This window comes from Brevibacterium sp. VCM10 (assembly GCF_000583215.1).
Classification (GTDB): Bacteria; Actinomycetota; Actinomycetes; order Actinomycetales; family Brevibacteriaceae; genus Brevibacterium; species Brevibacterium linens.
Map to the genome: position 1 here is coordinate 56,508 of NZ_JAJB01000014.1, position 46,592 is coordinate 103,099.

Sequence of the window (46,592 nt, forward strand, 5' to 3'; positions counted from 1 at the left end):
CGCCGATGCGGATGTTCTCGAACTCCGCGTCTCCCTTGAGGCCTGTCATGCCGATCTGCAGATCCTTCGCCGAGGCGGGGGTGCCCTTTCCGCCTGCCTTGATGAGGATGCCCACCTTGCCCAGAGGAGTCTCCTGGACGGCCGACTGGCAGAGGTTCTCCAGGGTCGCATCCTTGATGTTCGCGGTGACGACGGCGTGCTTGCCGCCCTCGGCGTCCTTGGCGACTCCGCTGTACTGGGAGAAGCCGGTTCCCTCGAGCTGCGACGACGAGATCTTGAACTGTGTGCCCGAGATGGCGAATGAGACCGGGACTGCACCCTGGGCCACCCCGCCCATGAGCATCGCTGAGACGACGCCTGTGGGAATCGCGACCATGGCGATGCGACCGGCGTGAGATGAGACGAGCCTGCGGATGAGGCTGGGGTTGCGGAACTTCATTGATCCTCCTTGACCACCGACAGCACGGTCGGCATCAGCGTGTGATGTAAGTTACTACGGGGTGTTACCCGACGGTATCGCGGGTGAAGTTTGAGCGTCAACAGATTTTGCCGACGGCATCCTCGCGGGGCAGAGCTCGGGTGGCCGCGCACCGGTGGGCAAAGCCGACCTGTCAGATCGGATGACATGGCGTCTTCCCAGATCAGGCGATGTGCTTGGGATTTCCGAGGCGATGGTCGAGCCCGCACCCGATGGCACTGAAACTCGCGCCCGGATGATGGGAACCGGCCCGGGACGGGTGTGAACAAAACTTTCAAAACTCAGCTTTCACACCTCAGCGTGGGGTACCGGAGTCGACGCTCTCAGCGCACCGGGGCATCGGGACCGAGCGGAATGCCCAGACCCCACCACAGGAAGAACAGCAGGCTCCAGCTGATCGTCATGCACACGGCCAACGGCAGCGTGTGCGAGGCGAGCGTGCCGATGCCGGCGTTCTTCTGATACTTCTGCATGAAGCCGAGCGCGAGGATGAAGTACGGACTCATCGGGGTGATGGCCGTCGATCCCGAGTCGGCGATGCGGAAGATCGCCTGGGAGGTCTCCGGCGGCACCTCGAGCAGCATGAGCAGCGGCACGATGACCGGAGCCATGATCGCCCACATCGCCGAGCCGGAGGTGATGAGCACGTTGACGACGGAGAGCACGAGCAGGACGAGGATGAACACCACCCAGGTCGGCAGGCCGAGGCCGGTGAAGAGTTCGGACACGGACACCGAGACGAGCATGCCGATGTTCGTCCACTCGAAGTACTCGAGGAACTGGGCGATGGCGAAGAAGAGGACGAGGACCCCGGCGATCGATGCGAGGCCCTGCCCCATGAGCTTCGGCACGTCGGACCAGGTCTCGATCGTGCCCTCGCGGAAGCCGTAGACGATGCCGCCGATGCCGAAGAGCAGAGCGATGAGGAACGCGATTCCGGTGAGGAAAGGGGACTCGCCGAAGGGTCCGTCGCCGCGCAGAGGCGCTCCCTCGGGGACGACGAGCACGACGATGGCGATGATCGCGGCGATGACGGCGAACATCGACCAGCGCAGAGCCTTCCGCTCCGTGTCGGTGATGACGAGGTCTTCGTGCTCGGCATCCTCGTCGGCTTCGAGGTTGTCGCGCTTCATGAGCACGAGCTCGGTGACGATGGTGATGACGATGGCCAGGAGGAAGGAGCTGGCGATGTTGAAGTACCAGTTGCCGATCGGGGTGACGATGTAGTCGGGGTCGATGATGTTCGCCGCGGCGGTCGTGATGCCCGCGAAGATCGCGTCATTGGGAGTCGGGATCGGGCTGGCATCATAACCGGAGGCGATCGAGGTGTAGGCGACGATGACGCCGAGGACTGGGGAGCGGCCCACGGCCTTGAACACCATCCCGCCGAGCGGCACGAGGATGACATAGGCCGCCGCCGAGGCGACGTGGGAGATCGTGCCCATGAACGCGACCGTGAAGACGATGAGTCCGGCCGGGACACGGGCGATCGAGACCTTCATCGCCGTCGAGAGCAGGCCGGTGCGTTCGGCCAGGGCCACACCCATGATGACGACCATGATCGTGATGAGCGGTGGGAAGGTCCGATAGGCGTCGAGTGCGGTGCTCACGGCCATGGCGATGCCGCTGCCGCTGAGCAGATTCTTCACCGGGGTCCATTCCCCGGTGCCGGGATCCTCGACTCCCGCGCCGGCGAGGGAGAGGACGAGGCTGAGTACGGCGAGGATCGCCGCGAGGATCCAGAACAGCCAGAAGGGGTTCGGCAGCTTGTTGCCGACGACTTCGATGACGTTGAGGGCGCGGATGACCAGCGGCAGCTTCTCCTGCTCGTCGGTCAGCGAGGTAGCGGTGGTCTGGGTCGGTTTCATCGTGAGCTCCTGAGAGTTCAGGCGGGATTTTCGGGCAGGGTCCACCAGGGCACGGTGATTCCGGCGCTGGAATCGGGTGATCTGTGGTGGGGTGTCGGCCGGGCGGCCGGTCAGTGAGAAGCAGGTGTCACAGTTTCTGCAGCTCCTGACAGTAGGCGACGAGTCGGTCGATGACCTCGCCGAGGATGTCCTCCCCGGCTGCGGCCGTGGCGGTGCGTGGATCGCCGAGGACGCCGTTGTCGGCGTAGCGGTCGAATGTCACCGCGGTTGACGGTGACTTCGTTCGCGAGAGCCGGGCGCGCGGGTCGAGATCGTCGAGCCGGGTGGCGCCGGGGTTGAGGTGGCCCGAGTCGACGAGGGATTCGTCGATGGCGAGCATCTGTGAGGTCTCGGACTCTCCGCAGTGGCCGCTGACCTCGGTGCGGGCAAGTGCGGCGGTCGCCTCGGTGGCCAGAGGGGAGACCGGGGCGTAGGCGAAGACGAAGTCGGGGTGGGTGGACAGCAGCGACTGCTGGACCACGCCGAGCGCGGCGAGGTTGCCGCCGTGGCCGGTGATGACGAGGAGTCTGTCGAATCCGGCATCGGCGAGCTGGTGCACGATGGATGAGACGAGGTCGATGAACAGCTGCGGGCCGATGTTGATCGTGCCGGGCAGGAACCGGTGGTGCGGGGAGACGCCGTAGTCGATGCTCGGGAGGACGAAGGCGCTGCCCGCCCGAACCCGACCGCCGTCGGCGCTGTCGCGGAGCCGGTCGACGACGGCGCGGGCGACGTGAGCGGCGCGGATGGTGTCGGTGCCCAGGGGAAGTCCGTCCCCGTGCTGTTCGCAGGCGCCGACGGGAAGGACGAGCAAGCTGTTTCGGTCCTTTGCGAGTTCGACCTCCAGCGAGGTGAGTTCGGCGTAGTCGCGGATACGCGGGCGGATCTCGGAGATCACCGGGCGGCTCATCGCTGGGGTCCTGCGATGGTGTCGGCACTGCCGTCCTTGATGGTGTCGTCGGTCCAGTCGGCGAGGACGGCGGTCTTGATCGCCTCGAGGTGCTTGCGGGTGCGGTGGGAGGCTTCGAAGCCGTCGCCGCGACGGATCGCATCGAGGATGTCCGCGTGTTCGTCGTGGTCGCGCAGGCGGTCGTAGCTCGTGCGTGCCGCCTGCTGGGTCCGCGAATGGATGGCCAGTAGGGACACCAGCATCTCGTGCAGAGCGCGGTTGCCCGAAGCGCGAGCGAGTTCGACGTGGAAGTGACCGGCCGGAACCGCGGTCTCGACCTGGAGGGCATTGTCGAGCGCGGACTCCATGGAAGCCACGGCATCCGCCGCCTGGACCGTCGCTGCGAGCTCGGCGATGCCGGGTTCGATGGCGATGCGGGCATCGAGGAGTTCGATGGCCGCTGCGAGGTCGACGGGCACATAGTGCGGGTTGTCGAGGATGCGGCGGTTGATCGCTTCGCGGACGTAGGTGCCCGAGCCGTGCTTGAGTTCGACCGAGCCCGTGGCTTCGAGTCGGCGCAGGGCCTCTCGGACGGTGGGCACGGTGACCTCGAAGCGTGCGGCGAGGACCTTGGCCGAGGGCAGGGTCTGCCCGGGTTGGAGGTTTTCGGTGCGGATGGTGTCGACGATGTCGCGAGTGAGGCGTTCGACGAGTCCGACGGTGGACGTCATGGTGCTCTCCTTCAAGTGTTTAAGTCATCTAATCACTTTGGGTCAGAGTGTGTCAACGGTCACTCTTGAGGTGGCCCTGGTCGGTCAGTTCTGGGTGGGCCCATGCGTTGCGCCCGGATGGCTGCGGAAGAACTCCCAGACGGTGTCGGTGGCCGAGAAGTCCTTCGTGACGTATCCGCCGCCGCTGTAGACGACCTCACCTGGCCAGACGTGGCCGCCGTCGGCGACGGAGTAGAGCTCGACGGCGGCAGATCCGCCGGGCTTGCCGGGTGAGCGGCCGCCTTCTTTTCCTTCGCTGCACTGTGCCCACTGGGTGCGCACGACATCTTCGCCCTTGCGGCCGACCTGGCGGTCAGCGGACTTCGTGCAGCCGGAGGCCCCCGCCCAGGGCTGGATCCATTCGCGTACACCGGGGTAGTCCTCGCCTTGGCGGTGACCTCCCTCGTAGTGCATCGTGGCGTCACCCGTGCCGTGGATCGCGAGCATCGGCGTCGGCGTCGAATAATCGCAGCCCTGTGTCGACTGCGGATAGTAGGCACCGGCGACGGGAGCGAATGCGGAGAAGCGATCGCGCAGGTGACAAGCGAGGACGGAGACGAATCCGCCGCCGTTCGACTTGCCGGTGGCATAGACCCGATTGAGGTCGATGCAGTGCTCGGATTCGATCGAATCGAGCAGATCGGCGACGAACGCGACGTCATCGGCACCGCTGGCGTACGGGGCTCCCTGCCATGAGCGTTTGCCGTCATTGAGGTCGCCGTCCGGGAACACGGTGATCGCGGGCAGGGTCGGCAGCCCCGTGTAGTTCTGGAATTCGGCACCGTCGGAACCGTTGCCGTGGAACCCGAGGACGAGCGGCAGGGGAGTCGCGATCTCGTAGTCGCGGGGAATGTTGATCCGGTAGCTGCGCTCCCCGTCTGCCGTGGAGATCGTCATCTCGTCGTTGCCGGGCTTCTGTTCGGTGCCGCAGCCGGCCGAGGGGGCGGCCGGTATCGTCGATGCCTTCTTGCCGGTGGTGTGAGCGGCGGCAGAATGCGCGGGTGCGGTCTGTGCGGTGGCGGCCATTCCTGGGGTCGCAACTGTGCCCGTCAGCAGAGCAGCGCTCGCGGCGGTCGCGAGCAGGGTGGTTGTGATGCGTTTCGTCATTGATGACATCGTCAGTCCTTTGATCTTCGGTGATCGTGGTGAGGACTCTAGCACAAGTCATCAGATGACTAAATGAATTGGCTATGACGGTGGCGTCGTCGAGGAGCAGTGGTGTTGCCGATTCGGGATCCGCAGTCGGAAGGTGTTCGACTCAGGCCGTCTGCGGCGAATCCCCTTCGATGGTTGACCAGTTCGCCTTCGTCAGGGCGACGGCCTGCGCATGCTCGCCGGCGCGGACGGCGGCGATGATCTCGGTGTGCTGCTCCGGTGAGGCCGATCCCTTCACCGATTCGAAGTGCAGGAACTCCGCTCGGCGCAGAGTGGCGGTGACGACCTCGAGGTGATCGGGAATGAGGGGGTTGGAGGATCGGGTGAGGGCCACTTCGTGGAAGTCATCATCGGCGGCGATCGCCGCCTCGGCGTCGCCGGCTGCGAGGGCCGCACTCAAACGATCGTTCGCCTGCCCCATCTCATTCAGAGCTGCCTCGTCGAGAGTTGGGAAGGCGAGGTCGATCGCCAGACCGTGGAGTTCAGCGGCGATCTGCCGGGCCGCGAGGATGCGCTCCGGATCCTCAGGGGCCACGCGCGTCATCCGGCCCGGCTCTGCCACGACGAGCCCGGCCTGCGCCAAACGTTGGAGCGCCTCGCGCACGGGAGTTCTGGACACTTGGAGCCAGGCGCCGAGCTCCTGATCGCGCAGCTGTTCCCCCGGGGCGAGCTGGCCGCGGACGATGGCGTCGCGGATCGACCGATAGACGTCATCGCGCAGCAGGCTGCGCTGCGGGGCGGGGGAATCCGTGGGGATCGGCACGCTCGGTCACCTTGTCTCTGAGTGGGTGGTCGTCTCTGAGTTGGTGGTCTCGTCCCGCGGGATGGGACTCGAACTCTGACCCATTGTAACCATCAGCAGAATGCAATATATTGCATCTCACTGGATGCGATCCAGGACACATCGCGCGAGAGAGCGATCGCCCCGAAGCGAACGCTTCTGAGAACAGAGGACATCATGGCCATCACCGATTTCGAACGCTACCCACTCACCTTCGGGCCGAGCCCCGTTCACGAACTCCCGCGACTGAGCGACCACCTCGGCGGGGCCAGGGTCTGGGCCAAACGCGAGGACGTCAATTCGGGACTCGCCTTCGGCGGCAACAAGACCCGCAAACTCGAGTACATCGTCCCCGACATCCTCGCCTCGGGGGCGGACACGCTCGTGTCCATCGGCGGCTACCAGTCCAACCACACCCGCCAGGTCGCCGCGGTCGCTGCCCACCTGGGACTGAAGGCGCGCCTCGTGCAGGAGCGCTGGGTCGACTGGGAGGACCCGGTCAACGACAAGGTCGGCAATATCGAGCTCTCGCGCATCATGGGAGCCGACGTCCGCCTCGACTCCGCCGGATTCGACATCGGCATCCGCTCGAGCTGGGAGAACGCACTGCACGAGGTCGAAGAGTCCGGCGGCAGGCCCTACCCGATCCCGGCCGGCGCCTCCGAACACAAGTTCGGCGGACTGGGCTTCGCGAACTGGGCCTATGAGGTCGCCGAACAGGAGAAGCAGCTCGGCGTCTTCTTCGACACCATCGTCGTGTGCACCGTGACCGGGTCGACGCATGCCGGAATGATCGCCGGATTCGCCGCCCTCGAAGCCGCCGGAGGACCCAAGCGCAAGGTCATCGGCATCGACGCATCGGCCACGATCGAGAAGACCCGCGATCAGGTGAAGAGGATCGCGAACACCACTGCCGACCTCATCGGCCTCGGCCGTGAGATCACCGCCGACGAAGTCGACATCCGCTCGGGTTGGGAAGGACCCGCCTACGGCATCCCCGACGATTCGACCGTCGAGGCGATCCGCACCACCGCCCAGCTCGAAGGCGTCATCCTCGACCCCGTCTACGAAGGCAAGTCGATGGCCGGGCTTCTCGACCTCGTTGCTGATGGCACGATCGGATCGGATTCGACGGTCCTCTATGCCCACCTCGGCGGGCAGCTGGCCCTCAACGCCTACTCCTCGATCTTCTGATCACGACGACGCCCATCCCACGACGCAACCACCCCCTTGAGGAAGGATCGATGAGATGACGACCGCACACGGATCTCAGCCCCCGCACGACGGCGACCACGAGCAGGATCGCCACCAGTTCGAGACCTCGATCCAGGTCAGCCCGCCCGGCACGAACGACAGACCGCTGCGGGCCTCGGCCTCGGGGGAGGACCGGGTCCTCGACGAGATCGCCCAGCGCGTGCTCTGGCTGGCCACGTCGATCATCGACCGGGCCAATCGGGGGCGGGAGAACCCCGATGGGGTCAAGGTCGGCGGCCACCAGTCGTCCTCGGCCTCGATGGCGGGCATCATGACCGCCCTGTGGTTCGCCCGCCTGCGCTCGATCGACAGGGTCTCGGTCAAGCCCCACGCCTCACCGGTCCTCCACGCGATCAACTACCTCCTCGGCGATCTCGCCGAACACCATCTGGACACGCTGCGCAGCCGCGGAGGACTCCAGCCCTACCCCTCCCGGACGAAGGACCCCGACACCGTCGACTTCTCCACGGGGTCGGTGGGCATTGGCGCGACCGCCCCGATCTGGGCCGCACTGTCCCACCGCTACGTCTCCGACCGGTTCCCCGACACCCCACGGGCCGGGCGCTTCTATTCGCTGCTCGGGGATGCCGAGATGGACGAAGGCGCGGTATGGGAGGCCATCATCGACCCCGAGGTGCGCACCCTCGGCGAGATCGTGTGGATCGTCGACCTCAACCGGCAGTCCCTCGACCGGGTCATCCCCGACGTCCAGATCAAACGCCTCCAGGGCATGTTCGCCGCCGCCGGCTGGCAGGTCCTCACCTGCCCGTGGGGGCGCCGCCTCGAGGCCGTCTTCGCCGCCCCGGGCGGGCAGGCGCTCAAAGATCGGCTCGTCTCGATGCCCAACCCCGAATACCAGCGGCTCCTGCGCGCTCACCCCACCGAGGTCCACGACCGCCTCCTCGCCGGCCTCGCCGAGTCCGCGGCCACGGCGCTGCGCTCGGTCATCGACCCGTTCTCACCCGATGAGATCGCCTCCCTCATCCGCGACCTCGGCGGACACGATCTCGGGCAGCTCGTCGAGGCCTTCGAGGCCATCGACGACGACCGACCCACGGTCGTCTTCGCGTACACGATCAAGGGCAAGGGGCTCGCCACCGAGGGCCACCCGGGCAACCACGCCGCCCAGCTCACCGAGGCACAGATGCGCGACCTCGCGGCCGCCTCGGGGATGGACCTCGACGATCCGTGGGTCCGCTTCGATCCCGACACCCCGGCCGGGAGGCTCTGCGCCCAGACCGCCGAGCGCCTGCGCCGCGAGGACCATGAGACCCACACCGTCGCCGAGGTGCCCGCTGAGCTGGGCTTCTCCCCGCGGCCGACGATCTCCACCCAGGCCACGCTGGGTCGGTTCCTCTCCGACCTCAAGCACGTCGCCCCCGAGGTGGCCCGCCGCGTCGTCACCGTCTCACCGGACGTGGCCACGTCGACCAACCTCGGCGGGTGGATCAACAAGACCGGGATCTGGTCCCCGGCCGGGCGGGAGGACTGGTTCTCCGATGACCGGGAGCGAGTCCTCAAATGGCAGGAGGGCTCGCGCGGTCAGCACATCGAGATGGGCATCGCCGAGGTCAACCTCGTCTCCCTGGCCGGTGAGCTCGGGACGACCGGGAGCCGGTGGGGACAGCCGCTGCTGCCGATCGCGACGATCTACGATCCGTTCATCAACCGCGCCCTCGAACCGTGGACGTTCAGCCTCTACGCCGGTGGGCGCTCGATCATGGTCGGCACGCCGTCTGGAGTCACGCTCGCGCCCGAGGGCGGGGCGCACCAGTCGTTCAACACGCCCTCGGTGACTCTGGAGATCCCCGGGCTGACGAGCTGGGAGCCGGCCTTCGCCCAGGACCTCGAATGGACCCTGCTCGAGGCGCTGCGCGAACTCGCCGACCCGCACGGGGATTCGGCGTACTTCCGCCTGACCACCAGGCCGGTGGCCCAGGAGCTCGCCGCAGTGCCCGAAGATCCGCTGCTGCGCGAACGCCGCCGCGAACAGGTCATCGCCGGAGGCTACCGGCTCTCGGCCCGTCCCGCTGCCGAGGACGAGGTCACGCTCGTCGGCGCCGGCGCGATCATGACCGAGGTCATCACGGCTGCGGGCCGACTGGAGTCCCTGGGCGTGCGGGCCGGAGTCGTCTGCCTCAGCTCGGCGTCGAAGGTCTTCCGCTCCGTGCAGGAGCGGGGACGGGTGGGGCAGAGCCGCCGATCGGCCATCGCCGACGAACTGTTCCCGGCCGCGCATCCCGCGCCCCTGGTGACCGTCCTCGACGGGCACCCACACACGCTGGCCTTCCTCGCCGGAGTGCGCGGGGATCGCACCCGCAACCTCGGCGTCACGGAATTCGGTCAGGCCTCCTCGGTGGGTCAGGCTCATGCGCTCCACGGAATCGACACGGACTCGATCGTCTCTGCGGCGCTCGACCTCGTGGGGCGGTGAGGTCTGCTGCGCCTGGTGAGGTCTGCCGCGCCTGGTGAGGTCTGCCGCTGGTGGGCGAACGGGTCCGGCACCTCGTACCGGAGCAGATCCCCACACCGAGGCGGCTGATCCGTGAGCGTGCCGAGGCGGCTGTTCGATCAACGTCGAGGACGTTTCGGATTTCGTCGTGATTGATTCGGAATCCGCACCGCCTCGGCGAGTGGGTCGGGGTCGATCCGGCACTGATGATTCCCCCAGGTTCCGGCACTTGTTGCGCGGGTCACGTGTTGATAGCGTGTGAGACAGGCATACGCAATCCGTCGATTCCGACGGCGAACAGGTATGCGATTGCTTAAACGGCGCCAACAGGTGCCCGAAGTCGAAGGAGTCTGGAATGAGCAACGTAGGCAGTGCTGCAGGCGGTTACCGTGTCGAGAACCCGGCCACGGGCGAGGTCGTCGAGAAGTTCGACAATGCCACCGACGAAGAGGTCCAACAGGTCCTCGAATCCGCACACAAGGGCTACCTGAGCTGGCGCGAGAAGACGATCGAGGAACGCGCCGCGATCGTCAACAAGGTTGCCGCTCTCTTCGGAGAGCGCAAGGCCGAGCTCGCGGAGATCATCGCCGAGGAGATGGGCAAGCCCACCGCCGAAGGTGAGGAAGAGGCCGAGTTCTGCGAAGAGATCTTCAACTACTATGCGAACAACGGACCGAAGTTCGCCGCCGATGAGCCGATCGAATCGATGTCGGGCGGCAAGGCCTTCATCCAGCGTCGCCCCGTCGGCCCGCTGCTGGGTATCATGCCCTGGAACTTCCCCTACTACCAGGTCGCTCGCTTCGCCGCACCGAACCTCGTGCTCGGCAACACGATCATCCTCAAGCACGCGGAGATCTGCCCCCGCTCCTCGGCGAAGATCGCCGAGCTCATGAAGGAAGCCGGCATCCCCGAAGGCGTGTACAACAACATCTACGCCACCCATGAGCAGATCGAGACGATCATCGCCGACGACCGCGTCGAAGGCGTGTCCCTGACCGGTTCCGAGCGCGCCGGATCCGCCGTGGCCGCGACCGCGGGCAAGTACCTGAAGAAGGCCGTTCTCGAGCTCGGCGGATCCGACCCGTACATCGTCCTCGACACCGATGACATGAACGAGGCCGTCGACACCGCGTGGGGCACCCGCCTGTACAACACCGGTCAGGTCTGCAACGCGAACAAGCGGATGATCGTCATGGACGACATCTACGACGACTTCGTGTCCGGTCTGACCGAACGGGCACAGTCCTGGGAGAAGGGCACCCCCGCCGAGGCGGGCGACGGCAAGTACTCGCCCCTGTCCTCGCGTTCGGCCGCCGAGAACCTGCGCAAGCAGCTCGACCGCGCCGTCGAGCAGGGCGCGACCCTCGTCGGCGGCGAGCTCGCCACCGACGGTTCGGCCTATGTCTCGCCGGCCGTGCTCACCGGAGTCACCTCGGAGATGGACGCCTACCGCGAAGAGCTCTTCGGACCTGTGGCCACCGTCTACAAGGTCAGCAGCGATGACGAGGCACTGGCCCTGGCCAATGACTCGCGCTTCGGCCTCGGCGGCGCCGTGTTCGCCAAGGATTCCGAGCGTGCCGCGAAGCTGGCTCAGCGCCTCGACGTCGGCATGTCGAACGTCAACACCCCGGCCGGTGAGGGCGCGGAGATCCCGTTCGGCGGCACCAAGCGCTCGGGCTTCGGCCGCGAGCTCGGCCCCTACGGCATGGACGAATTCGTCAACAAGCGCATGTACTACGTGGCTGACTGACGCCCCCGGCAGTCGTCGAGAAGCGGGCTGAGTGTCGAGAAACGTGTGTGCGCATGCGTTTTTCGACACTCAGCCCGTTTCTCGCGCAATGGTGCGGGGGCGGCTCAGCCGAAGATCGCGCGCAGGGACACGAGTCCGATCGCCCCGATGGCTTCGGCGGCGGGCAGCGTGATCACCCAGGCGAGGGCGATCGGCTTCATGAGATTCCAGTTCGCGGCGCGGTTGACGAGCCCGACACCGAGGATGGCGCCGATGAGGATGTGTGTGCTCGACACCGGAAGTCCGAGCACCGAGGCGGCCATGACGACACCCGCGGCGGAGAGTTCGGCGGCGAAGCCCGAGGCAGGATGGATCTTCGTCAGCCCCGTGCCGACCGTCCTGATGACATTGCGGCCGATGAACCACAGGCCCGCGACGAGGGCGATGCCGCAGGTGATCATGGCGGCGGCGGGCACCCCGGCCTCGGCATTGATCTCGTTCGTCCGCAACACGTCGAGGATCGCCGCGAACGGGCCGATCGCATTGGCGATGTCATTGCTGCCATGGCTGAACGCGAACGCCGATGCCGTGAAGACCTGCATCCATGAGAAGAGGAGGAAGGTCGATCGTGACAGTGTCTGCTTCTTCAGCGTCTTCGTGAAGATGAAGACCGCTATCCACACGCCCGCGCCGATCATCGCCATGATGAGGAAGTTGCCGACGGAGCTGATGCCGAGTTCGAGGTTCTTCAGCCCCTTGAACAGCAGCATCGATGAGATGACGATCGAGCCGAACGCCGCCAGCAGCGGCACCCAGGTCTCGAGCGCGCGGTGGGAGTTCAGCCCCGAGCGCTCGGTCTCGATGGCCGCCATGCGGCGGAAGTAGTCCGATTCGAGTTCGTCGGGGTCATAGTCGGGTTCGTTGATGAGGACGGCGTCCCTGGTCATCGCATTGGTGTAGGAGATCTGCTGGATCTCGTCGAGGCGTTCGAAGGCCTTCTTGTGTTCCTGTCGCAGCTCCGCCTTCGCGGTCTTGATCTCGCGCAGCTTCGCATCGGCTTCATCGTTGTAGACGAGGATGTGTCGTCTGATCGCGCCGAAGAGCACGAAGGCGACTGCGCCGCCCAGCGCAGGGGAGAGCACCCAGGAGATCGCGATCGTGCCGATCCCGCCCCACTGGACCATCCCGAACCCACCTGTGCCGGTGACGAATCCCGAGGTGAGGGCGGCACCGACGATGCCGCTGCGGACGGTGTCGGTGACCTCACCGCCGGCGAGGACGGCACCGCTGACCTCGAAGACTGCGGCGACCATAAGCGCCTGCTTCATGCTCAGCGTTCCGGCGCCCACCGAGGTGCCGAAGGAGTTCGCCACGTCGTTGCCGCCGATGTTGAAGGCCATGAACGTGCCGAAGACGATCGTCGTGATGAGGACGAGCCGGTTGGACCCGGCTCCGACGAGGTCGAACGACCACAGCGTGAACGAGACCAGGGTCGCCGCCAGCATGAGGCCGAAGCAGATGTGCCACCAGCGGTCGGGGCCGAGGAAGCGTGGTCGGGGCGTCAATCGAGGGGAGGAATGTGCGAGGGTGTCGGTCGTCATCGTGTGTTCCTGTGTGCGGGTGCGGGAGGGGTGTGCGCGGGTCCGTGCCCAGGAGAAGTCGGACGGCGTCCGCCAGCAGTCATCCTCGGCGCTGCAGATGACCGGGTGATGAAGCACGATCGACGTGGACGCGTACAGCCGCTCAATTGGCGGAGTCGACCGGCTCCTATACTGGTGCCAGGCGGCTCGGACGGACGGCCGTGAAGCGAGACTGCGGAGGGAAGCATGCCGATCACCGCGACGATCCTCGAGGTCGCCGGCGTCGACCCCGATCGGCTTGCCATCGTCGGTGGTGACGGACAGCTGACCTACTCGCAGCTCGCCGAGAGCTCGCAGACGATGTTCGCCGCCGTCGACGCTCTCCACCATGCCCAGTCCGACTCGCCGATTCCGGCTCCCGAGACCCACGGCATCCCGATCACGGCTGTCAGCCTCACCTCGGCGTTCGAGACCTCCCGCATCATCGCCGGCCTCGCGGGCTTCCGCGCGGTCTCGGCCACGATCGATCCCCGCTGGCCGCTGAGCCACCAGGTCGGAGTCATCACGACCACCGGCATCGGGCTTGTCATCAGCGACTCGACCCACCTCGCCGAGGCGCTCGCCGCCGCCGGCTGGACCGGAACCGTCATCACCGCCGCCGACTTCCAGGCCCGCGAAGCCGCCATTGATCCCGCCGACACCGCCTCGCCGAGCGTCCGCGAGCCCGACGAGCCGTTCCTCATGCTCTTCTCCTCCGGCACGACGAGCAACCCGAAGGCCTTCATCAAGACCCGGCAGCAGTACCGCGACAACGTCGCCGTGTCCTCGGCCCACCTCGAACCCGTCCCCGGGGTGGCCACTCTGGCGCCTGGCCCCGTGTCCTACAGCCTCACCCTCTACGCCGTCGTCGAAAGCCTGGCCACCGGCGGCAGCGTCCACGTCGCCGACGATTTCGACCCGTTCACCATGGGCTCGCGCATCGCCGACGAAGCCATCACCCGGGTCGTCGCCGTGCCCGCCGTGGTCAAGGCCCTCGCCGAGGCGGCCCGCCGAACACCGGAGAACTTCCTCGGTCTCGACCTCGTCGTCACCGGGGGAGCGAACCTGCCGGCATCCATCCGCTCGGCCCTCGCCGAGGTCCTCCCCGACGCCCGGCTCATCAGCTACTACGGTGCCGCCGAGATCGGGTTCATCGGCGACAGCCGCGATGGAGACGGCACCTGGATCTCGATCTACGACACCATCGACGTCGAGGTCCGCGACGAATCCGGCGTCCGCCTGCCCGACGGAGAGATCGGCACGGTCTGGATCCACGCTGCAGCCTGTTCGGACGGCTATGTCATCGGCACCACCGACGCTCAGCTGCGACGCCCCGACGGCTGGGCCACGGTCGGTGACCAGGGGCGGATCGAAAACGGACTCCTCCAGCTCGCCGGACGGGCCGGTGACATCGCGATCACCGGAGGACACAAGGTGTCCCTGCCCGAAGTCGAACGAGCCTTCGAAGAATTCGACAGCGAGGTCTGCGCGATCGCACTGCCCGACGACAGCCTCGGCAACATCGTCGCCCTCGTCATCGAACCGGCCTCCGCGGGCCGCGGCTCCGAGGGCGGGACCCCCGATTCGGGCGCGCCCGACAAAGCAGCACTGCTCGACCATGCCCGGGCGAAGCTGGCCCCGCAGTTCGTGCCTAGGCGGTTCTACGTACTCGACCGGCTGCCGCGGACCGTCGGCGGGAAGATTCGACGCCATGAAACCGTTGACCTGGTCATGAGCGGAAAGGCACAGCGGCTGTGAACGCCTCCCGGAGCAATCGGCACCGGACGGACGGCGTGCGCGACGTCGTCATCACCGGACTCGGCGCCATCACCCCGAGCGGTCAGGACCCAGAGACCCTCTGGGAATCCGTGCGCACCGGCACCAGCGCCATCGACGTCCTCGCAGGTGAGCGGTTCGATGACCTGGCGGTGCGGATCGGCGGGCAGATCACGGACTTCGACGCCGAGGAGGTTCTGCCCCGGGCGCTCGCCCGCCGGCTCAGCCCCGTCCAGCACTGGGCGATCGCCGCGGCCGACCAGGCGCTGCGCGCAGGCGGCATCGAGTCGGCGGCCGAGGACCTGCCCTGGGACCGTGACCGCACGGCCGTGATCGCGGCCACCGGCTCCGGGCCCGTCGACGCCATGCAGGAGGCCACGCGCAGCCTCGACGCGGATGGTCCCAGATCCGTGCCGCTGACCCTCGCCATCCACGGAGCACCGGATTCCGCGGCCGCGCTGATCAGCCAACGCTTCGATCTGCGCGGTCCCGGTCAGGGAGTCTCGGCGACATGCGCCTCCGGGGTGATCGGCCTCGGCGAGGCGATGCGGCGCATCCGCCACGGCTACGCCGACGCCGTGCTCGTCGTCGGCATGGAGGACTGCCTCGGTCCGGTCAATCTCGCCTCGAATGCGAACATGCGCGCGCTCGCGGCCGGATACGAAGGCGATCCGACTACTGCCAGCCGCCCGTTCGACAGGGGCCGCAACGGCTTCGTCATGAGCCAGGGTGCGGCCGCGATCCTCCTCGAATCCGCCGACTCGGCGGCCTCACGTGGGGCGACGCCGCTGGCCGAGCTTGCCGGATTCGGCGCCGCCAGCGATGCCCACCACCCGACGAATCCGCATCCGGGCGGACGTGGAGCCGCCTCGGCGGTGGTCCAGGCTGTGAGCGACGCAGGGCTGGAACCCGGCGATATCGACCACATCAACGCCCACGCGACGGGCACACCGGCCGGCGACCGAGCCGAACTCGCCGCCTTCGACGCAGCCCTGGGGGAGGTCGGACGGACGATCCCGATCTCGGCCACGAAGTCGACGACGGGGCACCTTCTCGGCGCATCGGGGGTCGTCGAGGCGATCATCGCGACTCTGACGCTGCGGGATCAGACGCTGCCCCCGACGGTCAACCTCGTTGACAATGAGTTCCCCGAATGGGATATCGTCGCAGGTCACGCCCGTGACATGAGTGGTGGGCAGGATCTCGCCGAGGTGGTCGTCGACACCCTGCTGTCGACGTCGTTCGGATTCGGCGGGCACAACGGGGCGATCATTCTGCGTCGGGCTGACGCCCTGTAGAACAGGCGAACCGACGTCCTGACGACACCGGAACAGAGGAGAGACGATGACCGACCGTGAGACACGCGTGAGCGAACTCGCCGCGCGGTACCTGCCCGAGGATGTGTGTGATCGTTTCCGCGCACGAGCCGACGTCTATGACCGGGAGAACCGATTCTTCGACGAGGATCTCGCCGAACTGAGGGATCTCGGCTACCTCACCCTCTTCGTGCCCGAGTCCCACGGCGGGCCCGGCTTGAGTCTGTTCGAGGTCAGCCGACTGCAGCAGCGGCTGGCAGCGGCGGCGCCCGGCACGGCCCTGGCGATCAATATGCACCTCATGACCACCGGAGTGGTCAAGGCACTGGCCGACCGCGGCGACGACTCGCTGAACTGGGTGTTCGACGAGGCCATGGCCGGTGAGATCTTCGCCTTCGGGATCTCCGAGCCGTCGAACGATTGGGTCCTGCAGGGTTCGACCACCGAGGCGGCTCGCACGGCCGACGGCGGATTTGAGCTGACCGGGGTGAAGATCTTCACCTCGCTGTCTCCCGTATGGACGAGGCTCATCGTCCACGGCACCGTGGGCTCAGATGAGCTCGTCTACGGGTTCATCGAACGCGATGCGCCCGGCATCACGGTCTCCGATGACTGGGATGTGCTGGGAATGCGGGCCTCGCAGTCGCGGGCGACGATCCTCGACCACGTGCCGATGAAGCCCGAACGGGTCTCACGCGTCATCCCCGCCGGCAAGCACCCCGACCTGCTCACCTTCGCGATCACGAGCAACTTCCAGCTGCTCATCGCCGCCGTCTACGCCGGAGTCGCGGCGCGGGCGCTCGAGCTGGGCGCCGCCGGACTGCACAAGCGGAAGTCCGCGAAGGCCGGGACCACCTTCGCCGAGGTGCCCGAGGCCCGGACGCGCCTGGCCGATGCGCACCTCGACTTCATGCCCGTGACGGCGATGATCGACGCCTACGCCCGGGACTTCGATGACCTCATCGACCACGGTGCCGGCTGGCCGCTGCGCCTGGTGGGGGCGAGGATCAAGTCCGCCGAGGCGGCCCGAAACTGTGCGGAGACGGCCCTGATGTGCACGAGCGGCAGCGGGTTCGGCAACAAGCACGAACTCTCCCGCCTCTTCCGCGACGCTGCGGCCGGACTCTTCCACCCGCCGAGCGCCGACGCCGCCCGCCCGATGTACGCGGCCGCTCTGCTGGATGAGTGACTGAGGCGCTCGACCTTCGCCTCGAAGCGCGCCCTCGGAATCGATCGGCCCGAACGTCAGCGAACCGAAGTGTGGAACCGGAAGGCTATGTTGGCAGAGATGACCGAACAACGACCGTCTCCCTTCGCCGTGCAGCCGGGAACGCTCCCGCCTGTGCTCGTCCAACGGCAGTCCTTCATCAATGATTTTGCCTATGCGCTCGACAACGGTCACGGCGCAATGGGGCGATCCACGCTCGTCACCGGTGAGTCGGGTATGGGGAAGAGCACCATGCTCACGGTGTTCGAGGAAGTGGCGACGTCGCGCAGCTGGGCCACCGTGCACCTCCCGGGTGAAGACGGGCTTGCCGAGCGATTGACCGAAGCACAGATTCCTCGACTGCTCGACGACGGAGCGGTTGAAGGAGTCCTCATCACGGTGGACGATATCGATCGGGCACCGTTGCGGGACTTGGAACAGGTGGCCGGTACGGTGGCGGACGCGTTTGCCGAGAGCATTCCTCTCGCGCTCGCGTTCACCGGGCCCGCCGACGCAATGAATGCGCTGTTCGCGGCGGACGCGATTCCCTACCTGGCGCGGTCGGCGCGGGTCGGCCTGGAACGGCTGAGCGACGACAGTGTGCGGGAAGTCGTGTCGGCGTCGATCGCTGACACCGAAAAGACGATCACCGAGGCTGCCATCCGCCGCGTCGTCGAAGCGGCGGACGGCAACCCCCTTCGTCTTCTGGCCATCGCCGACCTGGCGTGGAAGCACAGCGGAGACCGTGCGGAGATCTCTGAGGAAGACGTTCGCGCAGCCCTGCCCGAGGGCAGCCCTCAGAGCTCGGGCAGCAGTGAGATCGGATTCTCGATGCAGTCGGCGACGAAGGTGAGGAACTCACTCGGCTCCTGACCATCGCACGCCCGGTGGTCGAAGACGAACGACAGGTACATCACCTTGCGCACCGTCAGTTCGCCGTCAACGACCCACGGGCGGTCCTTGATCCGGCCGAGGCCGAGCATCGCCACCTCGGGGAGGTTGATGATCGGGGCCGAACCGTCGACGCCGAACACCCCGTAGTTGTTCAGGGTGAACGTGCCGCCGGTCAGTTCGGACGGATCGAACTTCCCCGAGGCGGCCTTCCCGACGGTCTCGGACACGGAGTCGCGCAGCTGCCGCAGGCTCATCTCGCCGGCCCCGTGGACGACGGGGACCATGAGCCCGCGCGGGGTCTGCGCGGCCAGGCCGAGGTTGATGTCGCCGTGGGTGACGATCTCACTGGCGGCCGTATCGATCGACGAGTTGATGATCGGGTACTTCTTCAGACCGGCCACGACGAAGCGGGCGACGAGCGAGAGCAGCGAATACTTCTCACCCGTGCGGGCCTCGAGCGCCTTCTTCGTCGCCAGCAGCTCGGTGGCGTCGACGTCGAGCCAGATCGTGGCCTCGGGGATCTCCTGCCGCGACTTCGTCAGGCGTTCGGACACGACCTTCCGCAGTCCCGTGATCGGGGTGCGGGTATCGCGGTCGCTCTGGTCGGAGCTCGCAGCAGGCGAAGATGCCTTCGCCGGTGACGTCCCCGCGGGGACGTGGGCAGCGGCACTTGCCCCGGAGTCGATCGCGGCTATGACATCAGCCCTGGTCACGACTCCGCCGGGGCCCGTGCCGGGCAGGCTTTTGGCACTGATGCCGTGATCCTTCGCGAGCTTGCGCACCAGTGGCGAGGACACGGGGGAGACACGGTCGTTCGCAGTCGTCGATGAGTTGCTGGGGGAAGCCGGCGCTTCTGCCGGCGGCTGCGACGGGGCATCCGGGATGACGGTCGGAACAGCGGGCGCCGCCGCGTTCTTGCCGCCGAACGAGCGCTTCTTCGCCGACCGGGTCTTCGGTTCCGAAGTGCCGTAGCCGATGAGGTTCGCGCCGCCCGATTCGCTGTCCGCCGACTCAGCACCCGTGCCTGCCCCAGGACCCGCGCCTGCCTCGGCCCCCGCCTCGGCGACGGTGAGCAGGGCCTGGCCTGCGCTGACGGTGTCCCCGGCGTTTGCGTGAAGGCTGACGACCTGCCCGGCGTACGGGCAGGGGAGTTCGACGACGGACTTCGCGGACTCGACCTCGACGACCATCTGATCGACGTGGACCTCGTCCCCGATCTCGACCTTCCAAGAGATCAGCTCCGCCTCGGTGAGGCCTTCGCCGAGGTCGGGAAGGATGAACTCGCGCGTGCCCGTATTCACGTCAGCACTCATCACAGCTCCCAATCCCAGGACTCGAGCGCATCGAGTACACGTTCGACGGTCGGCAAGTAGAACTCCTCGAGCTTCGGCGACGGATAGGGCACATCGAACCCGGCGACCCGCAGGATCGGGGCCGACAGATGGGTGAAGTTGCGTTCGGTGAGGCGGGCGGCCACCTCGGCGCCGTATCCGCCGAACTGCGCGGCCTCGTGGATGATCGCCGCGCGCGAGGTCTTGCGCACGGAGGCGGACACCGTCTCATCGTCGAACGGTGAGAGCGTACGCAGGTCGATGACCTCGATGGACAGTCCGTGTTCGGCTCCGGCCTCGGCGGAATCGAGTGCCGTCCGCACGGTCGGACCGTAGGCGAGCAGGGTGGCGTCGGTGCCCTCGCGGATGACCTCGGCCCGATTCATCGGCGCCGTCGTCACGGGCAGGGACAGGGTCTCCTTCATCCAGTACCGCGACTTCGGCTCCATGAACACGACCGGGTCGTCGGAGGCGATCGAGTCGCGCAGCAGCGAATACGCATCGGCCGGATTCGACGGCGTGACGACGGTCAGCCCCGGCGTCGACGTCCAGTAGACTTCCGAGGAATCCGAGTGGTGTTCGACTCCGCCGATGTCGCCGGCGTAGGGAATCCGGATCGTGATCGGCAGGCTGACCCGGCCTTTCGTCCGGTTCCGCATCTTCGCCACATGGGAGACGATCTGTTCGAACGCGGGGTAGGTGTAGGCGTCGAACTGCATTTCGACGACGGGTCGCATCCCGTTCATCGCCATGCCGATTGCGGTGCCGACGATGCCCGATTCCGCAAGCGGGGAATCCCAGACGCGGTTCGACCCGAATTCGGCCCGCAGGCCTTCCGTGACCCGGAAGACCCCGCCGAGGCGGCCGACATCCTCGCCGAAGACGAGCACGGTGTCGTCGTCGGCCAGAGAATCGCGCAGCGCCTGATTGAGCGCCTTCGTCATCGTCACCGATGACGGGGTGGGTGCTGTCGCCGAGGCGGCTGTGGTCGTTTCGCCGTTCACCACGGTCGGATCGGTGCCCGTTTCGACGCTCATGCGTGACCCGCCGCTGCGAGTTCGGCTTCGAGGACCTGCTGCTGCTCGGCCAGGGCAGTGCGCGGGGTCGCGTAGACGTGCGCGAAGAGCTCGCGCGGGTCGATCTCGGCCTCTTGGTTCATGGCATCGCGGACGGACGCGGCCAGGGTCTCTGCCTCCTCGGCGATCTGTTCGATCGTGGCATCGTCGAGGGCGCCGGTCTGTCGCAGATACTTCTCGAGACGGTCGATGGGATCGAACTGCTTCCAGTGCTCGACCTCTTCGGAGTCGCGGTACTTCGTCGGATCGTCGGAGTTCGTGTGCGATTCCATCCGGTAGGTGAGGCACTCGATGAGGGTCGGACCGTCTCCGTTCCGACCGCGCGCCAGCGCCGCGGAGACGGCGGCGAACACGGCGGCGATGTCATTGCCGTCGACGCGCAGGCCGGGCATTCCGTAGCCGGCGGCCCGGTCGGCGAGCATCGTCGCGTTCGTCTGCTCCCGCAGGGGAGTGGAGATCGCGTACTGGTTGTTCTGCAGGACGAACACCGTCGGGGTCTGCCACACGGAAGCGAAGTTGAAGGCCTCGTGGGTATCGCCTTCACTGCTGGCGCCGTCGCCGAGGAACGTCAGGGTCGCGGCGTCCTCGCCCTTGAGCTTCGCGGCCATCGCGAATCCCGTGGCGTGCAGAGTCTGCGTCGCCAGCGGTGTCGCCGCAGGTGAGGCGTGATATTCGTGCGGATCGAAACCGCAGTGCCAGTCCCCGCGGAAGGCGGCGAGGATCTCGGCGACGGGCACTCCGCGGGTCAGCAGCGCTGCCGAGTCGCGGTAGGTGGGGAAGAGCCAATCGTTCGGGGCCAGCGCGGTGGTGGCCCCGACCTCGGCGGCTTCCTGACCTGCCGCGGAGGGATAGGTCGCGAGTCGACCCTGTCGGGTCAGGTGCGTGACCTGCGCTTCGAACCGGCGGACGAGGACCATCTGCCGGTAGAGACCGGTGAGGGTGGCATCGCTGGGGATCCGCAGCCCTTCGGTCGGAGTGTCGGTGAGCCGGCCATCTGCGCCGATGAAGCTGATCGGCTGCAGCTGGGGCAGTGAGCGGCCTGTGGTGGGAACGTCAATGGTCATGGCCCCATGGTGGCGTGAGCCGAGTCACGATTCCACGGCTTCAGGGCAGGTGAGGACGGGCGGCCAAACGTGTCGCGAACTCGGGACGAAGGGGCCGGTTCCGGCCGGCCGAGTGGACGTTTGGCTGAGTGGATCCCGGGTCGGTTGGGCCCGGAGTGTGATCTCGGTAAAGCCGCGGAGCCATGCCGGGTCGGTTCTGGGGCGGACGAGGTCGGGCTTGTTACCGTTATTGCTTCAGTTCATCCTCGGCAGGAGCAGTGCGTGTCTTCTTTCTTCGACAGTCCCGAATTCCACGGTATGGCAGCGGGCGGCAAAATCAGCCACGACCCCGGCATGGGCGATCGGATGATGCGGGAACTGGCGCCGTTCCTCAAGGCCGAAGGCGTCGACATCGACGATCCGAATGCGGCCTTCACCGAAGCCGAATTCCACGCAGCTATGGAGAAGGCGCAGGGGGAGTACAACCGCCGTCTGTTCAACCCGGTCGGTGCTCACCGCGGACTGGCTCTGGGGGCGCTGCGGTCCTTCTCCCTTGCCTTCGCCGACGGCGATATCAAGCGCGCCGAGGCTGTTGTGACCTCCCTGCCCTCCGACCCCGAGGATTTCAAGCCGAGCGTCGCACAGGTGACCGGGGCGGCGATGGGCCTGGTCGACGAATGGTTCACCGACGACGTGCACGGACCGAAGCTCGGCGGAGTGATGGCACCGAAATGGTCGGCGAAGAAGTCCCGCGCCGTGGCCCGTGACATCCTGGCCCTGGCGCATAAAGGGCGCGTCGTCGATAGCCTTGACCGCCTCATCAACAACAACAGCGGACGCCCCGTCCTCGAAGGGGCCATGCTCGCCGTAGCCGCCGCGGTCGTACGACTGACCAAGCGGGATAAGGTCTCAGCCGAACAGGTCGTCGACGAGCTCATGCCGCTCGACGGCTATCCGGAACCGGTTGCCGGCACCTACGGCTCCACCGGCCACGTGAACCACGATGTCCAGGAAGCCCAGGACGGCCCTGCCGCAGCACAGGAGCTGCCGGAGTGGCTCGGCGGATCGAGTGCCGAGGCGACTGCGCAGGCGAATCCCAACGCTGACCGGCGGGGCGTCGACGAACGAATGGACGAGGTCGAGAAGACCGTCTACGAGATGCCGCTCTACCAGCGCTTCCGCGACTGGCTGGCCGAGACCTACGATGATGTCGACGAGGACTCAGAGGTCTTCGACATCGCCCACCTCCTGTTCTGCATCGCCGTGTCCTCCCGCGCAGATATCGACGAACCGGAGGGAATCGACGACCTCCTCGACGTCCTCGAAAGCTTCGCCGTCGACGGACAGGAGGAAGCCGAGAAGACCGATGGCGAATCGCCTTCGACAGTGATCTTCCTCGACAGCCTCGAAGCACTCGACAACTATCTCCGCTTCCGCATGGACACCGACGAATCCCCCGAACGCTGGAACTCCGCCCGCGCCCGCGCCGAGGCCGCGAGCATGCGCACAGACCCGCTGCCCTCGGCCCTGATGGCCGCAGTCGAAGCCAATGCTCTGAGCGAGGAGCAGCTCGCGCAGCCGTTGTCGGACAACCGCCTCGTTTCTGGTGTGGCCGGCATCCTCGAATGGATCGGCGACTCTCGTCAGGTGACCGGAACGGGGCGGGTGAAGCGCGCAGATATCGCCGAGGCGGCCGGACAGTTCGGCATCAACGCCGTCGGCGTGGCCTCGAACGCTCGGTACGAAGACGGCGTGAACTATGCGCGCAGCGCCGATGAGGTGCCCGTCCTCGAAGCGATGTGGGCCGTGATGCAGAGTGCGGAGATCATCGAGATCACCGGGACGAAGGTCCGGCCCGCCGGTGCTGCCGACCAGTGGCGCTCAGGCGAGGTCAGCGCGGATACAGCGCTGCCGGTCATCGGTGCGTTCATCTACGAACGGCTCCTCGATGTGGTCAACCTCGTCCCCGGAGAAGACTTCGCAGCCCCGGCGATCACGATCGCCCAGCGTCTCATCGAGATCATCACTCCCGACGCCGCGCCCGAACGCCCCGAACTCGACATCGACGAGGAGCGTGCGGAGCGGCTCTCCGCATTGCTGGCTGACGAGCTGCAGGAGCTCGCCGAGCTCGGACTCCTGAGAGTCGACGGTGAAACCTTCTCCGTCGAGCCGGTGTACCGACGCATCGTCGCCGGCGCCGGGCTCATGCTGCTCGCGGGGCCGAGGGAATAGAACGAGGCAGGCGCCCCGATTCCACTGTGACGGCGCCTGCGCCGATTCCGTGCAACGGCGGAGAAATCGGCACCAGACTGTTGTGCACTCCCTAACCCCGGGTTAGGCTAGCCTATGAGAATTACGCAACGCGGGTCTTTCCTAAGGCGGTTGACACGCTAGCTTGAAGTGTTGGATACGGCGTGCGCGGTTCTCTCTGTTTCACGTCATGAAGCCCTCGGCGCAAATTCCGGCGCCGGGGGCTTCGCTCTGTCAGCAGTGAGTGGGGTCAGAAGCGAGTGGGGAGGTCTTCATCCCGCGCCGGGACGGCGGCCTTCGGCCTCGTCGAGGATGAGCAGCGAGCGGGAGGAGACGACTCCGGCCACCTCGTGGATGCGGCGCAGGATCACCTGCGACAGCGCAGTGTTATCCGGGGCATTGACCGTCACCAAGGCGTCGATATCCCCGCTGACGGCTTGGACCTTCTCGACGAATGGAAGGGCTGCCAGGTCGTCACGGACCTGCGGCCAGGGGCGCTCGCCGATCTTGACGACGACGACCGCGGTCACGGTCATGCCGAGGGCCTCGCGGTCCACCTCGGCGGTGAATTTTCTGATCGCGCCGGATTCGATGAGGGTGGTGAAGCGCTTGTGCGCAGCCGAGCGGGAGATATGGACGCGTTCGGCCAGCTGACGCACGCTCAGCCGCGAATCCTCGACAAGGGCAGCGATGATGCTGCGGTCGATGTCGTCGAGGTCGAAAGCCACGGGGAGCTCCTTCACCATTGATGTCTGCGTCTGGTCTGGGACCTCTGCGTTGAACCTGCCCCGATGCACTCGCGCGCAGAGGCGGCGATGCGCACCGGGAGGACTGGTCGGTCTGCGTCCCATTCTAGGGCCCCGCCTCGGCGGGTGACGGTCGCGCGTCGAGGTCCCGTCGTCGACGACGGGGGAACCGCCTCGGCGAGGGAATCCGGCGTCGTCGAGGAGTCCGACGTACTGGACAAATTCTGTCGATCGTTCGTACAGTTACGGAGATATCTGTGGTGCCTACCACGTACCATGGGTGATGGACATGGCCGGTTCCTACCTGGACCCGGTCAACGGACGGAAATCAGCCACCTGTAGATTATGAGACGAAAGTCTCACGCAGCTGGAACTGCTTCACGAACCTAAGGAGTCATCCTTGAAGATCGCGGTGTTGGTCAAAGAGGTCCCGGATACGTACGGCGACCGCAAGTTGAACTTGGAAACCGGGCTTGCCGATCGCGGCGCCTCGGAAGCCGTCCTCGACGAGATCGGTGAGCGTGCCCTCGAGGTCGCACTGACGCAGAAGGACTCCGACGGCGACACCGAGGTGACCGTCATCTCGATGGCGCCCGATACCGCGACCGCCACGATCCGCAAGGGTCTGGCCATGGGCGCCGACAATGCCGTGCACGTGGCCGACGAGTCGCTGGGCGGTGCCGATCTCGGGCTGACCGCCGAGGTGCTCGCCGCTGCTCTGCGCCGCGGTGAGTACGACCTCGTCGTCACCGGCAACGTCTCCACCGACGGCAACGGCGGCATGATGCCGGCGATGCTCGCCGAGCACCTCGACTACCCGCACGTGACCGGCCTGACGACCGTCGAACTGGAAGGCGGCAAGGTCTCCGGCAGCCGCGCCATCGAAGGCGGCAAGCAGCAGGTCTCGGCCGAACTGCCCGCCGTCATCTCCATCACCGAGGCGCTTCCCGAGGCCCGATTCCCGAACTTCAAGGGCATCATGGCAGCGAAGAAGAAGCCCTTCGAGGTCATCAGCCTGGCCGATCTCGACATCGACGCCGAAGATCAGTCGACCGCGCGTTCGATCATGGTCACCGTCGCCGAGAAGCCGCCGCGCGAAGCCGGCGAGAAGGTCGTCGACGAAGGCAATGGCGGAGTCGAACTCGCCGAATACCTCACCAAGAACCGTCTGGCCTAAGGAGAATCGTCATGTCAGAATTCCCGCAGGATTCCATTCTCGTCGTCCTCACCGCCGATGCCGAAGGCCAGCTGGAGAAGCCGGCCGCCGAACTGCTCGGCGGTGCTGCTGAGATCGGCTCGCCCGTCGCCCTCGTGCTCGCCGCCGGCAGCGCCGACGCCGCTGCCGAGAAGGCCGCCGAACTCGGTGCCGTGGCGACCCTGACCGCCGCAGCCGTCGAGGGCAACCTCGGCACCGCGGCCGTCGATGCCGTGGCCGCAGCTGCGGAGCTCACCGCGCCCGACGCCGTACTCGTGCCCAATACCCTCGACGGTCGTGACATCGCCGGCCGCTACGCCGTGCGCAGCGGGTCGGCCGTGTCCGTCGACGCCATCGGACTCGAACGCGACTCCGAGGGCATCGTGGCCGACCACTCCGTCTACGGCGGCGGCTACACCGCCTCGTCGGCCCCGACCTTCGGTGCGCCCATCGTCACCGTGCGTCTGGGCTCGATCGAAGCCCGTGCCGAGGCGCAGGCTGCGAACACGCAGGCCCTCGAGGTCGCCGATTCCGGTAAGCGCTCGGCTGCGATCGATTCGTTCGAAGCTGTTGTCGAAACCTCCTCGCGTCCCGAGCTTCGCGGTGCGCAGAAGGTCGTCTCCGGTGGTCGCGGCGTCGGTTCGGAGGAGTCCTTCGAGCTCGTCGGCGAGTTCGCCGATACCCTCGGCGCTGCCGTCGGTGCTTCCCGTGCGGCCGTTGATGCCGGTTACATCGCCCAGTCCCACCAGGTCGGCCAGACCGGTGTGTCGGTATCCCCGCAGCTGTACGTGGCTCTCGGCATCTCCGGTGCGATCCAGCACAAGGCCGGCATGCAGACCTCGAAGACCATCGTCGCGGTCAACAAGGACGCCGAGGCCCCGATCTTCGACATCGCCGATTTCGGCGTCGTCGGCGACCTGTTCAAGGTCGTTCCCCAGGCCATCGAATCACTGAACGAGAACAAGTCCTGATATGGCAACCTATTCCAGTTCGCTGCGCTCGGGTCTGCCCCGGGTCGAAGGCGGAGACCCCTGGCCCCCGGAGGGCACCATCGGCGAACCCTTGGAAGAGGGCGCGTCGTGGTTGCCGGAGACTGCCGAGACGGAGGAACTGGATGAAGGTTCCCCCGCCGAGGCGGCCGACGCGCAAGTGACCGACGCCGAGGATTCGTCGACCGGTGTTGCTGTTGCAGCGGGCACCGGCGCTGCCGGAATTGCCGGCGGTGCGGCCGCTGCTGCGACGGCGGGCGATGACGATGATGCAGCCGATGCCGCTCCTGCTGAAGCCGCTCCTGCGGCCGAGGTTCCGCTGCGCCGCGGTCTGCCGCGCGTCGAAGGTGGAGAGCCGTGGCCGCCGGAAGGTCTCGCTCCTGCCGGGGTGAAGGCCACCGGTGCTTCGGCCGCTCCCGCTGCGTCGGCCGAAGTGCCTGCTTCCGAGGAGCCTGCAGTCGAAGAGGATGTCGCTGTCGAGGATTCGACCGAGGACGCGGCGTCCGTCGAGTCGGACGAACAGTCGTCGGCTGCCCCGGCCGCCGCCGCTGCAACGGCCGGTGCCGGAGCTGCGGCTGGCGCTGCCGTTGCCGCCTCTGAATCTGCTCCTGCCGCCGAGGTTCCGTTGCGCCGTGGTCTGCCGCGCGTCGAAGGTGGAGAGCCGTGGCCGCCGGAAGGCTTCGCGCCCGCCGGAGTCAAGGCCGCTGGGGGTTCGGCTGCCGACGCTGCTCCGGCAGCGGCTGTATCCGCGCCCGCCGAGAGCACCGCGCAGGAATCCGCTGCTCAGGCCGACTCTGCCGAAACCGCCTCGGCTGATACGTCAGACGATTCCACGTCTGAATCGTCGTCCGCTGCTCCCGCTGCCGCCGCAGCTGGCGCCGGTGCTGCCGGTGCCGGTGTGGCCGCAGCTGCTGCTGGCGGCTCGGGCTCCGGAGAACTCTCCGATGTTCCCCTGCGCCGTGGACTTCCCCGCACCGCCGGGGGAGACCCCTGGCCGCCGGAAGGGTTCGCACCCGCACACGCTGCCAAACCTGCCGCAGGCTCGGTTGCCGCTTCGGCTCCGACCGAGGAGAAGGCCACTGAGACCACGTCGACCGATGCCGCATCTGCCGAGGCCGGCAAGTCTGCCGATGATGCACAGTCGACGGCCGAGGCGAAGCAGGATGCGACGCCGGCGGCAGCCGACGGATCCGGTGAGAAGAAGCCCCAGGGTCGACGCACCGGAATCGGTGGTGTCGGTGCCGGTGCGGCAGCCGCCGGTGCGGGAGCCGCCGCCGGTGCAGGTGCTGTGGCAGCGGGAGCCGCCTCGGCGTCGGAGAAGTCCTCCGACGGAGCCGAGAAGAAGCCCGCTCAGCGCAAGCCGATGGGCCAGCCTGCGGCGAAGACCACGGACAAGCCTGCCCAGCGCAAGCCGATGGCCAAGCCCGCCGCGAAGGCGGACGACACGGCTGCGGCACGCACCGCGGACAAGCCGGCCGCGAAGACGGCACCGGCTGCGAAGGCCACATCGTCGGGTTCGGGCAGCACCGCCTCGGCGAAGCCTGCGGCGAAGAAGGAACCGGTCATGATCGGTTCGAAGTCGCTGGGACAGTGGTCGAAGCTCGTCGGGCTGGGACTCGGCGGACTCATCGTCGCGGCCGGGATCCTCATCCTCGCTGCCCGCGGGGTCACGACCCTGCCGGGCGTGCCGGAATTCCTCGAGCGCTACCCGGGCGAATACCACATCCCGGACTTCGTCGACCCCGGGTTCCCGGGTTGGGTGCGGTGGACGCACTTCCTCAATATCTTCTTCATGGTGCTCATCATCCGGTCGGGACTGCAGGTGCGGCACCAGCAGAAGCCGCCGGCGTTCTACACCCCAAAGAAGGGCGGGAAGAAGGTCAGCATCAACCTCTGGCTGCACACGAGCCTCGATCTGCTGTGGCTGGCCAATGGTGTGGTCTTCGTCGTGCTGCTGTTCGTGTCCGGTCATTGGGCGCGGATCGTGCCGACCAGTTGGGAAGTGTTCCCGAACGCGGTCTCGGCGATGCTGCAGTACGCGACGATGGAATGGCCGATGGAAGAGGCGTGGGTCAACTACAACGCTCTCCAGCAGCTGATGTACTTCATCGTCGTGTTCATCGCGGCTCCGTTGGCGGCGATCACGGGTGTGCGGATGAGCGAGTGGTGGCCGAAGGATGCTGCGAGGCTGAACAAGTTCTACCCGGCGCCGTTGGCTCGGGCGATCCATTTCCCGACGATGCTGTTCTTCGTGTTCTTCATCCTCGTCCACGTGTTCCTCGTGTTCACGACCGGACTGCGGCAGAATCTCGGGTACATGTTCGCGGGCACGAATGTGCTCGGTTGGGCCGGGCTCATCTGGTTCCTCATCGCGATGGTCGTGGTCGTGGCCGGGTGGTTCGCGGCCAGGCCGTTGCTGCTGGCTCCGATCGCGAACCTCTTCGGACGCGTTTCGAGCAGGTAGGACAGACACTCATCACTCGGCCGGTCAGGCCGAGATGGACGGCGATCAGGCCCTGTCGGATATTGAATCCGGCAGGGCCTGATCGCTGTCCTTTCGCATTCCCGACAGAAATCTCTTGACCGGGGAATGCGATGACTTTAGTGTTGAATGCAACCGAGTTGCAATAAATGCAACTTTGGGAATCTCAGCCGCCCACCACATCGGAGAAGACAATGAAGTCGGACCTGGCTCCAGAGGACAATGACGCAGCGAAGACGAGGCCGTCATCGTCCGAGCACCCCACGCTCGAACAGAAGCGGACGCTGCGACGTGTCGTCTCGGCCAGCTTCGTCGGCAACTTCGTCGAATGGTTCGACTACGGGGTATACGGCTATTTCGCCACCACGATCTCGCTCGTCTTCTTTCCCAGGTCCGAAGGCAATCTCGCTCTCCTGTCGACCTTCGCGGTCTTCGCCGTGTCCTTCGTCGTCCGTCCCATCGGCGGCTTCATCTGGGGGCACATCGGGGACAAGATCGGACGTCGCTCCGCACTGTCCGTGTCGATCCTCATCATGTCGGTCTCGACCTTTGCGATCGGTCTGCTGCCGAGCTTCGCGGTCGCCGGCTTCCTCGCTCCGGTGCTGCTGCTCGTCGTCCGCCTCGTCCAAGGATTCTCCGCGGCAGGCGAATATGCGGGCGCCTCGGCGTTCCTCGTCGAATACGCACCACCGCGGCGACGCGGACTGTACGCGGCAGTGGTTCCCGCCAGCACGGCGACCGGCCTGCTGCTGGGCTCCGTGCTGGCCGCGGTGCTGTCCTCTGCCCTCACCGACGTTCAGCTGGAGACCTGGGGTTGGAGGCTCCCGTTCTTCCTCGCCGCGCCCATGGGGCTCATCGGACGTTACATCCGCACCCGACTCGAGGACACCCCGGCCTTCCGTGAGCTCGCGCAGCAGGATGAGGTCATCAAGGCCCCGGTGTTCGCGATGTTCCGTGATCACTGGCGGCCGCTGCTCATCGCGATGTGCGCGGTCCTGCTCAATGCTGTCGGCTTCTACGTCGTTCTCACCTACATGCCCACGTATCTCACCACGGAACTCGGCTACGGGGCGACGGAATCATTCGTCGCCACGACCATTGCTCTTGTGACCTACATCGGCTTCATCCTGCTCACCGGTCTGGCCTCCGACCGGTTCGGGCGCAAACGGATGCTCACCATCGCCTCCATCTGCTTCATCGTCCTCACGGTGCCTGCCTTCATGCTCCTCGATACCGGAAGCTTCGCTGTCGTCGTCCTCATTGAGATCGCCCTCGGGGCCATGCTCACGCTCAACGACGGCACCCTGCCGAGCTTCCTCGCGGAGATGTTCCCGACCCGGATCCGCTACACCGGATTTGCCGTGAGCTTCAACGTCTCGAACGCGCTGTTCGGCGGTACGGCTCCGTTCATGGCCACTCTGCTCATCGGGGTGACCAACTCGAACCTGGCTCCCGGCTGGTACCTCATGGCCGCTGCGGCCGTCTGCTTGGGCGCTGTCATCTGCGCCAAGGAGACCTTCCACAAACCCCTGCGCGAAGTCTGACGAGCGCAGCCGCCACTCTCGCAGCTCGCCGGACGCGCAGCTGTCAATCACACGCGGCTGTGCCCGACGCGCAGCCGTGCCGAACGAATAGGAGAAAACGATGACCACCTTCGCCGACAACGCATCCGTCGCCGACCTGGAGCGAATCAAGGTCCTGCACAACGGGTCGAAGACACCACTGACGTTCTCCGACGCGGAGATGGAGCGCAGGCTGACCGGACTGCGTTCGATCATGGCCGAGAAGGAGCTCGACGCCGTGATCCTCACCTCGTACCACAACATCAAGTACTACTCTGACTTCCTCTTCACCTACTTCGGCAGGTCCTATGCCATGCTCGTCACGCCCGACGACACGGTCACCATCACCGCGAACATCGACGCCGGCATGCCCTGGCGGACCAGCTACGGCGAAAACATCGTCTACACCGATTGGCGTCGGGACAACTACTACTTCGCGATCCAAGAGGGACTGCGTCAACGTGGGATCGGCAATCCCCGCCGCCTCGGAGTCGAGGACGACAATCTGCCGCTGGAGGACCGCAATCGGATCCAGGGTGCATTCCCAGACGCAACGCTCGTCGACGTCTCCCACGAGGCCATGCGCCAGCGGATGATCAAGTCGGCCGAGGAGATCGAGGTGATCAAGCACAGCGCTAGAATCGGCGACCTCGGCGGCGAGGCGATCAGAGATGCGATCACCGAAGGGATCAGCGAGTACGAGGTCGCTCTCATCGGCACCGAGGCGATGGTTCACGAGATCGCGAAGACCTTCCCCGACCAGGAGGTTCGAGACACGTGGGTGTGGTTCCAGTCGGGGATCAACACCGACGGCGCCCACAACTGGGCGACCACGCGCAAGGTCCGCAAGGGTGACATCCTCAGCCTCAACTGCTTCCCGATGCCGACCGGCTACTACACGGCACTGGAGCGCACACTCTTCTACGGTCAGCCCGATGAGCGTTCGCTCGAGCTGTGGAATGTCAACGTCGAGGTGCATAAGCGCGGCATCGAACTCATCAAGCCGGGCGCCGTGTGCAAGGACATCGCGGCCGAGCTCAACGAGATCTATCTCGAGCAAGGGCTCTTCGCCAACCGCACTTTCGGCTACGGGCATTCCTTCGGCGTGCTCAGCCACTACTACGGGCGCGAGGCCGGGCTCGAACTGCGCGAGGACATCGACACCGTCATCGAGCCGGGCATGGTCATCTCCATGGAACCGATGATCACCATTCCCGAGGGGCAGCCGGGCGCCGGCGGATACCGCGAACACGACATCGTCGTCGTCGGGGAGGACGAATCCGAGGACATCACGAAGTTCCCCTTCGGCCCCGAACACAACATCATTCCGGCCTGATCGGCAGTCCGTTCGAATCGACCGAGAACCTGGGCGTCGGCCGGTTCTGCGAGCGCACATCGTCTCGTAGCACCGGCCGGCGCGATCGCCTGCGAATATAATCACCACATGTCCCCACACTCTTCCGACCAGTCACGACGCGGCGCCTCGGTCATCGAGAACACCGTGGCCATCCTCCGATGCTTCTCACCCGATCGACAGGAACTCGGAGTCACTGAAATCGCACCGCGTGTGGGGTTGCACAAGAGTTCGGTGTCACGCATCCTCGCCTCACTCGAGCAGGAGGGTATCGTCGAGCAGGTGCCGTCCAAACGGTATCGCCTCGGCCTCGGGATCATTGCGATCGCCGGGCCGCTGCTGGCCGACCTCGACGTCCGACGTGCCGCCTACCCGATCCTGCAGACGCTCACGCGCACGACCACGGAGACGAGTGCGCTGATGGTCTGGGACGGGGCGGAGGCGATCACGGTCGAGCAGATACCGAGTCCCCAGCCGGTCAAGCACACCTCCAGTCTGGGGTCGAGGTACCGAACGGAGGGCAGCGCCTCGGTGAAGGTGTTCCTCAACGCCGCGGCCGGAACAGGACACGCCGACGGTTTCGCCTATGCCCTCAACGATGCAGAGACCTCACCGCACGAGGTCGGCATCGCCGCGCCGGTGCGCGATCATCGCGGAGAGGTCACCGCAGCGATCCTCATCGCCGCACCGAAATTCCGCACCGATGCCGACCGAGTCGCCGAACTCGGCGAACATTGCGTCCAAGCTGCCAAACGGGTGTCGCAGCGGCTCGGCGGTCACTGAGATGTGACTGCCGGCGCTCAGCGCAAGGTGGAGCGGACGGTCTTGTCGAACTCGCGGACGTGCTCGGCGGCGCGGGCGGCGACGGCCTCCTCATCGCCGTCGAGGATCGCCTCGAGCAGATCGATGTGCTCGCGGATGTGGGTGATGAGATCCGGGATCCCCGGGATGACCAGACACCAGATGCGGGTGGCCAGATCGTCGAGGCGGATGAGGGTCTCCGACAGGTGCGGGTTGTCCACAGAGCTGTAGATGAGGCGATGGACGTCGAGGTCGCGCTCCATGAGAGTGCGCTGCTCGTCGGTCGCCTCGAGCGCCCTGAGGTCGGCGATGGCGGCCGTGAAGTCCATGCGCCGCTCCGGGGTGAGGTTGCGCGCCGCGCGCCTGGCGGCGATCGGTTCGAGAGCCTCGCGCATCTCCGAGATCGTCGACAGATCGGTGAGGTCGACATTCGTGGCGAAGGTCCCGCGCCGCGGATACGACACGACGAGGTGATCGCGCTCGAGGCGTTTGAGTGCCTCTCGGATGGGGGTTCGCCCGACGTCGAGCTCGGAACTCAGGGCCGCCTCGTTGATCGGATCGCCCGGAGCGATGTCGAGCATGATGAGCCGGTGCCGCAGGATCTCATAGGCGTGATTCGCCAAGGACGTCGTCGGTGACGTCGCATCGGCGGATGTGCTCATGAGAAGACTCCTCGAACTCTTTGCGGGCAACGTATTGCGTCGGCTGGATCTCTCTGCCTACACTACAGGAACGCATCTGATATATTAGTTGCTGATCAGACGAGGTCGGCTGATCGGCACCGATCGAAGGAGATCCATGACAGAGCAGCTCGCGGCTCCCGCCGTCGATGACACCGCCACGCCCGATGCCTCGGCGGGCGCTTCCGCTGAGACCTTCCCCAGCCGTGAACCCGTCGAACTGAGCACTCCGATCGCCGAACTCGATCCCTCAATCGCCGGCTTCATCGACGCCGAACTGGCCCGGCAGCGCGAGGGCCTGGAGATGATCGCCTCGGAGAACCACACCGCCGCGGCAGTCATGGAGGCTCAAGGATCGGTGCTCACGAACAAGTACGCCGAGGGCTACCCGGGCCGCCGCTACTACGGCGGCTGCGAACACGTCGATGAGATCGAACGCATCGCCATCGACCGCGTCAAGGCCCTCTTCGGCGCCGCGTACGCCAACGTCCAGCCGCACTCCGGTGCTCAGGCCAACGCCTCGGTCATGCACGCCCTCATCCGTCCCGGCGACACCGTCCTCGGACTCAACCTCGCCCACGGCGGCCACCTCACCCACGGAATGAAGATCAACTTCTCCGGCCGCCTCTACTCGATCGTCCCCTACGGCCTCGACGACACCGGACGCGTCGACATGGCCGAAGTCGAACGCCTCGCCCAGGAACACCAGCCGAAGCTCATCGTCGCCGGCTGGTCGGCCTACACCCGGCAGCTCGACTTCGCCGAGTTCCGCCGCATCGCCGACTCCGTCGGTGCCTACCTCATGGTCGACATGGCCCACTTCGCCGGACTCGTCGCCGCGGGCCTCCACCCCTCACCGGTCCCGCACGCCCACGTCGTGTCCTCGACGACGCACAAGACCCTCGGCGGCCCCCGAGGCGGCATCATCCTCACCAATGACGCGGACATCGCAAAGAAGATCAACTCCGCCGTCTTCCCCGGTCAGCAGGGCGGACCCCTCGAACACGTGATCGCCGGCAAGGCCGTGGCCTTCGGCCTGGCCGCCACCGACACCTTCGTCGACAAGCAGAAGCGGACCCTGGCCGGGGCTTCTGAACTCGCCCGCCGCCTGACCGAGAGCGATGTCGCCGAGCGCGGGATCTCCGTCCTCACCGGCGGCACCGACGTCCACCTCGTCCTCGTCGATCTGCGCAACTCGACCCTCGACGGAGCCCAGGCCGAAGATCTGCTCGCCCAGATCGGCATCACCGTCAACCGCAACGCCGTCCCCGACGACCCCCGACCGCCGATGGTCACCTCCGGACTGCGGATCGGCACCCCGGCACTGGCCAGTCGCGGCTTCGGCAGCGAAGCATTCGCCGAGGCGGCCGACATCATCGCCGGGGCGCTCAAGGCCGGCACCGACGACAACGGCGCGAGCCCGGAGGTCATCGCCGAACTGAGCGCACGCGTGACCCGACTCGCGAACGACCACCCCCTGTACCCCACCCTCACCGAGATCGGAGCACGCTGATGGCTGACCAGCTTCCCGAACACCCCGACTTCCTGTGGCGCAACCCGGAGCCGAAGAAGTCCTACGAAGCCGTCATCGTCGGCGGCGGCGGACACGGCCTCGCCACCGCCTACTACCTGGCGAAGAACCACGGAATGACGAACATCGCCATTCTCGAACGCGGCTGGCTCGCCGGGGGCAACATGGCCCGCAACACGACGATCATCCGCTCGAACTACCTGTGGGACGAATCCGCCGCGATCTACGAGACGTCCCTCAAGCTCTGGGAGCAGCTGCCCGAAGAGCTCGACTACGACTTCCTCTTCTCCCAGCGCGGCGTGCTCAACCTCGCCCACACCCTCCAGGACGTCCGCGAATCCCAGCGCCGCGTGAACGCGAACACGCTCAACGGCGTCGACGCCGAATGGCTCGATGCAAGCCAAGTCAAGGAAGTCTGCCCGATCATCAACATCGGCGACGACCTCCGCTACCCCGTGATGGGCGGCACCTATCAGCCGCGCGCCGGCATCGCCAAGCACGATCACGTCGCCTGGGCCTTCGCCCGCAAGGCCGACGAAATGGGTGTCGACATCATCCAGAACTGCGAGGTCACCGGCATCGAACGCATCGGCGATCAGGTCGTGGGCGTGCAGACGAACCGCGGACCGATCGCCACCGAGAAGGTCGCGTTGGCCGTGGCCGGGGACTCCTCGGTGCTCGCCGACATGGCCGGGATCCGCCTGCCGATCCAGACCCACCCGCTGCAGGCACTGGTCTCCGAACTCTTCGAACCCGTGCACCCGACCGTGGTCATGTCCAACCACGTCCACGTCTACGTCTCCCAGGCGCACAAGGGCGAACTCGTCATGGGCGCCGGCGTCGACTCCTACAACGGATACGGCCAACGAGGCGGCTTCCACGTCATCGAGGAACAGCTGGCCGCCGCGGTCGAGCTCTTCCCGATCTTCGCCCGCGCCCATGTGCTGCGCACCTGGGGCGGCAACGTCGACGTCACCCTCGACGCCTCACCGATCGTGTCGAAGACCGAGGTCGACGGACTCTACGCCAACTGCGGCTGGGGCACCGGAGGCTTCAAGGGAACACCGGCGGCGGGCTTCACCTACGCCCACACCATCGCGAACGACGAACCCCACCCGCTCAACGCCCCATTCGCCCTCGACCGCTTCGAAACCGGCCACCTCATCGACGAACACGGCGCCGCAGCCGTGGCCCACTGAGCGGAAGGAAAGAGACACCGACATGCTGCTCATCCACTGCCCGAACTGCGGGCCACGCGACGAAACCGAATTCCACTACGGCGGACAGGCCCACGTTGCCTACCCCGAAGACCCGTACGCCCTGACCGACAGGGAATGGGCCGAGTACCTCTTCTACCGTGAGAACAGCCGCGGCGCCTTCGCCGAGATGTGGAGCCACAGCGCCGGCTGCCGGAAGTGGTTCAACGCCGTCCGCGACACGGCCACCTACGACTTCACCGCGATCTACCCGATCGGCTCGCCCCGTCCCGACACACAAGGAGAGGTTCGATGACGAACACCACCCGTCTGCACTCCGCTTCTCGTCTGCCCTCTGCCACCGGCATCGACACCACCCGCCCGATCGACTTCACCGTCGACGGACAGGCCTACTCGGGCTTCGCCGGTGACACGATCGCCAGCGCGCTGATCGCCGCCGGCCGCATCGACTGCGGCAATTCGACCTACCTCGGACGCGCCCGCGGCATCCTCGGCGCCGGCGTCGAGGAGTCCAATGCGCTCGTGCGCGTGCACTCCCGGTTCTCCGGAGACGTCTCCGAGTCGATGCTGCCCGCCACCCGCGTCGCCATCGCCGAAGGGCTCGAGGCCGACTACCTCGCCGGGCTCGGCATCCTCGACCCCGGCCAGGACGAACTGACCTACGAGCACAAGCATGTGCACACCGACGTTCTCATCGTCGGCGCCGGCCCCGCCGGACTCGCCGCCGCACGTGAGGCCGGCAAGTCCGGTGCCCGTACCCTGCTCCTCGACGACCAGTCGCTGCCCGGCGGCTCGCTGCTGGCGGCGGGACCGGCCACGGCCGAGACCATCGACGACGTCGACGCCCTGGAGTGGGTCGAGTCCATCGTCGCCGGATTCGCCGAGCACGAAGAACTCACCTATGTCCCGAACACCACGGTCTTCGGCAGCTACGACTCGAACTACTTCGTCGCCCTCGAAGACCGCACCGACGCGGTTGCCGCCGCCGGCGGCCACGGAGTGCGGCAGAAGGTCTGGCACATTCGCGCCGGTCAGGTCGTGCTCGCCACCGGCTCTCACGACCGTCCGATCGTCTTCGCCGACAACGACCGCCCCGGCATCATGCTCGCCTCGGCCATGCGCACCTACCTCGGCCGCTACGGGGTCGCCGCAGGCCAGAACGTGGCCGTGGCGACGACGAACGACTCCGCTTATGATCTCGTCACCGACCTCCACGCGGCAGGCATCACCGTCCCTGCGGTCATCGACTCCCGCCCGACCGCCTCGGCGGTGGCCGAATCCGTCACCGCAGCCACGGGCACACGACTGATCCTCGGCTCAGCGGTCACCGGCACCGCCGGTGAAGGTCCAGCCGGACGCATCAGCTCCCTCACCGTCGCCGAGCTCGACGCCGACGCCGTCGCAGCCGAGAACGGTGAGAGCATTCCCGTCGACCTGCTCGCGGTCTCCGGCGGACATTCGCCGGTCATCCACCTGCACGGTCAGCGCAAGGGCGCAATCCACTGGAACGTCGACATCGCGGCCTTCGTGCCGACGACGCCCGTGCGTGACCAGTTCACGGTCGGAGCAGTGACGGGGGACTATTCCCTCGAGGCGGCACTGCGGCAGGGCGCCGAGGCAGGCAGCCAGGCAGCGAACCGCACCGGTTTCCCGGCCGCGCTCTCCGTCCCCGCCGCCTCGCCGATGGCGTATGCCCCGGCCCGTCCGCTGTGGCTGGTCACCTCCGCGCAGGACGATCACACGAACCTGACCACGCACTTCATCGACTTCCAGCGTGACCAGACCGTCGCCGATGTGCAGCGGGCGATGGGTGCGGGCATGCGTTCGGTCGAGCACATCAAGCGCTACACCTCGATTTCGACGGCGAACGATCAGGGCAAGACCTCCGCGGTCAATGCGATCGGCGCGATCGCCTCGGTGCTGGGGGAGGCCGACGACCTCGGTCAGGTCGGGCACACGACCTTCCGCGCCCCCTTCGCCCCGGTGCCTTTCGCGGCACTGGCCGGACGGCGCAAGGGCGAACTCTTCGATCCCGCCCGCGTCACCTCGATCCACCCCTGGCACGTCGCTCATGGTGCCGAGTTCGAAGACGTCGGTCAGTGGAAGCGGCCCTGGTACTACCCGAAGCCGGGTGAGGACATGGAGGCGGCGGTGCTGCGCGAGGGCAAGGCGGTGCGCGAATCCGTCGGCTTCCAGGACGCCTCGACGCTCGGCAAGATCGAGATCCGCGGGAAGGACGCCGGGGAATTCCTCGGCCAGATCTACACGAACGGCTTCAAGAAGCTGAAGGTCGGCAAGGGTCGCTACGGGCTGATGTGCAAGCCCGACGGCATGATCTTCGACGACGGCGTGACCCTGCGCGTGGCCGAGGACCGCTACTACATGACGACGACGACCGGTGGGGCGGCGACCGTCCTCGAATGGCTCGAGGAATGGCATCAGACCGAATGGCCCGACCTCGACGTCGTCTTCACCTCGGTGACCGAGCAGTGGTCGACCGTCGCCGTGGCCGGCCCCCGGTCCCGCGATGTCATCGCCAAGCTCGCCCCGAACCTCGACGTCTCCAACGACGCCTTCGAGTTCATGGGCTTCCGCGAGACCACCCTGGCGAACGGCATTCCCGCCCGCATCTGCCGGATCTCGTTCTCCGGTGAGCTCGCCTTCGAGATCAACGTCGACACGTTCTACGGGCTGACCGTCTGGGAGGCTGTCGCCGAGGCGGGGGCCGAGTTCGACATCACCCCGTACGGCACCGAGGTCATGCACGTGCTGCGTGCGGAGAAGGGCTTCATCATCGTCGGTCAGGACACCGACGGCACCGTCACCCCTCAGGACGCGGGCATGGAGTGGATCGTGTCGAAGGTCAAGGACTTCATCGGCAAACGCTCCTACTCCAGAGTCGACACGGCCCGTGAGGACCGTAAGCACCTCGTCGGAGTGCTGCCCGTCGACGGCACGACCCGCCTGGCCGAAGGCGCCCAGCTCATCACCTCGGGCACCCCGGTCACACCGGAGGCCGGTCCGGTGCCGATGATCGGGCACGTCACCTCGTCCTATATCTCGCCGAGCCTCGACCGTCCGTTCGGTCTGGCGATGGTCGAGAACGGCCGCAACCGTGAAGGTGAGATCGTTCAGTCCCCGCTGGGAGACACCTTGATCGATGTCGAGATCACCTCGCCCGTCTTCTACGATCCGGAAGGAAACCGCCGCGATGGCTGACACCACTTACACCACTTCACCTGCGAAGTCGACCGCGGGTCTCGACGATCTGCGTGTCTCCCCGGCCGCCCACCTCAGCCGTGAGATGGCCGCGGCCACCCAGGCCGGCGGCAAGGCAGTGGCCCTGCGCGAACTGCCGTTCTCCGTGCAGCTCGGGCTGCGCGCCGAACCGGACTCCGCCTCGTGGAAGTCCCTCGAGAACACCTTCGGTCTGCCCCTGCCGCGCCGCGTCGGCGAGGTCACCGGGGACCAGGCAGGTCTGCACGTCCTGTGGCTAAGCCCCGACGAGTTCCTCGCCGTCGACGTCTCCCGCCAGCAGCAGCCGGGAGAGACCCTCGTCGCCGAGGCGGGACTCGCAGGACTGCCCGGGCAGGCCCTCGACCACTCGGCCAACCGCACCATCCTGCAGCTGAGCGGGTCCAAGGCTCGCGAGGTGCTCGAGAAGAGCTGCCGCGCCGACCTCCACCCGCGGGCCTTCGGCATCGGCTCCGCGATCGTCACTGCGCTGGGTCCCGTGCCGGTCATCCTCCATCACTCCTCGGTGCTCGAATACCGTGTCTACCCGCGAGCGAGCTTCGCAGACTTCACGGTCCGCTGGCTGCTCGACGGAATGGCCGAATTCCTCGATGAGGATGCGGCGGCGGCCGGTGCGGACGGCTCGTCGGCGGGTTCTGAAGGGGGCGCCGGCTGATGGCACTCGGGGTCCTCGATCTGTTCTCGATCGGCATCGGGCCCTCCTCCTCGCACACGGTGGGACCGATGCGTGCGGCGGTGCGCTTCGTCGACGAACTCGCCGCAGAGGGTCTGCTCGATCGCGTCGACGCGATCCGGGTCGGCCTCTTCGGGTCGCTGGGGGCGACGGGAATCGGGCACGGCTCGGACTCCGCCGTGCTGGCCGGACTGAGCGGGAAGGAACCGGAGACGCTCGACCCGGATTCCGTGAGCCCGCTGGTCGCCAGGGTCCGCGAGGAAGGGACGCTCAGCCTCGGCGGGCGAAGGGATGTGCCCTTCGACGTTCGATCGGACCTCACCCTGCACCTGCGGGAATCCCTGCCCGGCCATCCCAATGGGATGCGCATCAGCGCCGAGGCGGCCGGTGAGCTCATCGAGCGCGAGTACTACTCGGTGGGCGGGGGCTTCGTCGTCACCGCCGAGGAGCTCGCCGCGGAGAAGGACGCCGCCGAGGCGATCGACGCGGCCGCGAGCGGTCCCGGATCCGGCGAGGACAGTGCAAGGGGACCAGGTCGGGACGGTGACGTCATCGAATTCTCCACCGCCGATGAACTGCTTGCACAGTGTCGGGCGCATGGGCTGTCCATCGCCGATCTCATGGCGGTCAACGAACGAGTCCGCCGGACTGATGAGAACCTGCGGGCCCGGCTGCTCGTGATCTGGGCGGTGATGCGCGAATGCGTGCACAACGGCTGCACCCGCGCCGAGACGACGCTGCCCGGCGGACTCAAGGTGCGCCGCCGCGCCCCGGAACTGAAGGTAAAGCTCGAAGCCGCGGACTATCGGGCATCGGGCTCCCTCGACGCCCTCGAATGGGTCAACCTCTACGCGCTGGCCGTCAACGAGGAGAACGCCTCGGGCGGGCGGATCGTCACCGCCCCGACGAACGGGGCCGCGGGCATCATCCCCGCGGTGCTGCACTATATGGACCGGTTCGTCACCGGCGGCAGCGACGGCGAGGGCGATGCGAGCGTCTCGGACGATGCCGTCGTGCAGTTCCTGCTCACCGCCGGGGCCATCGGAATCCTGTTCAAGCGCAATGCCTCGATCTCCGGCGCCGAGGTGGGCTGCCAGGGGGAGGTCGGATCGGCCTGCGCGATGGCTGCCGCAGGACTGTGCGCCGTGCTCGGCGGAACACCGGAGCAGGTGGAGAACGCCGCGGAGATCGGACTCGAGCACAACCTCGGGCTGACCTGCGATCCGGTCGGCGGCCTTGTGCAGGTGCCGTGCATCGAACGCAATGCTATCGCCTCGGTGAAGGCGATCAATGCGGCCCGGCTGGCCATGCACGGCGACGGCTCCCACCGGGTGAGTCTCGACCAGGCGATCGAGACCATGCGGAAGACTGGAGCCGATATGAAATCGAAGTACAAGGAGACATCGCGCGGCGGACTCGCCGTCAACGTCATCGAATGCTGAGCGGCACGATTCCCAGTTTTCGCGCCGCCTGCAGATATTGCACCACCCCGGACTCGGCACTACTGAACAGAAAGATTCAGACATGCAGGACTACATCTTCACCCTCGAATGCGCAGAGCGCCCCGGCATCCTCCACTCGGTGACCGGCGCTCTGCTCACCCACGGAGGCGATATCAAGGAACTCAAACAGTTCGACGACCAGTCGACCCAGCAGCTGTTCCTGCGCATCGACTTCAGCGTCTCCGACGAGCCGGGCAACGGGATCGAAGCGCTGCGCAGCGACTTCGAGGCCCTCGGCGAGGAGTTCGGGGCGACCTGGCAGCTGTGGCCGCAGGGTCAGAAGCGGCGGGTGCTCATCATGGTCTCGAAGTTCGAGCACTGCCTCAACGATCTGCTCTTCCGGGCCCGGGTCGGCGAGCTGCCGATCGAGATCGCCGCGGTCGTGTCGAACCACCCCGACCATCGGGAGCTCGTCGAATGGCACGGCATTCCGTTCTTCCGGGTCCCGGTGACGAAGGAGACGAAGCCCGAGGCCGAGGCGAAGCTGCTCGAACTCGTCGACCGCTTCGAGGTCGACCTCGTGGTGCTCGCCCGCTATATGCAGATCCTCTCCGACGACCTCGCGCGCGAACTCACAGGACGCGCCATCAACATCCACCACTCGTTCCTGCCGTCGTTCAAGGGTGCCAAGCCCTACCATCAGGCATGGGAGCGCGGGGTCAAGACCGTCGGGGCGACCGCGCACTTCGTCAACTCCGAACTCGACGAGGGCCCGATCATCGCCCAGCAGCTCGTCGAGGTCGACCATGCCTTCACTCCCGAGGACCTCGTCGCCGCCGGCCGCGATGCCGAGTGCAAGGCGCTGTCCAACGCCGTGAAGTGGCACTGCGACGGCCGCGTGTTCCTCTCGGGCAAGAGGACCATCGTCCTGCGCTGAGGCGTCCGCGCCTCGACAACATCTCCTTCGACCGCGCAGGTTCGCGTCGACCGCACACGAAATACCGTGTTGCAGCGACGTGAACCTGCGCGGTCGACGTCGCTCGGCGGCCCCGTCGTTCGCGCTCCGGTTCTGTCGCACAGCGTCGCACAGCTGCCACACAGTTCGGACATAGTCCGTTCATCGGCTGTTTACCCAGAATTTTCTGAGACCGGAAGCCGATGAGAAGGGATTGCAGAAGGTGCGATTCAGATTCAGGGGAAACGAGACCGACGACATCGACCACACAGGAGCGTCGAATACGCGGGGACGTAACAACGAGGCCGAGGCAGGAGTTCGGGGCCCGGGAGCGCAGCGCCCGAACGAACAGCTCACGAGTGATCCGACGGCGCAGGATGAGCAGGACAGTCGGGAGGTCGAGCAGGGAGACCGGCTCCGCGCGCCCAGCAGCCTCCACGCGTTCAACCGCTATGAACTCAAATACTTGGTGCCGTCGAACCAGGTCGGCGACATCCGTGCCGAGCTGAATGAGCGTATGGAACGAGACGCCTATGCCGGGCCGCGCGGCTACGGAGTCTGGAGCGTCTACTATGACACCTCCCACCTGCGCTTCTACTACGAGAAGATCGAGGGGCTGAAGTTTCGGCGTAAGCTGCGCATCCGCCGCTACGGGGACACCGGTGAGGTCGCTGACGAGAACAGTCCCGTATCCGTCGAGATCAAACAGCGGGTCAACCGGGTGACGCAGAAAAGACGCGTCATCCTCCCGTACAAGCAGGCGCTGGCTCTGTGCGACCGGCGTGAGCGCATCGACGTCTCCAGCTCCGACCAGCCTTTCGTCGATGAGGTCCTCGACCTCATCATCCGGCTCGATCTGCGTCCCATCGCGATGACCGGTTATCGTCGCGAACCCTATGTGGGCAGAGATGCGGACCTCGGTCTGCGTGTGACCCTCGATCACCGCGTGCGGGGAAGAGACCGCGACTTCGATCTCCGGGCGGAGACCGAGAATCGGTACATCATCCGCCCTGACCTCGCCGTCATGGAAGTCAAGGTCAACGAACGAGCGCCTTACTGGGTCACGGACATGGCCGCCCGATACGGATTGCAGATCCAGCGGATCTCCAAATACTGCCAGAGCGTCGAGTCCCATGGTCTGGCGCCGCGTTCGGTCTTCCACGCACCAGAGGACCAACATGTCCTTCCCGCCTGACCACTCAGCTCACAGAACCAGCAGTCGGACTTGGACCGAGCCCGATCGCTATTCACCCTCAGACAACAGAGAACAGGAACTTCCCACAGTATGAATTTGGACTTCAACCTCACCGACCTCTCCGGCACTTTCAGCGTCATGGACGTCGTGCTCTCACTGCTGCTCGCCCTCGCCTGCAGCCTGGTCGTCGCCTGGGTGTACCGGGCAACCCACCAGAACGTCAGCTACAGCCAGAGCTATGTGCAGACACTCATCATCCTCGGCATGCTCGTCGCTCTCATCATGCTCATCGTCGGCTCGAACATCGCCAGGGCTTTCGCCCTTGTCGGAGCACTCTCCGTGGTGAGATTCCGCAATGCGATCAAAGAGACGAGAGACGTCGGCTTCATCTTCCTCGTGATGGGCATCGGTATGGCCTGCGGAACGCGCTTCTACACTCTTGCCATCATCGCCACGGTCTTCATCTGCGCCGTCATCTACCTCATGTACCGCTTCGATCTCTTCGGCCTCAACGTCCAGCGTCAGGTCGTCAAGGTGCAGGTGCCCGCCGATGGAGATGTCTATGCTGATCAGCTCGACGACATCCTCATCGCCTCGACCGACGAATACGAACTCATCAGCACCGAGAGCATCCGCGGCGGATCGCTCATGGAGTACAGCTACACGGCGAAGCTCAAGAAAGGTGTCGAACCCAGCGAGCTCATCAACCGCCTGCGGGCCGTCAACGTCGGACAGAAGGCGACGGTTCTGACCGGGTACGACCAGACGGACATGTGAGATGAGCGAGGAGCAGCGAGATCCAGTTCCGAACGAACAGTCGCCTGTCGATCACCCCACTGCCGAGGCGACTGCGCCCGACCGGCCGAAGAAGAGGCGGCTGCGGCACCGATTGCCTGTGCGGCTGAGGCACTACTGGAAGACTGCGGCAGCGGTCGCTGCCGGGTTCGTCGCGGTCGTCCTGCTCTTCGGCGGCTATACCGTCAGGCCCTACATCACCTCTCAGCTCGTCTCCGAGGAGGTCGTGTCCAACGACATCGCCGGAGAAGGAAATCTGTTCGACGGCAAGAGCCATTCGATCGAGATCACCTTCGATCAGTCGGAGTATGAGGACATGATGGCGACGTTCCAGGACGAGGGGGAGAAAGAGTACATCAAAGCAGACATGACGATCGACGGCACTCTCATCGAGGATGTCGGTCTCCGGCTCAAGGGAAACTCAACTCTGATGTCTCTGCGCGGCGATTCTGGCATGCCGGGAGGCGGAGGAGCCGATGCTCCCCAGATGCCCGATGGGCAGGGCGGCGATCGTCAGGCCCGGCAGGGTGACGCTGAGCAGGCGGACGACCGGCAAGACGCCACAGGGCAGGCGGACGACCGGCAGGGCGGCGGCATGGGCATGGTGCAGCTGTCCGAGGACAGCCCCGAGGAGCTGCCGTGGCTCGTCAGCTTCGACGAGTACGACGACGGTCGCGCCTACCAGGGGCACACCGAGATCGCTCTCCGGCCGGCCGCCTCGGGATCGGACACCGCCCTCAACGAGGCGCTCGCGCTGAGCCTGACCGCCGAATCCGGGCAGACGACCCAGGATTACTCGTTCACCTCGGTGAGCGTCAACGGCAGCGACTCGGCGGCACGACTCGTGCTCGATGCACCCGACGCTCAGTGGGCGGATGAGTACGGCAACGGTGTGCTCTACAAGGGGCGTGCGGGCGGATCGTTCGACTACCTCGGCGAGGATCCGACGGACTATGACGATGCCTTCAAGCAGATCAACGCCGACGGCTCCTACGACATGCAGCCCGTGATGAATCTGCTCGACTTCGTCAACAACTCCGACGACGAGGAATTCGCCGAGGAGCTCCACGAGCATGTCGACGTCGAGTCGTTCGCGACGTACCTCGCCACTCAGGAGCTCCTGTCCAATGGCGATGCCATGGACGGTCCGGGGAACAACTACTACCTCTGGTACGACACGGAGGAGGACAAGTTCACGGTTCTGTCCTGGGACCTCAACATGTCGCTGTCGAGCATGGGAGGAGTGGGCGGTATGCCGGGAAGCGGTGGCGACACCGCTGAGAGTGACTCTGCGGACGGCGGCCAGCAGGCTGCGCAAGCTGGAGAAGGTATGCCCGAAGGCGGCCCCGGCGGAGGCCAAGGAGCGGGCCCCGGCGCGGGCCCCGGCGGTGCAGGATCCGACGGTGCGCAGGGCGACGGCGACGGTGAGAAGGGAGGCGGCTCGCGCGGCAGTGGAGTGCTCAAGGAGCGATTCCTCGACAACGAGGACTTCCACAAGCTCTACGAGGAAGCCTATTCCGAGCTGTACTCGTCGCTCATCGAGGACGGTTCGGTGAACGCCACCCTCGAACAGATCGCGAAGCAGGCGACCGCAGCGGGTGATGAGGATACCGACTCCGCTGTGGCCTCGCTGAGGAAGGCGCTCTCCGAGATCAGTGCGGAAGCACCCGAGGAGTCGACCTCGATGCTCGACAACGGCGGTCCTCCCGGACAGTGACCGCGCCGATCGAGAGCGTCAGCGACGCTCGCGACCGATTGAGTTGCCATCGCTGTCTCCTGCGGGTGGATCCGGC

At 66.4% G+C, this 46,592-nt stretch carries 36 protein-coding genes (1 of these 36 only partly in view); 24 read left to right on the plus strand and 12 right to left on the minus strand.

Going from position 1 to position 46,592, the window contains the following annotated elements:
• The 6 genes from AD89_RS0103550 to AD89_RS0103575 all read right to left on the minus strand — a co-directional run.
• Window positions 1–439 carry the 5' portion of a DUF6230 family protein gene (locus AD89_RS0103550; RefSeq protein ID WP_025777231.1) on the minus strand. Its footprint begins 176 nt before the window's first position, so only the first 439 of its 615 coding nucleotides appear in the window; it begins with the start codon at window positions 437–439; its stop codon lies beyond the left edge, outside the window.
• 362 nt (window positions 440–801) lie between these two features.
• Complete coding sequence (locus AD89_RS0103555) at window positions 802–2,346, minus strand: AbgT family transporter (protein ID WP_025777232.1); 1,545 nt, start codon at window positions 2,344–2,346, stop codon at window positions 802–804.
• Window positions 2,347–2,473: 127 nt separating this feature from the next.
• On the minus strand, window positions 2,474–3,295 hold the full coding sequence (locus tag AD89_RS0103560; protein ID WP_025777233.1) for a creatininase family protein: 822 nt from the start codon (window positions 3,293–3,295) through the stop codon (window positions 2,474–2,476).
• Window positions 3,292–4,005, minus strand: coding sequence for a FadR/GntR family transcriptional regulator (locus AD89_RS0103565; protein WP_025777234.1), 714 nt, complete (start codon window positions 4,003–4,005; stop codon window positions 3,292–3,294). Before AD89_RS0103565 ends, AD89_RS0103560 begins: the two co-directional genes overlap by 4 nt.
• Window positions 4,006–4,089: 84 nt before the next feature.
• Window positions 4,090–5,160 (minus strand): alpha/beta hydrolase family esterase, encoded by a 1,071-nt coding sequence (locus AD89_RS0103570; protein ID WP_035319778.1) that lies wholly within the window; start codon window positions 5,158–5,160, stop codon window positions 4,090–4,092.
• Between the two features lie 142 nt (window positions 5,161–5,302).
• Window positions 5,303–5,962, minus strand: a complete 660-nt coding sequence (locus AD89_RS0103575; protein ID WP_025777236.1) for a GntR family transcriptional regulator — start codon at window positions 5,960–5,962, stop codon at window positions 5,303–5,305.
• 195 nt (window positions 5,963–6,157) lie between these two features.
• On the opposite strand from AD89_RS0103575, the gene AD89_RS0103580 reads away from it, so the two are divergent.
• The 3 genes from AD89_RS0103580 (at window position 6,158) to AD89_RS0103590 (ending at window position 11,436) form a co-directional block, all read left to right on the plus strand.
• Window positions 6,158–7,174 carry a 1-aminocyclopropane-1-carboxylate deaminase gene (locus AD89_RS0103580; protein WP_025777237.1) on the plus strand — a complete coding sequence of 339 codons (1,017 nt, stop codon included), beginning with the start codon at window positions 6,158–6,160 and terminating at the stop codon, window positions 7,172–7,174.
• Between the two features lie 55 nt (window positions 7,175–7,229).
• Window positions 7,230–9,668 carry a transketolase-like TK C-terminal-containing protein gene (locus AD89_RS0103585; RefSeq protein WP_025777238.1) on the plus strand — a complete coding sequence of 813 codons (2,439 nt, stop codon included), beginning with the start codon at window positions 7,230–7,232 and terminating at the stop codon, window positions 9,666–9,668.
• Between the two features lie 373 nt (window positions 9,669–10,041).
• Window positions 10,042–11,436, plus strand: a complete 1,395-nt coding sequence (locus tag AD89_RS0103590; protein ID WP_025777239.1) for an NAD-dependent succinate-semialdehyde dehydrogenase — start codon at window positions 10,042–10,044, stop codon at window positions 11,434–11,436.
• A 104-nt stretch (window positions 11,437–11,540) separates the two neighbouring features.
• Here the strand turns inward: AD89_RS0103590 and AD89_RS0103595 are convergent, their stop codons facing one another.
• Window positions 11,541–13,016, minus strand: coding sequence for an inorganic phosphate transporter (locus AD89_RS0103595; RefSeq protein WP_035319814.1), 1,476 nt, complete (start codon window positions 13,014–13,016; stop codon window positions 11,541–11,543).
• A 225-nt stretch (window positions 13,017–13,241) separates the two neighbouring features.
• Here AD89_RS0103595 and AD89_RS0103600 point away from each other — a divergent pair, with 225 nt between their 5' ends.
• The 4 genes from AD89_RS0103600 (at window position 13,242) to AD89_RS0103615 (ending at window position 18,206) form a co-directional block, all read left to right on the plus strand.
• Window positions 13,242–14,792 (plus strand): class I adenylate-forming enzyme family protein, encoded by a 1,551-nt coding sequence (locus AD89_RS0103600; RefSeq protein WP_025777241.1) that lies wholly within the window; start codon window positions 13,242–13,244, stop codon window positions 14,790–14,792.
• Window positions 14,789–16,108, plus strand: a complete 1,320-nt coding sequence (locus AD89_RS0103605) for a beta-ketoacyl-[acyl-carrier-protein] synthase family protein (RefSeq protein ID WP_051505021.1) — start codon at window positions 14,789–14,791, stop codon at window positions 16,106–16,108. Before AD89_RS0103600 ends, AD89_RS0103605 begins: the two co-directional genes overlap by 4 nt.
• A 46-nt stretch (window positions 16,109–16,154) precedes the next feature.
• Window positions 16,155–17,315, plus strand: a complete 1,161-nt coding sequence (locus AD89_RS0103610; protein ID WP_025777243.1) for an acyl-CoA dehydrogenase family protein — start codon at window positions 16,155–16,157, stop codon at window positions 17,313–17,315.
• Window positions 17,316–17,414: 99 nt separating this feature from the next.
• On the plus strand, window positions 17,415–18,206 hold the full coding sequence (locus AD89_RS0103615) for an ATP-binding protein (protein ID WP_155807362.1): 792 nt from the start codon (window positions 17,415–17,417) through the stop codon (window positions 18,204–18,206).
• Here AD89_RS0103615 and AD89_RS0103620 read toward each other — a convergent pair.
• From AD89_RS0103620 to pdhA, 3 genes are read right to left on the minus strand one after another with little or no spacing between them, the layout of a single operon-like run.
• Entirely contained in the window at window positions 18,131–19,540 is a 1,410-nt protein-coding gene (locus tag AD89_RS0103620) for a dihydrolipoamide acetyltransferase family protein (protein WP_035319779.1), read from the minus strand. The two genes, AD89_RS0103615 and AD89_RS0103620, sit on opposite strands and share 76 nt — an antisense overlap.
• Window positions 19,540–20,595 carry an alpha-ketoacid dehydrogenase subunit beta gene (locus tag AD89_RS0103625; RefSeq protein WP_025777246.1) on the minus strand — a complete coding sequence of 352 codons (1,056 nt, stop codon included), beginning with the start codon at window positions 20,593–20,595 and terminating at the stop codon, window positions 19,540–19,542. The genes AD89_RS0103620 and AD89_RS0103625 overlap by 1 nt, the downstream gene beginning before the upstream one ends.
• A complete protein-coding gene (gene pdhA / locus AD89_RS0103630) occupies window positions 20,592–21,698 on the minus strand; it encodes a pyruvate dehydrogenase (acetyl-transferring) E1 component subunit alpha (protein WP_025777247.1) in 1,107 nt (368 codons plus the stop codon). Before pdhA ends, AD89_RS0103625 begins: the two co-directional genes overlap by 4 nt.
• A gap of 261 nt (window positions 21,699–21,959) precedes the next feature.
• Between pdhA and AD89_RS0103635 the strand changes: the two genes are divergently transcribed.
• Window positions 21,960–23,909, plus strand: a complete 1,950-nt coding sequence (locus AD89_RS0103635) for a hypothetical protein (RefSeq protein ID WP_025777248.1) — start codon at window positions 21,960–21,962, stop codon at window positions 23,907–23,909.
• Between the two features lie 290 nt (window positions 23,910–24,199).
• On the opposite strand, the gene AD89_RS0103640 is transcribed toward AD89_RS0103635, so the two are convergent.
• Window positions 24,200–24,655, minus strand: coding sequence for an Lrp/AsnC family transcriptional regulator (locus AD89_RS0103640; RefSeq protein ID WP_025777249.1), 456 nt, complete (start codon window positions 24,653–24,655; stop codon window positions 24,200–24,202).
• A 418-nt stretch (window positions 24,656–25,073) separates the two neighbouring features.
• Between AD89_RS0103640 and AD89_RS0103645 the strand changes: the two genes are divergently transcribed.
• The 6 genes from AD89_RS0103645 to AD89_RS0103670 all read left to right on the plus strand — a co-directional run bounded on the left by AD89_RS0103645 (window position 25,074) and on the right by AD89_RS0103670 (window position 33,038).
• A complete protein-coding gene (locus tag AD89_RS0103645) occupies window positions 25,074–25,850 on the plus strand; it encodes an electron transfer flavoprotein subunit beta/FixA family protein (protein WP_025777250.1) in 777 nt (258 codons plus the stop codon).
• An 11-nt stretch (window positions 25,851–25,861) separates the two neighbouring features.
• Complete coding sequence (locus AD89_RS0103650; RefSeq protein WP_025777251.1) at window positions 25,862–26,839, plus strand: electron transfer flavoprotein subunit alpha/FixB family protein; 978 nt, start codon at window positions 25,862–25,864, stop codon at window positions 26,837–26,839.
• A gap of 1 nt (window position 26,840) precedes the next feature.
• Complete coding sequence (locus AD89_RS18050) at window positions 26,841–29,321, plus strand: cytochrome b/b6 domain-containing protein (protein WP_025777252.1); 2,481 nt, start codon at window positions 26,841–26,843, stop codon at window positions 29,319–29,321.
• 212 nt (window positions 29,322–29,533) lie between these two features.
• Window positions 29,534–30,883, plus strand: a complete 1,350-nt coding sequence (locus AD89_RS0103660) for an MFS transporter (RefSeq protein ID WP_025777253.1) — start codon at window positions 29,534–29,536, stop codon at window positions 30,881–30,883.
• Between the two features lie 100 nt (window positions 30,884–30,983).
• A complete protein-coding gene (locus AD89_RS0103665; RefSeq protein WP_025777254.1) occupies window positions 30,984–32,237 on the plus strand; it encodes an aminopeptidase P family protein in 1,254 nt (417 codons plus the stop codon).
• A gap of 108 nt (window positions 32,238–32,345) precedes the next feature.
• Complete coding sequence (locus AD89_RS0103670) at window positions 32,346–33,038, plus strand: IclR family transcriptional regulator (protein WP_025777255.1); 693 nt, start codon at window positions 32,346–32,348, stop codon at window positions 33,036–33,038.
• A gap of 17 nt (window positions 33,039–33,055) precedes the next feature.
• Here AD89_RS0103670 and AD89_RS0103675 read toward each other — a convergent pair whose 3' ends face one another.
• On the minus strand, window positions 33,056–33,718 hold the full coding sequence (locus tag AD89_RS0103675; RefSeq protein WP_025777256.1) for a GntR family transcriptional regulator: 663 nt from the start codon (window positions 33,716–33,718) through the stop codon (window positions 33,056–33,058).
• Window positions 33,719–33,854: 136 nt separating this feature from the next.
• On the opposite strand from AD89_RS0103675, the gene glyA reads away from it, so the two are divergent.
• The 10 genes from glyA to AD89_RS0103725 all read left to right on the plus strand — a co-directional run bounded on the left by glyA (window position 33,855) and on the right by AD89_RS0103725 (window position 46,516).
• Window positions 33,855–35,249, plus strand: a complete 1,395-nt coding sequence (gene glyA / locus AD89_RS0103680; protein ID WP_025777257.1) for a serine hydroxymethyltransferase — start codon at window positions 33,855–33,857, stop codon at window positions 35,247–35,249.
• Window positions 35,249–36,466: a sarcosine oxidase subunit beta family protein gene (locus tag AD89_RS0103685; RefSeq protein WP_025777258.1), complete on the plus strand. Its 1,218-nt coding sequence runs from the start codon at window positions 35,249–35,251 to the stop codon at window positions 36,464–36,466. Before glyA ends, AD89_RS0103685 begins: the two co-directional genes overlap by 1 nt.
• A 22-nt stretch (window positions 36,467–36,488) precedes the next feature.
• Window positions 36,489–36,779 (plus strand): sarcosine oxidase subunit delta, encoded by a 291-nt coding sequence (locus tag AD89_RS0103690; protein ID WP_025777259.1) that lies wholly within the window; start codon window positions 36,489–36,491, stop codon window positions 36,777–36,779.
• Entirely contained in the window at window positions 36,776–39,703 is a 2,928-nt protein-coding gene (locus tag AD89_RS0103695; RefSeq protein WP_035319780.1) for a 2Fe-2S iron-sulfur cluster-binding protein, read from the plus strand. The genes AD89_RS0103690 and AD89_RS0103695 overlap by 4 nt, the downstream gene beginning before the upstream one ends.
• Window positions 39,696–40,394, plus strand: a complete 699-nt coding sequence (locus tag AD89_RS0103700) for a sarcosine oxidase subunit gamma (protein WP_025777261.1) — start codon at window positions 39,696–39,698, stop codon at window positions 40,392–40,394. Before AD89_RS0103695 ends, AD89_RS0103700 begins: the two co-directional genes overlap by 8 nt.
• A complete protein-coding gene (locus AD89_RS0103705; protein WP_025777262.1) occupies window positions 40,394–41,854 on the plus strand; it encodes an L-serine ammonia-lyase in 1,461 nt (486 codons plus the stop codon). The genes AD89_RS0103700 and AD89_RS0103705 overlap by 1 nt, the downstream gene beginning before the upstream one ends.
• An 82-nt stretch (window positions 41,855–41,936) precedes the next feature.
• A complete protein-coding gene (gene purU / locus AD89_RS0103710; protein WP_025777263.1) occupies window positions 41,937–42,791 on the plus strand; it encodes a formyltetrahydrofolate deformylase in 855 nt (284 codons plus the stop codon).
• 241 nt (window positions 42,792–43,032) lie between these two features.
• The gene (locus AD89_RS0103715) at window positions 43,033–44,004 is read left to right on the plus strand and encodes a polyphosphate polymerase domain-containing protein (protein WP_197021711.1); all 972 of its coding nucleotides are present in this window, start codon (window positions 43,033–43,035) and stop codon (window positions 44,002–44,004) included.
• A 90-nt stretch (window positions 44,005–44,094) separates the two neighbouring features.
• Window positions 44,095–44,781: a DUF4956 domain-containing protein gene (locus tag AD89_RS0103720; RefSeq protein WP_025777265.1), complete on the plus strand. Its 687-nt coding sequence runs from the start codon at window positions 44,095–44,097 to the stop codon at window positions 44,779–44,781.
• 1 nt (window position 44,782) lies between these two features.
• Window positions 44,783–46,516 carry a CotH kinase family protein gene (locus tag AD89_RS0103725; protein ID WP_025777266.1) on the plus strand — a complete coding sequence of 578 codons (1,734 nt, stop codon included), beginning with the start codon at window positions 44,783–44,785 and terminating at the stop codon, window positions 46,514–46,516.
• The last annotated feature ends 76 nt before the right edge of the window (window positions 46,517–46,592 follow it).

Excerpts from the sequence above, each read along its gene's own strand:
- AD89_RS0103555 (WP_025777232.1), bottom strand. The coding sequence starts at position 2,346 with ATGAAACCGACCCAGACCACCGCTACCTCGCTGACCGACGAGCAGGAG.
- AD89_RS0103560 (WP_025777233.1), bottom strand. The coding sequence starts at position 3,295 with ATGAGCCGCCCGGTGATCTCCGAGATCCGCCCGCGTATCCGCGACTAC.
- AD89_RS0103565 (WP_025777234.1), bottom strand. The coding sequence starts at position 4,005 with ATGACGTCCACCGTCGGACTCGTCGAACGCCTCACTCGCGACATCGTC.
- AD89_RS0103570 (WP_035319778.1), bottom strand. The coding sequence starts at position 5,160 with ATGTCATCAATGACGAAACGCATCACAACCACCCTGCTCGCGACCGCC.
- AD89_RS0103580 (WP_025777237.1), top strand. The coding sequence starts at position 6,158 with ATGGCCATCACCGATTTCGAACGCTACCCACTCACCTTCGGGCCGAGC.
- AD89_RS0103585 (WP_025777238.1), top strand. The coding sequence starts at position 7,230 with ATGACGACCGCACACGGATCTCAGCCCCCGCACGACGGCGACCACGAG.
- AD89_RS0103590 (WP_025777239.1), top strand. The coding sequence starts at position 10,042 with ATGAGCAACGTAGGCAGTGCTGCAGGCGGTTACCGTGTCGAGAACCCG.
- AD89_RS0103595 (WP_035319814.1), bottom strand. The coding sequence starts at position 13,016 with ATGACGACCGACACCCTCGCACATTCCTCCCCTCGATTGACGCCCCGA.
- AD89_RS0103600 (WP_025777241.1), top strand. The coding sequence starts at position 13,242 with ATGCCGATCACCGCGACGATCCTCGAGGTCGCCGGCGTCGACCCCGAT.
- AD89_RS0103610 (WP_025777243.1), top strand. The coding sequence starts at position 16,155 with ATGACCGACCGTGAGACACGCGTGAGCGAACTCGCCGCGCGGTACCTG.
- AD89_RS0103615 (WP_155807362.1), top strand. The coding sequence starts at position 17,415 with ATGACCGAACAACGACCGTCTCCCTTCGCCGTGCAGCCGGGAACGCTC.
- AD89_RS0103620 (WP_035319779.1), bottom strand. The coding sequence starts at position 19,540 with ATGAGTGCTGACGTGAATACGGGCACGCGCGAGTTCATCCTTCCCGAC.
- AD89_RS0103625 (WP_025777246.1), bottom strand. The coding sequence starts at position 20,595 with ATGAGCGTCGAAACGGGCACCGATCCGACCGTGGTGAACGGCGAAACG.
- pdhA (WP_025777247.1), bottom strand. The coding sequence starts at position 21,698 with ATGACCATTGACGTTCCCACCACAGGCCGCTCACTGCCCCAGCTGCAG.
- AD89_RS0103650 (WP_025777251.1), top strand. The coding sequence starts at position 25,862 with ATGTCAGAATTCCCGCAGGATTCCATTCTCGTCGTCCTCACCGCCGAT.
- AD89_RS18050 (WP_025777252.1), top strand. The coding sequence starts at position 26,841 with ATGGCAACCTATTCCAGTTCGCTGCGCTCGGGTCTGCCCCGGGTCGAA.
- AD89_RS0103660 (WP_025777253.1), top strand. The coding sequence starts at position 29,534 with ATGAAGTCGGACCTGGCTCCAGAGGACAATGACGCAGCGAAGACGAGG.
- AD89_RS0103665 (WP_025777254.1), top strand. The coding sequence starts at position 30,984 with ATGACCACCTTCGCCGACAACGCATCCGTCGCCGACCTGGAGCGAATC.
- AD89_RS0103670 (WP_025777255.1), top strand. The coding sequence starts at position 32,346 with ATGTCCCCACACTCTTCCGACCAGTCACGACGCGGCGCCTCGGTCATC.
- AD89_RS0103675 (WP_025777256.1), bottom strand. The coding sequence starts at position 33,718 with ATGAGCACATCCGCCGATGCGACGTCACCGACGACGTCCTTGGCGAAT.
- glyA (WP_025777257.1), top strand. The coding sequence starts at position 33,855 with ATGACAGAGCAGCTCGCGGCTCCCGCCGTCGATGACACCGCCACGCCC.
- AD89_RS0103685 (WP_025777258.1), top strand. The coding sequence starts at position 35,249 with ATGGCTGACCAGCTTCCCGAACACCCCGACTTCCTGTGGCGCAACCCG.
- AD89_RS0103690 (WP_025777259.1), top strand. The coding sequence starts at position 36,489 with ATGCTGCTCATCCACTGCCCGAACTGCGGGCCACGCGACGAAACCGAA.
- AD89_RS0103695 (WP_035319780.1), top strand. The coding sequence starts at position 36,776 with ATGACGAACACCACCCGTCTGCACTCCGCTTCTCGTCTGCCCTCTGCC.
- AD89_RS0103700 (WP_025777261.1), top strand. The coding sequence starts at position 39,696 with ATGGCTGACACCACTTACACCACTTCACCTGCGAAGTCGACCGCGGGT.
- AD89_RS0103705 (WP_025777262.1), top strand. The coding sequence starts at position 40,394 with ATGGCACTCGGGGTCCTCGATCTGTTCTCGATCGGCATCGGGCCCTCC.
- purU (WP_025777263.1), top strand. The coding sequence starts at position 41,937 with ATGCAGGACTACATCTTCACCCTCGAATGCGCAGAGCGCCCCGGCATC.
- AD89_RS0103720 (WP_025777265.1), top strand. The coding sequence starts at position 44,095 with ATGAATTTGGACTTCAACCTCACCGACCTCTCCGGCACTTTCAGCGTC.
- AD89_RS0103725 (WP_025777266.1), top strand. The coding sequence starts at position 44,783 with ATGAGCGAGGAGCAGCGAGATCCAGTTCCGAACGAACAGTCGCCTGTC.